The organism is Microbulbifer rhizosphaerae (assembly GCF_014191725.1).
Classification (GTDB): Bacteria; Pseudomonadota; Gammaproteobacteria; order Pseudomonadales; family Cellvibrionaceae; genus Microbulbifer; species Microbulbifer rhizosphaerae.
In genome coordinates this window covers 1-57,288 of the sequence record NZ_JACHWZ010000011.1, presented here as the reverse complement: position 1 = coordinate 57,288, position 57,288 = coordinate 1, and the positions used below count along the sequence as shown (strand labels likewise).

The window sequence follows — 57,288 nt, the reverse complement described above, 5'->3', positions numbered from 1 at the left end:
GACCGCCTGCAAAAGGCCGGCCTCAAGATAGGTGGCTGGTCCGCGGACGACACCCTGGTGGAAATGGTGGAACTGCCCGAGCACCCCTGGTTCGTCGCCTGCCAATTCCACCCGGAGTTCACCTCCACACCCCGGGATGGCCACCCGCTGTTCGAGAGTTTTATCGCCGGGGCGATGAAGCAGCGCGAACAGGCCGAGAGCTAGAAACCCGGGACCGCGGAACTCCAGCTCCGCTTGCGGGCCGCAGGCCCGCCCCGCTGTAGGAGCCTGCTTGCAGGCGAACAGACAGGTGGAAAGAATTGAAAATTATTGAAATTGGAAAAATCCAGGTCGCCAACGACAAACCATTCACCCTGTTCGGCGGCATGAACGTACTGGAATCCCGTGACCTGGCCATGCAGGTGGCGGAGCACTACGTAAAAGTCACGGAAAAACTGGGTATTCCCTATATCTTCAAAGCCTCCTTCGACAAGGCCAACCGCTCCTCCATTCACTCCTACCGGGGACCGGGAATGGAAGAGGGCCTGAGAATTTTTGAAGAGGTAAAAAAAACCTTTAACGTTCCGTTGATCACCGATATCCACGAGCCGCACCAAGCCGCGCCTGTCGCGGAAGTGGTGGACGTCATCCAGCTGCCCGCTTTCCTCGCGCGGCAGACCGACCTGGTGACCGCCATGGCGAAGACCGGTGCCGTGATCAATGTGAAGAAGCCGCAGTTTATGAGCCCCCCACAGATGAAAAACGTGGTGGAGAAATTTGCCGAGTGCGGCAACGAAAAGGTTATCCTGTGCGAGCGCGGCGCTTGCTTCGGCTACGACAACCTGGTGGTGGACATGCTCGGCTTCCGCACCATGATCGACGCCACCGGCGGCGCGCCGCTGATTTTCGACGTGACCCACGCGCTGCAGATGCGCGACCCGGGAGGCGCCGCCTCCGGCGGCCGCCGTGCCCAGGTCACCGAACTGGGTCGTGCCGGGTTGGCGATCGGTATCGCCGGCCTGTTTCTTGAGGCGCACCCGGACCCGGACAAGGCCCTGTGCGACGGCCCCAGCGCACTGCCGCTGGAAAAACTGGAGCCTTTCCTGGCGCAGATGAAGGCGGTGGACGACCTGGTCAAAAGCCTTCCACCACTGGATACCAAATAGCTGGGAGCACCTGGCTGGGAGCGCCTAGCTGGGAGCCAGACTCCGTACTCCCCTCTCCCGCTTGCGGGAGAGGGGCCGGGGGAGAGGGCTCAGGCCGAAGGCCCACCCAACAACGAAAAACCTGTTCAGTCATTCAACAACACGGAGCCCAAATTAATGAGCAAGATTGTCGCCGTAAAAGCCTACGAAGTATTGGATTCCCGCGGTAACCCCACGGTAAACGCCGATGTAATTCTGGAGTGTGGCGCCGTGGGCTCCGCCTGCGCCCCCTCCGGTGCCTCCACCGGCTCCCGCGAGGCGCTGGAATTGCGCGACGGCGACAAGAGCCGCTACCTGGGCAAGGGCGTGCTGAAAGCCGTTGAGAATATCAACACCACTATTGCCGACCTGCTGAAAGGCATGGACGCGACCGACCAGCGCGCCCTGGACAAGGCAATGATCGATGCCGACGGCACCGAGAACAAATCCACGCTGGGTGCCAACGCCATTCTGGCGGTGTCCCTGGCCGCCGCAAAAGCTGCGGCGATTTCCAAGAACGTGCCTCTTTACCAGCATATCGCCGAGATCAACGGCACCGCCGGCCAGTACACTTTGCCGGTCCCAATGATGAATATCCTCAACGGCGGCGAGCACGCCGACAACAATGTGGATATCCAGGAATTTATGATCCAGCCGGTAAAAGCCACCAGTTTCGCCGAAGCGCTGCGCCAGGGAGCGGAAATTTTCCACGCCCTGAAGAAGGTGCTGGCCAGCGAGGGGCTGAACACGGCGGTTGGCGATGAGGGCGGTTTTGCACCGAACCTGCCGTCCAACGAAGCGGCGCTGAAGATGATTGCCGAAGCGGTGGAAAAGGCCGGCTACAAGCTGGGCGACGACATCACCCTGGCCTTGGACTGCGCCTCCTCCGAATTCTACAAGGACGGCAAATACGACCTGGCCGGAGAGGGCAAGCAATTCGACAGCGAAGGCTTTGCCGATTACCTGGCCGAGTTGGCCGGTAATTACCCGATTTTGTCCATCGAAGACGGCATGGACGAGAGCGACTGGGACGGCTGGAAAATCTTGACCGACAAGATCGGCAGCAAAGTACAGCTGGTGGGCGACGACCTGTTCGTAACCAACACCAAGATCCTCAAGGAAGGCATCGAGAAGGGCGTGGGCAACTCCATCCTGATCAAGTTCAACCAGATCGGCTCCCTGTCCGAAACCCTGGACGCGATCAAGATGGCCAAGGACGCCGGCTACACCGCGGTGATCTCCCACCGCTCCGGGGAAACCGAGGACACCACCATCGCCGATCTCGCAGTAGCCACCGCCGCGGGCCAGATCAAGACCGGTTCCCTGTGCCGCTCCGACCGCGTGGCCAAGTACAACCGCCTGCTGCGTATCGAAGCCGAGCTGAACGGCTCCGCTCCGTACCGCGGCCGCGCCGAGTTTAAGTAAATGCGGAATTATGAATGCGGAATGCGGAATATTTGCGGCTCCTCCGTAGCGGAGTGTGGCATTCCGCATTCCGCATTTCGCGTTCCGCATTTCTGAAGCCCGATGCGCTGGCTGCTGGCAATTCTCACCGCAATACTGCTCGTCACCCAATACCGCCTCTGGGTGGGTGAGGGCAGCCTGGCGGAAGTCGCGCGGCTGAAACGCCAGCTCGCCGAGCAGCGGGGTAAAAACACCGCGCTGGAGCGGGAAAACCGCCAGCTTTTGCGCGAAGTGCGCAGCCTCAAGGAGGGCACCGATGGAGTGGAAGCGAAGGCGCGTTACGACCTGGGCCTGATTGAGGAGGGCGAAACCCTGTTTATTTTTCTCGATCCGGAAGAGACAGAAGAATGATTAGCGGTTCTCTCATTAGTGATTATTGGGTAGTGGTGCCCGCCGCCGGTGTCGGCAAGCGCATGGGGGCGGACAGGCCCAAGCAGTACCTGCCACTGCTGGGGCGCCCGCTGTTGTCTCTCACCCTGCGGAATATCCTATCCTGGCCGGGGCTGGCCGGTGTGGTCGTGGCCCTGTCCGAAGACGATGCCTACTTTTCCCACCTGCCGGAAGCGAAGCATCCGCTGGTACACCGGGTGGTCGGCGGCGTGGAGCGCGCCGATTCGGTGTTGGCCACGCTGAACTATCTGGCGACACGGGAAGCCGGGGAGACCACCGTGCTGGTGCACGATGCCGCGCGGCCCTGTGTGGCGCTGGCGGATATCGAAGCGCTGCTGCGGGCCGATCCGGTGGCACTGCTGGCTCTGCCCGCCAGCGATACGGTCAAGCTTGCAGCTCCTTCTGCCGCAAGCGGGGGAGGGGAGCCAGAGCCCCGTCTGTATGTGGAACAAACCCTGGACCGGAACAGCATCTGGCTGGCCCAGACTCCCCAGCGCGCCCCCCTGGGCTTGCTGCATTCCTGTTTGCGCCGGGCATTGGAACAGGGTGCGCCGGTCACCGATGAGGCCAGCGCATTGGAACTCTTCGGCCACGCGCCGCAGCTGGTGCCGGGCCGTGGAGACAACCTGAAGATTACCCACCCTTCCGATATCCTTCTCGCGGAGACTATTTTGCGCCTCCGCTATGCACCCACTGAGGATAAACGCTAGTGAGTTTTAGAATCGGCCAGGGCTTCGACATACACGCCTTCTGTCCCGGTGATCACGTTATCCTGGGCGGGGTGAAAATTCCTCACGAGCGAGGCCTGAAAGCCCACTCCGATGGCGATGTACTTTTGCACGCGCTGGCCGACGCGTTGCTCGGCACCCTGGCGCTGGGGGATATCGGTCACCACTTCCCCGATACCGATGCCAGCTACGCCGGCGCCGACAGCCGCGCGCTGCTGCGCAAAGTGGTCGGCCTGGTTTCGGAACGCGGCTACCGCCTGGTCAACGCGGATGCCACGCTGATCGCCCAGGCGCCGAAGATGGCCCCATATATCGAAACCATGCGCGCGAATATCGCCGCGGACTGCGGCGCGGATATCGGGGCGGTGAGCGTCAAGGCCACCACCAGCGAGCGCCTGGGTTTTACCGGCCGCGGTGAGGGCATCGCCGCCCAGGCCGCCGTGTTGCTCGAGCGTTTCCATGACTGATTCCTCGACTCTGTATTGGTCGCAGGCGCTGGACTGGCCGCGGGCGCTCGGGGGCGCGACGATAACCGGCGATTTTCGCTTCCATCCGGAGGATTTCGTGGTGGAGGAACTGGCGGCGCCGCCGGTTGCGCAAAGTGGCGAGCACGTCTATCTGCGGGTGCGCAAGGTCGGCGCCAATACCGGCTGGGTAGCGGGGCAGCTAGCGCGCCTCGCCGGTGTGCAGGCGCGGGACGTGGGTTACTACGGCCTGAAGGACCGCCACGCGGTAACCACCCAGTGGTTCAGCGTATGGCTGGCGCAGAAGCCTGAGCCGGATTGGGAACGGCTGAACAGTAGCGAAATAACCTTATTGGAACACTGTCGCGGGCCGCGAAAACTGCGGCGGGGGGAACACAGCGGCAATCGTTTTGTGATTCGCCTGCGGCACATTCGCGGCGACCGGAACAGGACGGAGCAGTTGCTGGCACAAGTGCCCGCTGGGGTGCCCAATTATTTCGGCGAGCAGCGTTTTGGCCGCGACGGAGGTAACCTGGATCTCGCGCGGCAGCTGGCAGAGGAGAATATCCGGGTACAGAAAAGCTCCAAGGCCTTTGCCATGTCCGCTGCGCGCAGCTGGCTGTTCAACCAGGTACTGGCTGAGCGGGTGCGCCGCGGCAACTGGAGGGAGCTACTCCCCGGCGAGCCTGCGGCCGAAGCCAGCGGTCCCCTTTGGGGGCGAGGCAGGAATCCGGCGGCCGGAGAGCAAGGGCAACTGGAGGGAGAAGTAATTGCTCCCTGGCAGAGCTGGTGCGACTGGCTGGAGCACTGCGGTCTCAAGCAGGAGCGTCGGCCGCTGGTACTGTACCCCGAGGCGTTCGGGTTCGAATGGAACGGGGACGACCTGGTATTGGAGTTCGCCCTGCCGCCGGGGACTTTTGCCACAGCGCTGTTGCGCGAGGTGGCGGAGCTGGTCAATGCAGCGGACGCCACATAGAATTCCAGGGACCCGGAGCTCCGGCTCCGTATGCGGGCCGTCGGTGATGGAGGCTTTGCTTGTACAAACTCAGTTCCCCTAGTAGGAACCTGCTCGCAGGCGAACAGCTACGGAGTCCTATTTCGTTCGCCTCTAAGCAGGCTCCTACAAGGGGGCCAGAGGAATTCCACACGCAGCGGAAAAGTTGGAACAATAAAGAAATATGGATCGCTTGAAACGAGAAGGTTTGGGGATGACCTCGCAGCGTACCCGCAATCGCCTGATTCAGCGGCTGAGGGAAGAGGGCATTAACAGCGAAAAAGTCCTGGATGTAATGGCATCCACGCCGCGACACCTGTTCCTGGACGAGGCGCTTGCGGCACGGGCCTACGAGGACACCGCGCTGCCCATCGGCTACGGCCAGACCATTTCCCAGCCCTATATCGTCGCCCGCATGACGGAGCTGCTTCTGAGCCGCGCCAAGTCCCTGCACCGGGTGCTGGAAGTGGGCAGCGGCTCCGGCTACCAGACCGCAATACTCGCCCGTCTGGTGGATCAGCTCTACTCGGTGGAGCGTATCGGCCCGCTGTTGGAAAAGGCGCGGCAGCGCCTGCGCGACTTGGGTATTTACAACGTGGAACTGAAACTCAGCAACGGCGGTTTCGGCTGGCCCGAGAAGGGCCCCTTCGATGCCATTCTCGCCGCCGCCGCCCCCGCATCCGTGCCCGCGGAGCTGAAGCAACAACTGGCGCCCAACGGTGTGCTGGTGCTGCCGGTGGGCAACGAGCGACAACATCTTACGGTGGTCACCCGCCGCGAGGACAGCGACCAATTTGATGTGGAGACTATGGAGGCGGTGCGCTTCGTGCCGCTGCTCTCCGGTGTGGTGCGATGAAATCTATTTTGCAAAGTCGCTATTGGGGCGTGATGGCGCGTGGTATGGCCATGGGTGCGGCGGATGTGGTGCCGGGTGTTTCCGGTGGCACCATCGCCTTTATTACCGGTATTTACCAGGAATTGCTGGATTCCCTGAGCAGTATCGGCCCCCACAGCCTGAAGCTGCTCGCTCGTCGCGGCCCCCTGGTGGCTTGGCGAGTGATTAACGGCAATTTTCTGCTGGCGCTGTTCGGCGGAATCCTGATCAGTATTTTCAGCCTTGCCAGGCTGATCAGCTCCTTACTGCAAAGCTATCCCATTGTGGTGTGGGCTTTCTTTTTCGGCCTGGTACTGGCTTCCGCGGTGCCGATTCTGCGGCGGGTTCCCCGCTGGTCCCCGCTGGTATTTGCCTGCTTTGTCGGCGGTGCCCTGGTTGCGGTAGCCGTCAGTGAGCTGCGCCCCGCACAAATCGAGGCGACGCCCATCACTCTGTTTCTCTCCGGCGCGCTGGCGATCTGCGCCATGATCCTGCCGGGAATCTCCGGGGCCTTTATTCTATTGTTGATCGGCATCTATCCCCGTGTGCTCGCCTCGGTGCACGAACTGCAGTTGCTCAACCTCACCTGTTTCGCCGCCGGCGCGGCCACTGGCCTGATGCTGTTCAGCCGGCTGCTGTCGTGGTTAATGCACCGGTACCTGGCTTCGACCCTGGCATTCCTTGCCGGGATACTGCTGGGCAGCCTGAAAATTATCTGGCCTTGGAAACTTTCCGCCCACGGCGTCGAGTCGGTGGGTGACAAACTGGTACCGCTGATGTCCAACACCTCGCCGACGACCTTTGTCGCGCGCACCGGCGAGGGCGCCCATTTGGGGGCCGCACTGATTGCCGCATTCGCCGCGATGGCATTGGTCCTGCTGGTGGAATACCTCGGGAACAGGCACGGGATGGAAAAGCAATAGTTGTTGAGAGCTGCGTCTCCGCCGCAATAAGATCTGTTTTAAGTCGGAGTTGCAGCTTTTTCTAAAGGTTTTTGGCGGATTTTTGGAACATTTTTTTAGACACTTTTTCCATAAATGCGACCCTCTGATGTAAAAAGAGAATAATGAAATGTCGTCAATTGCAACATTTTGAATGCCAACAAAGGCTGGGGAAAAAACATCTTCCCCGCCAGCTTAATTTGATAGCGTTCAAGATATTAAGCCTGGCACTTCTGTCCCTGTTGGTTGCTGCCTGCTCTAACCCGCGCGCTCCCAGCAGTTCACTGGAGCAGCCGCCGGGCATTTTTCTCGACCATCATACAGTGAGCAGCGGCGAGACCCTGTACTCTATTGCCTGGCGCTACGGCAGGGACTACCGGGAGCTGGCGGCCATCAATCGCATTCCCTCCCCCTACCGGATCTATCCCGGCCAGCGACTCCGGGTCACCGGCGAGGCGCCCCCTGCGCCGGTTGCAATGGGGAAAACGCCCGCCAAAGTGAAGCGGAAGCCGCCACCGCCGGCAAAAGCTCCGCCAGAAAGCTCAAAATCCTTAACACGCGCCACACCGCGCAAAACCCAGAGCCATTCCTCGAATAGTTCCATCCGCTGGCACTGGCCGGCAAAAGGGAAAGTAATCAGCCGGTTTCGGTCACAGGATCCCTTGCGCAAGGGTGTTGATATCGCCGGAGAAAAGGGAGACTCTGTACTCGCAGCAGCCAATGGCACCGTGATCTACGCGGGAAGTGCGCTGAGAGGCTACGGAAAACTGTTGATCGTCAAGCACAGCGAGGAATTCCTCAGTGCTTACGCCCATAACCACAAGCTACTTGTGCGGGAGGGAAGCGAAGTCAAAGCGGGGCAGAGGATCGCGGAACTGGGTTCAAGTGGTACCGACCGCAATAAGCTCCACTTTGAAATTCGCCGCAACGGTCAACCTGTGGACCCGCTGGCCTATTTGCCATGACCCGGGTTGGTGTCTGACTCTGCAATAAAAATGGATTTTGGTTTGTACCACTTGAGGTAGTCACCGGAGTCGCGACGGCCGCGGCCGGCAGAAAATGCTCCTGCAATTTCTGCATCGCCGTCCCTTGGTCATCGATCCGGAGACTGTCGCACCCGCAGTCAACGAGCTGGTAGCAGTCGAACTGCAGTGCGGCTGACATTGGCAAAGTACAAGGAGTTGGGGAAATGGAAGCACAACGGCAAGACCGGATGTTGGGTAGCCAAGTGGATCTTCCTCCAGAGTTGGCAGTGGACCACAATGAGCAACAGTTAGATCAAACAGAGGACAACGTTAAGAGTCGCACCCGGAGGACAGCGGCAAAGAAAACCTCCGAACCCTCCCCCATTAAATCGAGGGCGCGCAAGGTGGAAAGTGATAGCCACCTGCAGAAAAACCTCGACGCCACACAGCTATATCTCAATGAAATCGGTTTCTCCCCGCTGTTGACCGCTGAGGAAGAGGTCTACTACGCGCGCAAGGCGTTGCGTGGCGATGCGGCGGCGAGAAAACGCATGATCGAAAGCAACCTGCGCCTGGTGGTCAAGATTGCCCGTCGCTATGTCAGTCGGGGTCTGGCGCTGCTGGACCTGATTGAAGAAGGCAACCTGGGCCTGATTCGCGCAGTGGAGAAGTTCGATCCGGAACGGGGTTTCCGGTTTTCCACCTACGCGACCTGGTGGATTCGGCAGACCATCGAACGGGCGATAATGAACCAGACCCGCACCATTCGCCTTCCCATTCATGTTGTGAAGGAATTGAATGTCTACCTTCGGGCGTCCCGTGAATTGGCGCAGAAGCTCGATCACGAGCCCTCGGCGGAAGAGATCGCCACCCTGCTGGAAAAGCCGGTGGAAGATGTCGAGCGCATGCTGGGGTTGAACGAGCGCGTCACCTCGGTGGACACGCCTATCGGGCCCTCTTCGGAAAAAACGCTGGTGGATACCATTCCGGACCAGCACCAATCCGACCCCGCGGAGCTGTTGCAGGACAGCGACCTGTTTGACAGCATCAACCGCTGGCTGAGCGAACTGCCGGACAAGCAGTGCGAAGTGGTGTCCCGCCGCTTCGGCCTGCGCGGCTTCGAGGCCAGCACCCTGGAGGAAGTCGGCCGGGAGATCGGCCTCACCCGCGAGCGGGTGCGCCAGATCCAGGTGGATGCGTTGAAACGGTTGCGGGAAGTGATGGAGAAGCAGGGCCTCGACGGGCAGTCGCTGTTCGGCAATCTGTAAACCCGGGGCCTCACTCTGCCCCTTGCTGTAGGAGCGGCGGGGCGGCCCATCCGCCGCTGGCCGCGATCGATCCCGCTTCGTAGCTGCGTCGATCGCGGCCAACGGCCGCTCCTACAGGGCGCTAGCGATTAATTGCCACTATTTCCTGACCCATCGCCCCCGGGTATCCTGGTAGTACTGCCCGGCGGCCAGCCGCGCCTCCAGTTTTTCCGCCGCGCGTGCGGCCACTTGGGAGATATCGATATTGTTGCGCTTGGCAATCCTTGCGTATTCCGCCTTGCGCTTGGCGTTCACCTCCGCCACCAGACTTTCCAGTTCCGGTGAACTCTCGCCCACCGCGGCGATATAGCCGCTGTTGGCCTCTCCCACCAGTCCCCGGCTTCTGGCTTCGTCCAGGGTGATGGCCGCTACGGGCAGGGCGATGGCCAGGCCCAGGCAGAGCAGGGCAGTCTTTAAAAGCTTCATGGTTAGGCTCCTCAGAAGATTCCTTCTTTATCCTCAAACACGTTGTCCAGCTCTTTGTCGACTTTCACACGAATCTCGTGCTCTATCTTCACATTGAGGTTGACGGTAATCGGTTCTTTGGGCGCCTGCACCGCTACGGTTGGCGTGCAGCCCGCCACGATGACAGCGCTGAGCAACAGCGGCGGAATCAGTCGGGTGGTCGTCATCGGACGCTCCTCGGGGTTGAACAACAAGGGCATTGTAGCCCGGGTAGCTTAACCCAAACTGAACTCCGGTGGCGCGACGTATTTGCCGGTCTAGTGTGGTGTAAGGTGCTAAATGCGGATATCAGCGGGCCGCTAAGCGGCCAGATGCAAGGCGCATTTGCGCTGGCGTAGTTGTTCTACGTCAAGCAAATGCAACGCCGCAGATGGCTGCTTAGCGGCCCGCCCGGAGGGAGCCCCCCAAAATGCCCACAGCTGCGTTGCCGCTCTTGAAAAGGGCGAGCCATTCCCTGCGAGCGGCGCCTTGCTGTGAACATTTTGGGGGGCTCTGATAACCGCATTTAGCACCTTACACCACACTAGAGCTGTTTCTCCAGTGCCTCGGTCAGGTCGCGGCTGGCCTGCAGTGAGCGGAGCATGGCGGGAATGTTGTTTTCCAGGTTCAGGTTGATGATCAGGTCCCGATCGGCGGCCACCGACTCGCTGCGTCCCACCAGCTTCAGCTGCATCTGCATATCGCCGCTGGGAGGGTACTCAACCGTACCGGAGAGCTCCCGGTATTTGTAGTCCTCCAGGGCTCCGGCGACCAGTTTGAGCTGGGGGTTGGCGGACAGCATATCGGCGGAGAAGGCGCCGTAGTAGCGCAGCCGCCCGCCGGGGGGGCGCGCCTCGATCCGGCCCTGTTTCACGGTGATGCCCTCGTCACCGGTGTGCAGCGGTATCTGCAGGTCGACGGTGCCGGTTGCGGCGAAGTTTTCCGTTTCCAACTCCCGGGTCAGCGTCCGCAGGGAAATACCGGAGAGATTTACCAGGCCGCTGCGCGCTTCTCCGTCCAGGTTCCAGCGCAGCTCGCGCGTTTCCAATGCGCCGTCGAGCAATTCCGCACGGACGCCGGTCAATACCAGATCTCGTTTTTCGTCCAGCGAGACCGCAAACCGGATATTCTCTACCGGGACACCGATATCCAGGGTTTCCGCTGTGAACGGCTGAGGCCGCGACGCGATCCAGTTGTCGCCCTTGCGGCCGGAGGAGAGCTGACCGGTGATTCCCACGGCAAATACATCCCCGTAGACCGCGGCCACTTTATCGAGCCGTGCGTCGAGAAAATCCCGTTGCGCCGCGGGCCAGGACAGCCGGCCTTTGGCGGAAAGCTCTCCCGCCACCAGATCCACCGGCAGCCCCTCTATGGAGTCGCTCAGGGGCTGTTGCTGGCTGAAAGTCGCGGGCTCCACAGTGAAAGTGGCGCTGCCCGCGTCGCTGTCCAGTTGGTGCCGCCATTCACTTTCAATGGCCAGCGCCCCGGAGCGCAGCCGATTGTTGCCGCTGAGCTGGTTTCCCTCGGCGGCCAAATCGCCGGCAACGCTGGCTTTCAGCTGGTACTGGTTGCGCGCCCGCAATTGCAGCTCATCGGATTGGTAGCGGGCTCTGGCGCGGAGCCGACTGGCGGCAGAAGCGAAGTGCAGATCGTTCAGCGCCAGTGCGCCCTTTAGCTGAAATTCCGGGCCGCTAAGCGCACCCAGCTCAATATCGGCCGATGCTCCGAAGCACTTGAAGTCCTGTTTGTGCCGGGTGCACTCCATCTCCGCGGACTTTAGCGTCGCGGATTTCACCTGTACCGTTTCCGTGCGGATTTCCCCGGTGGATAGGGACGGATTGATCAGTCGCAAGTGCTGTTGTTCATCTTTCCGGGAAAATTCCACTTGGCCGTCGGTCTGCAGTTGCCGGATGTCAATACCGTCGAATTCGAGCTGGGAAATGGCCGATTCCTGGAAAAGAGTGCACTGGATATCTTCTTCCAGTCTGCAGCTGATATTTTTCAGGGTGGTGTCGAGGGAGAGCGCTTCCGCCGATTCCCGGGCGCCGATCTGTACCGTCTCCGTTTCAATCTGTACCCTACCTGGCCACCGGGCCGCTGCAATCGTAACCGGCGCGGGCAGCTGCAGGTCCACCGTCCCGCGATTCCAGCCCATCTGCGCTAACAGGGATCCTTCGTCTGAACTGCCCACTACCGCATTTGCATTGCCTTTCGGCAGAAGAGTTACGGTAAAGCGGCGCAGGGGATTGCGGCGGCGCTGCGCGTCCATCTCCGCAAGGGGCAGCAGTTCCGCTGTTCCCCGGAAGGAGAAGCTGCCTTTCGGGGAGCTTATCGCAACAGGGCTCAATAGCTCCCGCCAGCGGGCGGACTGAAGCAGCGGTGCCGCGGCGCGCAGGTCCAGGTTGCCGCTGGCGGTGAGCAGGGGGGCGTCCCGCGGCGTGCGCGCGTCGAGCTGTAGTTCCAGCAGTGTGCCCTGTTCGGCACCGGGAGACAGGATACGGATATTCGCGCTGCCGGACAGTTGCCTGGGGGTCAGCGGCCACAGTGACGCCAGGTCTACGGAGAGCGGCTCCAGGGTGTCGGCGGACAGTTGAAGCGGTGCACCGATCGGGTCTTCCGGCAGGGGGATGTGCAGGGATTTTGCACTCAGCCGGGCGACTGTCCGGCCGTATCCCTCCAGGTTGAGCAACTGATCGGGAAATTGCGATTCAATCCTGAGGGAAAACTCGCCGCCGGCCCCGGTGACGGTTCCGGCAATGGGCGGTAACGCCGCCAGCTGCTCCAGGTCCGCCTGTAGGCGTAACTCTCCATGCCATTCTTTTTTTGCCTGACGGTCGGCACTGCCATCCAACTGCAGGATGCTCTCACCGGTAGCCGAGGAAATCCGTGCAAGAAGCCGGGCGTCGGCGTCCTGCACGACCAGTTGCCACTGGGCCTCCAAGTCGCCGCTGTGCAGGACTCCACGGATGGTATCTCCATTCTCCCGGCGAAGGCTTAAACGCCCACTGCGGGGCTCGGGCCCGGCCCATTGCAGTTTATCGATGTCGATTTGCCGGGGCAGCTTGCGGCGCAGCAGTTGTAGCAATTCGCTGAGGTAGAGTTTCGGCTCCGCCTCCGACTCTTCGTGGGGGATTTCTGTCGCGGCTTCATCGGGCTCCAAAGGAGCCGGCCCCGGATGATAGGTAAGCCCGGCGATAGTCAGTTGGCTGCGGTTGTCTTCATCGCCGAACAGCGCGCCCAGCGGGTGCCGAAGTCGCAAGTCCCGCAGTTGGATGCTGGCGCCACTGGCCAAAAGGATTTCCAGGCTGTCGGCCGAGATGGCATCGGTGCTCAACTGCAGGCCCTGTGCGGAGTGAATCCGGTCGCCGCCGAGCCACGGATTGACCAGCCAGGGCACAACCCTGTCCCTGTCCCGCCATCCCCACCAGCAGATCGCCACCGCTATCAGCAACGTCACAGCGAGGGTGATCAGGCGGTATTTGCGCACAGGGACCTCTTTGAGCTGGGTTGAAGCTGGCTTGCGGGCACAGTCGTAAACAGGGAGACTGGCGACATCGCCGCTACCCTGGTGTGCTGTCTGATATTAAATAGCTGATATCACTATTTAATATCAGACAGGACACTAGTGTAACGGAACAAGAGAATAATCGGGGGTACCGATCGTGAAATCCACAATCCGCTTTTTTTATATCGCCATACTGGTTCCTTTCCTGCTTTCAACCGCCGCCCCGGCCGGCGCCTACGACCGGGTAAACAGCGAGGGCTTTGCCAGCCGTTCGCCGGTGCTGGCCCGCAACGGCATGGCGGCCACCAGCCAGCCGCTCGCCACGCAGATCGCACTGGATATCCTGAAGCGCGGCGGCAGCGCCGTGGATGCAGCCATCGCCGCCAACGCGGCGCAGGGGCTGATGGAGCCCACCGGCAGCGGCATCGGTGGCGACCTGTTCGCCATCGTCTGGAGCGCCGATGATGGGAAACTCTATGGCCTGAACGCCAGCGGCCGCTCTCCCAGGGCGCTGACTTTTGAATACTTCGCGCAGAACCACCTGGATAAAATCCCCTCCCACGGGCCGCTGCCGGTGTCGGCTCCCGGCGCGGTGGACGGCTGGTTCGAGCTGCATAAAAAATTCGGCCGCCTGCCCATGGAGGAAGTGCTGGCACCGGCAATCGACTACGCGGAAAAAGGCTTCCCGGTCACCCAACTGGTGGCCTACTACTGGAACCGATCTGTGCCGCTATTGGAAAAATATCCGGGCTTTCGCGAGACCTACATGCCAAACGGCCGCGCGCCCATGGAGGGAGAAATCTTCCGCAACCCGCGACTGGCGAAAACCTATAGCGCCATTGCCGAGGGCGGGCGCGACGCTTTTTACAAGGGGGAAATCGCGAAGAAAATCGCCGCCTATATGCAAGACAACGGCGGCTTTCTCTCCTACGATGACCTGGCCGCCCATCAGTCCGAATGGGTGGAGTCCGTCTCCACCGACTACCGAGGCTACGATATCTGGGAGCTGCCCCCCAACGGCCAGGGTATAGCTGCCCTGCAGATCCTCAATATCCTGGAAGGGTATGACCTGGCGGCGCTGGGGCGGACAAGCCCTGAATATATCCACCTGTTCGCGGAGGCGAAAAAACTGGCATTTGAGGATCGGGCAAAATACTACGCTGATCCCGCGTTCAACGAGATTCCGGTGCGGCAACTGATCTCGAAGAAATATGCCGCGGAACGGCGCAAACTGATCGACAGCGACCGGGCGGCGAAACGCTACGACGCGGGCAATGAGGCGCTGCGCCACGGCGACACCATCTACCTGACGGTGGCGGACAAGGACGGCAATATGGTCTCGCTGATCCAGAGCAACTACCGGGGTATGGGCTCCGGTATGACGCCCGGCGACCTGGGTTTTATCCTGCAGGACCGCGGTGAACTGTTCAGCCTGGAAGACGGGCACTTCAACCAGTACCGGCCGGGCAAGCGTCCCTTCCACACCATCATTCCCGGATTTATCACCAAAGATGGCGAGCCGGTGATGAGCTTCGGTGTCATGGGCGGCGCCACCCAGCCGCAGATGCACGCGCAGATCGTGATCAATATGCTGGACTTCGGTTTGAATATCCAGGAGGCCGGCGACGCACCACGCATCCTGCACAGCGGTTCCAGCCAGCCCACCGGGGAGATGATGCTCGACGGCGGCTATATCAGCCTGGAGGACGGCTTTCCTATGGAAACTCGCCGCAGGCTGGTGCAGATGGGCCACCAGTTGCGCTTCGAGAGCGGCCCCTACGGCGGCTACCAGGCCATAATGCGGAGTGGGAACGGCGTTTATCAGGGGGCGTCCGAGAGCCGCAAGGACGGGCAGGCGGCGGGTTTCTGAACTGCGGGATGCGAGTGGCGCGGTTGTATGCCCTGATCTGAATGGCACTAGTTAAGCCGATAACCATGATGCGAAGGGCCTGATGCCGGGGGCTTTTTGCGGGACCGCCCAAGGCTTAACTTAGTGCCATTGTGCCCGACCTCTTGTGGATTCTCACTGGAGTGATAACGTGTGCCTCATTTTCTGAGACCGGATTGTGGAAAAACTGGAATTGCCATGAAAGACGCCCAACCCCGCACCGTTTACCTGAAGGACTACCGCGCACCTGACTACCTGGTCGACAGCACCCGTCTGCATTTTGAACTGCAGCCGCAGGACACCCTGGTGAAGTCACGACTGCAGATTCGCCGCAATCCGGCGGCGGAATCGGCGCCGGGGGAGACGTTGCCGCCATTGCTGCTGGACGGTGTGGACCTGGAACTGCTGTCCCTGTCCATCGACGGCGAACTGGTGCCGGCGAGCCGCTACCGGGAGCTGCCGGAGGGCCTTTCGATCCATGTGCAGAATCCGGAGTTTGTGCTGGAAATCCACAACCGTATCAATCCCAGAGACAATACTTCGCTGGAGGGACTGTACCTCTCCAACGGCATGTACTGCACCCAGTGCGAGGCGGAGGGATTCCGCAAGATCACCTACTATCCTGACCGCCCGGACGTAATGTCCCGCTTCACCACCACCATAGTGGCGCCGCGCCAGTACCCCGTATTGCTGTCCAACGGCAACCAGATCGAGCGACGCGCCACCGAAGACGGGCGCCTGCTCGTCACCTGGGAGGACCCCTTCGCCAAGCCCGCCTACCTCTTCGCCCTGGTGGCGGGAGAACTGCAGACTGTGGAGGACAGTTTTACCACTGCCAGCGGCCGCGAGGTCAAGCTGCAGATTTTTACCGAGGCGAAAAATATCCGTAAATGTGACCACGCCATGCGCTCATTGAAAAAAGCCATGCGCTGGGACGAAGAGGTCTACGGGCGCGAATATGACCTGGATATTTTCATGGTCGTGGCAGTGGATCATTTCAACATGGGGGCGATGGAAAACAAGGGGCTGAATATTTTCAATTCCGCCTGCGTGCTGGCCAGCCCTGAGACGGCCACCGACGCCACCTTCCAGCGTATCGAATCCATTGTCGGCCACGAGTATTTCCACAACTGGTCCGGCAATCGAGTGACCTGCCGGGACTGGTTCCAGCTGAGCTTGAAAGAGGGCTTTACCGTATTTCGCGATGCGGAGTTTTCCGCGGATATGAATTCCCGCGCGGTAAAGCGGATCGAGGATGTCTCCCTGTTGCGCACCGCACAGTTCGCCGAGGACGGCGGCCCCATGGCCCACCCGGTGCGCCCGGACTCCTATATGGAAATTTCCAATTTCTACACCCTCACCGTGTACGAAAAGGGCGCGGAAGTGGTGCGCATGATCCACACCTTATTGGGTACAGAAGGTTTCCGCAAAGGCAGCGACCTGTATTTCCAGCGTCACGACGGATGCGCGGTAACCTGCGAGGACTTTGTGGCGGCGATGGAGGATGCCAACGGTGTTGATCTCACTCAGTTTCGCCGCTGGTACAGCCAGGCGGGCACGCCGGTGCTGGAGGTGAGCGACGCCTTCGACGCCGCCCATGGCACCTACATATTGACTGTCAGACAGTCCTGTCCCGCCACGCCCGGACAGAATAAAAAGTTGCCCTTCCATATCCCCTTGGCGGTGGGACTGCTGGGTGCCGACGGCCGCGACCTGTCCCTCGATCCCCAGGGCACCACACAAAAAGTGTTGCAGGTAAGCGAAACGGAGCAGACCTTCAACTTCACGGGCCTGAAGGAAAAGCCGCTGCCGTCGCTGCTGCGCGGTTTTTCCGCGCCGGTCAAGGTACGCTACGGTTACAGCACCGAACAGCTGCTGTTCCTGATGCGCAACGACTCGGACGAGTTCAATCGCTGGGACGCCGGCCAGCGCCTGGCCTTTATGGCGCTGGAGCAGTTGCAGAAAGACTATCGCGAAGGGCGCGACCTGCAGTTGCAACCACAACTGGTGGACGCCTACCGCAGTGTGCTGCAAAACCCTGAACTGGACCCGGCGCTGGTGGCGGAGATGCTGACACTGCCCAGCGCGCAGACCCTGGCGGAACAGTGCGAGCGGATAGATGCGGAGGCAATTATTGTCGCGCGGGAATTTGCCCGGGGCGCGCTGGCGGAGGCCCTGAAGGGCGAACTGCTGGACTGCTACCGGCGACTGGATTGTGACAAACCCTACCGCCCGGAGGCCGCCGATATCGCCGAGCGCAGTTTAAAAAATACCTGCCTGGCTTATCTCTGCGTTACCGAAGAGCCGGAGCTGCTGACGCTGGCACAGGCGCAGTTCGAAAATGCCGCCAATATGACCGACAGCGCCGCGGCGCTGGCTTCTCTGGTCAACCACGCCGCCGACGATATGGCGCAGCCGGCGCTGGAGAGTTTCTACGAACGCTGGCAACAGGATACTCAGGTGGTGGAGCTGTGGTTCGGCTTGCAGAGTACCAGTGCCCGGCGGGGTACCCTGGAGTCAGTCCGGGAATTGATGCAACACCCGGCCTTCGAATTGACCAATCCAAACAAGGTGCGCGCGGTAATCGGCGGCTTTGCCAATCGCAACTTTATCCAGTTCCACCGAGCCGATGGCCGTGGTTTCGAGTTCCTCGCGGAGCAGGTGGTCGCCCTGGACAAACTCAACCCGCAAATCGCCGCGCGGCTGGTAACGCCCATTACCCGCTGGAAGAAATACACCGGCGAACTGGGTGAAAAAATGCACCGGGCGCTGCAATCGGTGATGGAATCCGGGAGGTTGTCTCGGGATTTGTATGAGGTGGTGAGTAAGAGCCTGGTTTAATGGCCGGGACTCGGGATTTGCGTAGGATGGGCAAAGCGAAGCGTGCCCATCACTCCGCAGATGATGGGCACGCTTCGCTTTGCCCATCCTACGGACCGAATTGTAGGAGCTTGCTTGCAAGCGAACAGCTACAGAGCGCTAATCCTTCCGCCTGACAGATTTTTTGCTCCTGCAAAATCTGCATTTCCGCTGGGCGGCATTCCGCCATCCATGGCGGTCACAGCAGGCTCCTACGGAGTACCCTGTAGGAGCCTGCTTACAGGCGAAGAGCTACGGAGCTTGTTCCTACAGGATACGGCTGCGGCGTTCCTCGCCCAGTCGCAGAACCTTGAGCCTTCCCCCTTGCAGCCGCAACTCCGTCACCGATGCGTAGTCCGGCCGGAACTGCTGTATGCGTCGGTCGCCCCGTATATGCGCCACGACTGAATTGATCACCATAAAGTGGCAGAAGATCGCGGTATCCCGTTCCAGTTGAAGAAGGTACCGCGCGATCCCCCGGCGCCAGTCCACCTGCTGCCTGTCCCCGTCGTCCCAGTTGCTGTCGAGCAGGCGGCGAATCCAGTCCCTGCGCTCGCTGGTGGGCAGCCCCTCGGGGGAGGGAATTTCAGTCACCGCCTGCTCGATGTTCACCGGGCGCTGCCAGAGTTGGGCCAGCGGTTGGGCCGTCTGTTGGGTGCGCGCCTTGGGGCTGCTGGCCAGCGCAATGGGGGGCGTCCGGGTAAAGTGTTGCGCCAGTCGACGCGCCTGTTGCCACCCCCGTTCGGTGAGATCGGGATCGACGGATTCCGGCGTTTTTGCCGCCTCGCCATGGCGTATCAGCAATATTTTTGTCATGGATGCTCAGAGGTAACTGCCCAATGTACTGTCCGGTATATCCTGCCACAGAGAAGAGAGCTGCGCTGTATCGAAGGCGCGGTCTTCCGGGTGTTCGCCAAAGCGGCGGCTGTGTCCGTTGGCGAAAGCTGGCCAGTCGCTCCCCGGGTCGCCGCACTCGGCAAAATTCAGCCACGCCTCGCGCACGGTGTGGCTGAGCTTGTGTGGCTCGGTCTCACCGCCGTAGAGGGATTGCAGCGAGGTTTCGCCGTGGGTGCCGAATACATATCCCAGTTCCACGGCGTGACAGGCACCCAGTAGCGGTTGCGCCGCCAGCGGCTGGGCGAAGTGATAGTGAAAGCGGTCTCCGCCGTGGGCCTGCAGCAGGCGCAGGCCGGGAAGGGTGAATACCATATCGGTGAGCAACAGGTTCCAGGTGCGGCTCCACTCCGGCCAGGGATTGCCGGCCAGGGAGCTGGCCAGCTTGTGGTAGTGCCCCAGCAGCGGGTCGAGGTGGTGCCGCGGCAACAGCCATTCCAGGCGCGCGCGTATCTGTTCGCCGTCCAGGGTAAAGGTTTCCGGCGCTATGGCGCTGAACAGATTCCACTCATCCAGGTTGCTGCCCAGCAACAGCGATACCTCTGCGCCGCTGCCGTCCCGCAGCGCAGTCATGGGTTCAGTGTGCAGCAGTTCGCCGTCCAGCACCGGCTTAAACGGCAACTGGCCCCATTTCTGCTCCAGGTGCGGATCCGACAGTATTGCCTGCTGGGCACGCAGCAGCGTGCGGGTGTCCGCGCGATGCGGCGATTCACCGAGATGTTCGACAAATGCCTGTGCCAGGCTGTTGGCTCTGTTGCGGGAGTGCAACGCACAGGGGTTGCCACTCTGCACTATGGCCCGGCGGAACAGGCGGTGGCAGCGGGGCGAAGTCAGCAGGGTGGCGATACTCATCGCGCCAGCGGATTCACCGAACAGGGTGATATTGTCCGAATCGCCGCCGAAGGCGGAAATATTTTTTCGAACCCACTCCAGCGCCGCCACCTGATCCAGCAGACCTTCGTTGCCGCTGGAGGGAATGTCGCTGATATCCGCAAGGCGCAGAAACCCCAGTGCGCCCAGGCGGTAATTGAAGGTCACCACTACAGCGCGACCGCTGGCGGCCAAGTAGCAGCCGTTGTACACCTCTTGGGAACCGGAGCCGATATAGAAGGAGCCGCCGTGTATCCAGAGCATCACCGGCAGTTTTTTATCGCGCCGGCCCGGCGGGGCGTAGATGTTCAGGTAGAGGCAGTCCTCGCTGTCCGCCGTCTCTCCGTTGGGGCCGCGAACCTCGATCAGCCCGGAGGGATTCTGTGCCGCCGGCATACCGAAGGCGGTGGCGCGCAGCGGGGACTGCCAGGGCGGCAGCGATTGTGGCGGCTGCCAGCGCAGCTCGCCGGTGGGTGACGCGGCATAGGGAATGCCGAGGAAACAGTGAACACCCGTCTTCCCGTCCACCGCGCCGATCAGGGGACCGGCGGGTGCGTCCAGTATCTGAGTCTCCTCTCGCACGTTGCGATGAATTTCATGGCGAATATTGGCGTCGCTGGTCATGGGCCGGTCCCTGCTCCTGTTCCTTCCTGGACAATTTCAGTATAGCTGGCAGGTTTTTTTATCTACTGTCCGCGGCCGGAGAAAAAATATTGAAAGTTCCACTTGCAAACATCCGGCGCTCGGATAGTATTAACGTCATAGTGTCAAGTAGCGACAGTTTCCGATGAACACGCAATCTCTCCATTACCTACCGCGCCTGCGCTCCGCCCTGCAGCATTTGCTGCCGGTCGCTGTGCGCCTGTGGTGTGGAGTCGGTGTTCGCAAAATCCGCTCCATGTATAAGCGCCCGGTGACCGCAGTGATCACCTAGCACACCCGACAGAGCTTCAGGCGATGGAAGGTGTAAAAGCCTTCCTCCCAAGAGAAAACCCGGAAGGCTTACCTTCCGGGTTTTTTTTTGCGGCATTTTGTCTCTGAACAGGTTCCAAAAAAGTAATTACTTACCCCTGTAGGAGCCTGCTTGCAGGCGAACAAGAACGGAACGCCGTAGCCGTTCGCCTGCAAGCAGGCTCCTACAAGGTGGTTCCGCTGAATCAATGCGGGTTCCCTAGGGGTGAGTAGTTACCCAAAAAGAAGTCCAAGGAGTAAAAGATGGATAGGCAGTGGTGGCAGCGCCTGCACGGTTTTCCGCCGTTGGTCTGGATTGTTTTGGTCGGCAGTTTCTTCGGCCGCGGAACCTATTTTATGGTGTGGCCGTTTCTGGCCATTCTGCTGTATGAGAAATTCCAGCTGGGAGCCGCGGAGATCGGGCTGATTCTCAGTGCCTCCGCGGTGGGTGCGGCTCTGCTGGGTTTTTATGTGGGGGCACTGTCCGACCGCTACGGCCGGCGCAATGTCCTGCTGGCGGGCACCGCGATCAATTTTCTCGCCTTTGCCCTGCTGGCGGTGGCCCAGGCACTGCCGGCTTTTATTCTGGCAATGACATTCTGCTCCATCGGTCGCGCTGTTTGGGAGCCGCCGGCCAGTGCACTGATCGGTGACCTGGTTCGGGACAAACAGAGCCGCGAGTTGGCGCTGCAATTCCGCTATTTCCTGATCAACGTGGGTGCGGCCCTGGGGCCGATTATCGGTGTCTGGGCCGGGCTCAGTGCCCAGCAGTCCACCTTCGGGCTCACCGCGCTCAGCTACCTGCTGTTGAGCCTGGCGTTTTTGTGGGGATTTGCCCGCACGGAAACCGGACGTCTGGCGCACAGACGGCGGGATATGAGCGCGAATTTCCGCGGTACCCTCGCGGTGCTGAGAAAAGACCATGTATTTCTGGTGGTGATTGTGGCCAATGTGCTGACGCTGTTTATCTATGCGCATATGGATTCCAGCTTGGTGCAGTACCTGACCCGGGCGCAGGCGCCCAATTTAGTACAGCTGATTTCCAGTATGATCCTGGTGAATGCGCTCACTATCGTGCTATTACAGTTTCCGCTGCTGCAGTTGATGCGCAATATCGAGATAAAAGGGCGGATTGTGATCGGGCTGGGCGTACTGGCCGCCGGGCAGGTGTGGTTTGCACTCAATCCCGTGCACTGGTTTGCCGGGTGGATGGGAGCCACTTTTGTGGTGAGTTTGGCGGAGGCGGTGCTGTTCCCCACCATGAGTGTGCAGATAGACCGCCTTGCGCCGGACCACCTGCGCGGCAGCTACTTCGGGGCCTCGTCCTTTTACTCCCTGGGCTGGTCTGCGGCGCCGCTGGTGGGCGGCATAGTGATCGAGTGGTGGAGCGGGCCGGCGCTCTACTGGTTGATGTGCGGCCTTTGTGGCCTGGTGTTTCTGCTCTACCGCCTGACTGAGCGCCTCTCCAGGCCGCGGTGGCACGATGTGGAGGATCAAGCGGAAATTGGTGAGGGTGTGGCCCAGCCGCAGTAAAGGAACCCTTGAAAGGAACCTTTGAAAGAAACCCCTGTTCTTGGCCCCTCGCGGGGCCTTTTTTATAGAAGCGGTTCAGAGGTTCCTTAAATTTGAGTCATCAGTTCCCGGCTGTGGCAGATCTGTGCGTACTCGCCCTGTAGATTGCTGAGAAAAATTTCCTGTAACTGCTCTGCTTCAATCAGCGTGCCGTCGCGCAACGGCGTAGCAAAGGTGGCCGTGGTGTCTTCCGGCAAATAAATGCGGTAGCCCAGTGCCGCACCCACCTTGACGGTGGCGTCCACCGAGTGGTTGATTACCACACCGGTCACTACCAGTTCGCTCGCTGCCAACTGTGTGAGGGTGTCGTGCAGCTCCGTGCCGATAAAGGCACAATTCTCCCGTTTTGTTACCACCACTTCACCGGCTTCGGGTGCCACTTCCGGCTTGAATGCAAAGTACGGACTGTCGGCGTGGTAGGGGGATTCGGGAAAACGGGAGGAGTGGCGGATATGAATAATCGGCCGGCTTTGTGCCCGCCAGTATCGCAGCAGTGCGGCGATATGCTCCTCCGCTTGAGGGTTGCTGCGCAGGTGAGGGGAGAAGTGATCGATGGCCAACTGTACATCGACCACCAGCAGTGCCGGGTTATCGGTTTGCAGCATTGCGACACTCTCCCCTCGTTTCCTTAAATTTCAGCGGCCAGCCGCGAGCCCTGGTCGATGGCCCGTTTGGCATCCAGTTCGGCAGCCTCGTCGGCGCCGCCGATCAGATGGACTTTGGCTGCTGTGTCCAGCAAGGCATTGTACAGCTCCCGCGCCGGTTCCTGCCCGGCGCAGATCACAATGTTGTCCACTTCCAGCAGCTGCTGCTCATCGGCCACGCGGATATGCAGGCCGCGGTCGTCGATCTTCTCGTATTCGGCGCCGGGAATCATCTGCACTTCGCGGTGTTTCAGGCTGGTGCGGTGAATCCAGCCGGTGGTCTTGCCCAGGCCGGCGCCTACTTTGGAGGTCTTGCGTTGCAACAGAACCACCTGGCGCGGGGTGGTGACGGTTGCAGGCATCTTGAGACCGGCGCGGTTTTCCAGTTGGATATCCACGCCCCATTCATCGAAGAACTCCTCTTTGCCGACGGCAATCAGCTCTTCGTCGTTATTCCCCTCGTGCGTCAGGTACTCCGCCACATCGAAGCCGATACCGCCGGCGCCGATAATCGCCACCTTTTCACCCACCGGCTTTTTGTGTTTCAGCACGTCCAGATAACTGAGCACTTTTTCGTGCTCGATCCCGGGGATGGGCGGGGTGCGCGGAGCGATGCCAGTGGCGATAATCACTTCGTCAAATGCCTGCAGGTCGTCCGCAGTAGCCCGGCAGTTGAGTTTGACGGTTACGCCGGTAAGTTCCAGTTTGCGTTTGAAATAGCGCAGGGTTTCCTGGAATTCCGCCTTGCCGGGAATCCGCTTGGCGATATTGAACTGGCCGCCGATTTTGTCTTCGGCCTCGAACAGTGTGACCTTGTGCCCGCGTTCGGCGGCCACGGTTGCGGCGGCGAGGCCGGCGGGACCGGCGCCCACTACGGCAATCTTCTTCGGATGGACTGTGGGCAGGTAATTCAGTTCGGTTTCGTGGCAGGCGCGCGGGTTGACCAGGCAGGAGGTGAGTTTCAACTCGAAGGTGTGATCCAGGCAGGCCTGGTTGCAGCCGATGCAGGTGTTGATCTCATCCGCGCGGTTTTCCGCCGCCTTGTTGACGAATTCCGCATCCGCCAGGAAGGGCCGCGCCATGGAAATCATATCCGCGTGGCCGGTAGCCAGTACGGTTTCGGCCACTTGGGGCATATTGATGCGGTTGCTGGTAATTACCGGAATATTCAGGTGTTGCTTTACCTTGGCGGTGATTTCGCTAAAGGCGGCGCGGGGTACGCTGGTGGCGATGGTGGGAATGCGGGCCTCGTGCCAGCCAATACCGGTGTTGATAATGGTCGTGCCCGCTTTCTCGATGGCCTTGCCGAGGGTGACCACTTCCTCGAAGTTGCTGCCGCCCTCCACCAGGTCGAGCATGGACAGACGATAGATAATGATAAAGTCGGGCCCCAGCGCTTCCCGGGTGCGCCGTACGATTTCGATCGGCAGGCGGATGCGGTTTTCGAAGCTGCCGCCCCATTCGTCGGTGCGCTTATTGGTGCGCGAGACGATAAACTGGTTAATGAAATAACCTTCCGATCCCATGATCTCCACGCCGTCATAGCCTGCCTCGCGGGCCAGGGTGGCGCAGCGTACATAGTCGTCGATCTGGCCTTCGATTTCCCCACCGCTCAATTCGCGGGGCGTAAAGGGATTAATTGGTGCCTGGACCGCCGAGGGCGCCACTTGGTTGGGGTTGTAGGCATAGCGGCCGGCGTGGAGTATCTGCATGCAGATGACGCCGCCTTCGGCGTGCACCGCATCGGTGATTTCCCGGTGCTGCTGCGCCTCTTCAGTGGTGGTCATCTTGGCCGCGCCCATGGCCACGCAGCCCTCCTCGTTGGGGCCGATCCCACCGGTCACCATCAGGCCCACGCCACCGCGCGCGCGTTCGGCATAGAAGGCCGCCAGCCGCGAAAAGCCGCCTGGGTGCTCCTCCAGGTTGGTGTGCATCGAGCCCATCAGTACCCGGTTTTTCAAAGTGGTGAAACCCAGGTCCAGTGGGGCCAGCAGGTGGGGATAGGCGATGGACATGGCGGTTCTCTCTTTCTTTAGTCACGACCGGAAAGGTATATGCAACTCTTTGCATATTGATGCGACGGAGAATAGCAGGGGGGAATAGTGAGCGGCAGTGACCGATCCGGCCGAAATCAGTGATCAATCTCCGGCCGCAGCGGTGCTTCCTCACGGGACAAACAAATCCATCAACTGCCCCCGAAGCCATTTGTTCGCCGGGTCTTCATGCTGGTTCTTGTGCCACAGCAGGTGCCAGTCCATCTGCGGAATCTGAAACGGCAGCTCGAACAGCCGCGCCGGATACTGCTCGGCGAGGCTGGCCGGTACCGTGAGCGCCAGGTCGGTGCGCATTACCACCAGCGGCGCCACCCGGTAGTGCTGTACCCGCAGTTTGATACTGCGGCGGCGCCCCAGCTTGTTCAGGGCGATATCCACCAGCCCCGGCCCACTGCGGCGGCTGGAGACGTGGATATGCTCCAGTTTCAGGTACTGATCCAGGGTTAGGCTGGTCTGATCTGCGAGCGGGTGGTCGGTGCGCAGTATGCACAGGTAGCGATCGTTGACCAGGCGCTGCTGATGCAGCTGGGTGGCGGAGACCAAAGGGATATCCAGGCCGAAATCCAGGGTATTCGCGGCCAGCTCCTTGACCAGTTGGTCCCGGGGTACATAGTAGGATTCCACCGCAATTCCCGGCGCCTGTTGCTGCAGCCGTTCCAGCAGTCGGGGCAGCAGCAGGGTTTCCGCCATGTCGTTCATGGACAGGCGCAGCGTCTTCTCCTCGGTGGCCGGGTCGAACAAACGCTGTTCGCTCAGGCTGCCGCCGAGCAGCGCGAGGGCCTGCCGGACCCTGGGCATGATGCGCTCCGTGAGCGGCGTCGGCTGCATACCGGCGGGGGTGCGGGTGAACAGAGGGTCATCCAGGGTGCGGCGGAGCCGCGCCAGGGCATTGCTGACCGCCGGCTGGGTGATATGCAACTGCTCCCCGGCGCGGGTCAGGTTGCGCTGGCTGTAGATGGCCTCCAACACCAGGAAGAGGTTCATATCCATCTGTTTCAGCTGCACAGCGGTCACCATCATTAATACTATGAATGATTGGATATTCGCATAATAAACTTTGATGATTCAATGCCGGGAGCTACCGTATTAAACCCGTTGGGAGGGAGGAAAACATTGGCAGAGTTCTACACAGTTCGCCACGGCCAGGCCTCGTTTGGCGCTGCCGACTACGACAGATTATCGGACCTCGGCTGGCGCCAGGCCCGTTGGCTGGGGGAGCACTGGCGCGAGGGGGGGCGGTTCGATCGTATTCTCTGCGGCGACCTGCGGCGCCACCGGGAGACGGCACAGGGTATTTGCGAAGGAATGGATCTGGATGTATCGCGAGTGGAGCTGGCGCCCCAGCTGAATGAATTCGATTTTCACAGCGTGACGCGCAGTTACGGCGAGCGCGATCCGCAGTCCGTGCCGGGCGAAGGCGCCGGCCGTTCCGATTATTACCGCTTTCTCAAGAAGGCGATGCTCGCCTGGGCCGAGGGAAAGATCAGCCCGGTGGAGAGCTGGCAGGCGTTCGAGCAGCGCATCGGGGAAGCCTTGAAGCTGATTGGCGACAGCCCGCGGGGTGCGAAAACCCTCGTGGTCAGCTCCGGCGGCGCCATCGCAATGATGGTGCGCCAGGTGCTTGGCGCCCACGCCGAGACGGTGACCAAACTCAATATGCAGATCAAAAACACGGCAGTGAGCCATTTCTTTTGCGGTGCCGGCAGTATCAGCCTGCACAGTTTCAACCATGTACCGCACCTGGAGCGCGAAGGGCGGCGGGAGTTTATTACCTACAGCTGAATAGCGCTGAGTTAAGCGATAACCGTGATGCGAAGGTCCCGCTCTCTTGACCTGGGCCATTTACTTGTAGCCAGCTGGAGTGGATAGCAATGGATTTCGAGTATTCCGACAAGACAAAGCAATTGCTGGAGCACCTCAAGTGCTTTATGCATGACCATGTCTATCCGGCGGAAGCCGTTTTTCATCGACAGTTGCAGGAGGACCGCTGGGGCGAGCCGGCGATACTCGCGGAGCTGAAAATCAAAGCCAGGGAGGCGGGGCTGTGGAATCTGTTTCTGCCCGATTCGAACTCCGGCGCCGGGCTGAGCAACCTGGAGTACGCACCACTGGCGGAAGAGATGGGGCGGGTGCTGTTTTCGTCGGAGGTGTTCAACTGCAGCGCACCGGACACCGGCAATATGGAAGTACTCGCCCGGTACGGCAGTCCGCGGCAGCGGGAACAGTGGCTGAAACCGCTGCTCGCTGGAGAGATCCGTTCCGCCTTCGCCATGACCGAGCCGAAAGTCGCCTCCTCCGATGCCACCAATATTGAAACCTCTATTGTGCGCACCGGCGACGACTATGTGATCAACGGGCACAAATTCTATATCAGCGGCGCCCTCAACCGCCGCTGCAAAATACTGATCGTGATGGGCAAGACCGACCCGGACAATTCCGATCGCCACCGGCAGCAGTCGCAGATACTGGTGCCGGTGGACACTCCCGGCGTCAATATTATTCGCCCGATGACCGTGTTCGGTTACGACGATGCGCCGGAGGGCCACGCGGAAATTGTTTTCGACAATGTGCGCGTACCGGCGGACAACCTGATCCTGGGGGAGGGGCGCGGTTTCGAAATCGCCCAGGGACGTCTGGGCCCGGGTCGCATTCATCACTGTATGCGCCTGATCGGCCAGGCACAGCGGGCGCTGGAAATGATGTGCCGACGCGCGGAGCAGCGGGTGGTATTCGGCCGGCCGATGAGCCGGCAGGGCTCGGTGCGGGAGGATATCGCCAGGTCCGCCTGTGAAATCGAACAGGCGCGCCTGCTTACCCTGAAAGCCGCGGACTGGATGGACCGGTACGGCAACAGGGCGGCCAGGGACCTGATCTCGATGATCAAAATCGTCGCGCCACAGATGGCCTGCAATGTGATCGACCGGGCGATACAGATCCACGGGGCCGCCGGGTTGAGCCAGGACTACAACCTGGCGCAGCACTACAGCTACGCGCGCACCATTCGCCTGGCGGACGGGCCGGACCAGGTGCATATGATGCAGCTGGGGCGCAATCTGGCGGCGCGTTACGGTGCGGAAAGCGATTGAGGGGGAACTCCTATGGCAGAGGAAATGCAATCCGGAAAACATGCGGTTGACCACTTGCCTCTGGAGCGGCTGGAAAAATATCTGACCGATTGTATCGAGGGTTTTCGCGGTCCGCTCGAAGTCAGTAAATTTTCCGGCGGTCAATCCAATCCCACTTTCAAGTTACAGGCGGCATCCGGCACTTATGTGCTGCGTCGACAGCCGCCGGGCAAGTTGCTGAAGTCCGCCCACGCGGTGGACCGCGAATTTCGTGTAATGCGGGCACTGGCCGGCACCGATGTGCCGGTGCCGAGGGTGTTGCATCTGTGCGAGGACAGGGAGCTGATCGGCTCCCTGTTCTATGTGATGGAGTACTGCGAGGGACGCATCTTCTGGAACGCCGCGCTGCCGGATTTGGACGGGGCGGAGCGCGGCGCGATTTACGAGGAGATGAATCGCGTGCTGGCGGCGCTGCACGGTGTGGATGTGGAAACTGTAGGCCTTTCCGATTACGGGCGCCCGGGCAATTATTTCCAGCGCCAGTTCGAGCGCTGGAGTGGACAGTACCGCGCCTCCGAAATCGAAAAAATTGCGGCCATGGACGAACTGATCGACTGGCTGGCGGGTGCGCTGCCGGAAGACGACGGCCGCGTGGCGCTGGTGCACGGCGATTATCGCCTGGACAACATCATATTTGCCCGCGATGAACCGCGCGCTATCGCGGTGCTCGATTGGGAACTCTCCACTCTCGGCCACCCTTTCGCCGATCTGGCCTACCAGTGTATGCAACTTCGCATGCCCGCCGATGGCGACAGGATCTCCGGACTGATGGGAGTGGACCGCCATGGGTTGGGTATTCCCACCGAAGCTGAATATGTGGCCCGCTATTGCGAGCGAATGGGCATCGGGAAAATCGACAATTGGGCCTTCTACTTGGCGTTCAGCTTTTTCCGCCTGGCGGCGATTATCCAGGGCGTGGCCAAGCGGGCCCGGGATGGCAATGCATCGAATAAAAATGCCGCGCGGTTAGGGGCGCTGGTGGAGCCAGTGGCTCGTATGGCACTGAATATAATCGAGAAAGAATACTGAACCGGGTGGGATTTGGTGAAGGGCTTTGGCGGCCCTGCTACCGGTGGCTTTTTGCGGGACACGGGCTGGGCGCCCCCCTAATACGTCCCTGTACGCTCGGCGTCGGCATCCATGCCTCCGACGGTCCCGCAAAAAGCCACCGGCATCAGCGCCTTCCCGTCACGGTTTTGTAGGATGAGCACACTTCGCTTTGCCCTTTCTACAGGAGGGCTCTGAGCGATAGAAATTAAAGAGGATAAATCAATGCCGACCAATCTATTTGACCTGAAAGGAAAAGTCGCCCTGGTAACCGGCGCCAGCCGCGGTATTGGGGAGGCGGTCGCCAGGCTGTTGGCGGAGCAGGGCGCCCATGTTCTGGTGTCCAGCCGCAAGATCGAGGGCTGCCAGGCTGTGGCGGAATCCATAGTGGAGGCCGGCGGCAGCGCCGAGGCGCTGCCCTGCCATATCGGCGATATGGAAGAGATCGGGCGGGTGTTTGCGGATATCCGCGAAAGACACGGCCGGCTGGATATCCTGGTCAACAACGCGGCGACCAACCCCTATTTCGGCCATATTCTCGATACCGACTTGGGGGCCTTCCAGAAAACCGTGGACGTCAATATTCGCGGCTATTTCTTTATGTCGGTAGAGGCGGGCAGGATGATGCGCGAGCAGGGCGGCGGCTGCATCGTCAACACGGCCTCCATCAATGCCCTGCAGCCGGGCGCCGGCCAGGGAATCTACTCGATTACCAAGGCGGCGGTGGTCAATATGACCAAGGCCTTTGCCAAGGAATGCGCCCAGTACAATATCCGTGTGAATGCGCTGCTGCCGGGGCTCACGAAAACCCGGTTCGCCGGCGCGTTGTTCTCCCATGAAGAAATTTACAATACCGCCATCGGCCATATCCCCCTGCACCGCCATGCGGAGCCGGAGGAGATGGCGGGCACTGTGCTCTATCTGGTGTCCGACGCCTCCAGTTATACCACCGGCGAGTGCGTGGTGGTGGACGGCGGGCTGACAGCTTGCGGAGGAATCTGATATGTCCAGGGATCCATTGCTGGATTTTACCGGCAGAGTGGCGCTGATCACCGGAGCGGCCAGCGGTTTCGGCTCGTTGCTGGCGAGAGAACTGGGCCGTCGCGGGGCGCGGCTGGTGCTGGGGGATATCGACGAAGCCGGCCTGGCGCAGACCGCGGATAAATTGGGTGGTGCGGGAATCGAACTGCATGCGCAGCGCTGCGACGTGTCCTCAGAGGAGGACTGTGCGGCACTGGTAGGATTGGCCGTTGAGCGCTTCGGGTGCCTGGACATCGCAGTCAACAATGCCGGTATCGCCCCACCTCTCGCGTTTCTGGACGATGCGGACGAAGAGATGCTGGACCGCCAGCACAGTGTGAATGTAAAGGGGGTTTTCTTCGGCCTCAAGCATCAATTGAAAGCCATGAAGCCGCAGGGCTCCGGTATTATTCTGAATGTCAGTTCCCTGGCCGGCCTCGGCGGCGCGCCGAAGGCCGGTGTTTACTCCGCGGCCAAACACGCGGTGATCGGATTGACCCGCACCGCGGCGGTGGAGAATGCCAGGTACAATATCCGCGTCAACGCCATCTGCCCGTTTTTCACCCTGACGCCGATGGTCACCGGAATAGAGCCCCCTCCGGGTGTGAGCGGTGAGGAGTTGCGGGCTTCGATGGCGAGCGGCTGCCCCATGAAACGCTTGGCGGAGCCTGAGGAAGTGGTCAATGCCATGGTGATGCTCTGCTCACCGTCGCTCAGCTACGTCACCGGTCAGGCGCTGGCGGTGGACGGCGGTGTTTCCGCTTTTTAAGGCGCGGCCTTCTGCGAAGATTCAGTAGCGCCGTATGGAGAAAAAATAATGTCGACGCTGATTCCGCGGGAAAAAATCCGAGACTATATCGGGTACACTACTGAACCCACCGACTGGTTGCTGATCGACCAGCAACGCATTGACGCCTTTGCCGAATGTACTCTGGACCGCCAGTTTATCCACGTGGACCCGGAAGCGGCGAAAATGACACCTTTCGGCGGTACCATTGCCCATGGATTTCTCACCCTGTCACTGCTTTCGTATTTTGCCGGAAAACTGCGAGTGGAAATCGAGAATATGCAGATGGGTGTGAACTACGGTCTGGACAAGGTGCGTTTTATCAATCCGGTCAAGGTCAATAGCAGGGTGCGGGTGCACGCAAAAGTACTCGACATCCTGGAGAAAAATCCCGGCCAGTACCAGCTTAAGCTGGAGGTCACTATGGAAATCGACGGCGGGGATAAGCCGGCACTGGTGGCCGAGTGGTTGTTTATGCAATTCGTATAAGAATTACCGCCATCAGGGAGCGGGAAGCAGGCGGCAGTGGCTGCGGGCCGCTGCTTCCAGGTCCCGGGGGAGTTTTTCCAGGGCGGAGCTGCGCTGTTGGCGCCGCCACTGGTTGCACAGGTTGACGTAATTGCCCGCTTTCACCTCGCTGCGCAGTGCATACCAGGAATCGGTTTTCTCCAACAGGTGGTCGCTGCTCCGTCTCCACTTGGCCATGTGATCGCTCTGGTCCACCGCGTGCCCGTTGGGGGTGAGGGCGCCGAGGTACTGGGCCGGGTGTGCCAGCAGCACGACCACAGCCAGTGCGGCGCAACCGCTGGCGGTCCTGGATAACCAGCGATTGTCTTTTTTCAGCGGTTTGTACCGGCGGGCGTGCTGCAGGATTTTTTCATCCAGGCAATCCGGGGAGATCACCTCCGCCACTGCGTCCCGGTAGTGATTTTCCCACGCGCTCATACCGCCACCTCTTTCGTCCGCCAGGGTTGCCTACGCGATCCGTTCAGGAGCGTTTCGAGTCGCTCTCCGCCGTTGCGATAGTGTTCCCGGCATTTTTTCAGGGAAATTCTTTCGATATCTGCGATGGTGGCCAGCGGCAGCCGGCACTCCATATGCAGCAGTAAAATATTGCGCTCGATTCTCGGCAGGTTTTGCAGCGCGGAGAGCAGTTTGCTGCCCGGCAGGGGTGCTTCCGCAGCCGTATCCTGGTTTTGCTCCGTGGCGTTATGCAACAGTTTGTTTACATGAATAAACAACCAGCTGCGCAGCAGCCGCCCATACAGTTGCGGTGGGCGTTCCAGAATATTTCTCCAGAGCTCCTCCAGCACACCGCCGGCGGCGGCGAGATTCATCTGGCTGCAATAGCGATAGAGACTGTCTTTGTGGCGTGCGTAGAGCAGGCGGAAGGCGCGGATATTGCGCGTGGAGTGGTAGTAGTCGAGCAGTGCTTCATCGCTCAGCTGTTGGAAATGATTCCAGAACACTCAGTCGCGCCTCCTGCGCCGGTTGAGATCCGCTACTTCCTGTGTGATCCGCTCCGGGATTCCCCTGCACCGGGGGCCTTCTCCGCAGGCTCTTTTCCGGAACGGCTTTTTTTCCACCGTCCCAGAAACAGTGCAGCCAAGCCCAGTAATATTTCGTCGACAAATGGCACCAGATCGGGAATAAATAAATCCACCAAAAAAATGACACTGATCCATTTGAACAGCTGCGGGTGCTCCAGGGTTCTGGCGTAGTTCAGAAACCAGCCGACCAGGGCGCTGGGGAGCACTCTCTTCATCGGACAGATCCTTAGCGGGTGCTTTGGTGAGTATAGTTCCGGGGATTTGGAGCCCGGGTTTGCGAAGTGTGCGGCGGCGCCAGATTTGCAGTGGGAATGGGTGCCGATTCAGGCGGACAGGCGCTCCGCACCGGGCAATGGGAGGGGTAGCTGCTCCGGGCCCAACTCGGCGCGCAAATCCCTGAGTTTCACCCCGACCCCCAGCAGGCGGATGGGCTCCGCGCGCTTATCCCAGCACTGTTGCAACAGGTGTTTGAATTCGGTGATGCGGCAGGACTGGCTCGCCCGCTCCTGGGTCATAAGGGAGAAGTCGCCGTATTTCACCTTTACCGCGGCGCCACTGATGCGGTAGCGGTCGTCGAGGTTTTCCAGCCGCTCCAGCAGGCGAATATACAGTTCGGTGAGCTGCTCCTGCCAGTCGGGCAGCGCCACGAGATCCTCGTTGAAAGTGTGTTCCACACTGACGCTTTTGCGCGAGCCGTCGCTGTTCACCGGGCGCTCGTCGATGCCGCGGCAGAGTTCGTAGAGCCGGCGGCCGAATTTGCCGTAGGACTGAACCAGCTCGATCAGCGAGTAATTGCGCAGGTCGGCGCAGGTGCGGATGCCCTGGCGGTGCATCTTCTCCGCGGTCACCCGGCCTACGCCGTGGATCTTGTGCACCGGCAGGCGCAGTACGAACCCGTCCACGGCCTCCGGCAGGATAACCGTGAGGCCGTCCGGTTTTTGCCAGTCGCTGGCGATCTTGGCCAGGAATTTGTTCGGTGCCACTCCGGCGGAGATGGTGATCCCCAGCCCCTCGCGTACCCGCCGGCGTATCTCCTCAGCGATCAGGGTGGCGCTGCCGCGGCAGCGCGCGCTGTCGCTAACGTCCAGGAACGCCTCATCCAGGGACAAAGGTTCTATGGTGTCGCTGTATTCCAGGAAAATATCCCGGATCTGGCCGCTGACCTCCCGATATTTTTTCATGTTGCCGGGTACTACAATCAGATCAGGGCAGAGCTTCTTCGCCTGGGCGCTGGGCATGGCCGAGCGCACGCCAAAGCTGCGCGCCTCGTAGTTGCAGGTGGAGATGACCCCGCGCTTGTCGCTGGCGCCACCCACTGCCAGCGGCCGGCCGCGCAGATTCGGATCGTCGCGCATTTCGACCGATGCGTAGAAGCAGTCGCAGTCGCAGTGGATGATTTTTCGCATGCTGGGATTATATACAGTATTTCGGCCGGGCGGGAAGTGGGTGAGTTTGGGACTGAAGTGAATTCGATGAACGAGCAGGCAGGTGAACCATGAGCCGTATCCCCCTGGTAAAGGACCCCGAAGATGAAGAGGTTCGGGCAGTCTTCGCGGAGATAGAGGATGAACTGGGTTCGGTGCCGGATTTGTTCCGGGCCTATGCCCACCACCCGGCCTTGCTGAAGGCGAACTGGGACAAATTCAAGGCACTGATGTTGCACGGTTGCCTGTCGGCGCAGCTGAAAGAGGGGATCGCCCTGGTGGTCTCCGCCGACAATCGCTGCGACTACTCTATCTACTTCCACAGCATCACCCTGCAGGAACTGGGTGTGGATCCGAAGGAGGTGTTGCGCATCCGTTCCTACCCCGAGCACGTGCATTATCCCCCCGGGGAACACGAACTCTTCGATCTCGCTCGCCACGCCAATATTGCCCCCTACGACCACGGCGAGCGGCTGCTGGATGCGGCGCGGGACGTGGGGGTGAGCAATAAGGAGGTCGTGGAGGCCCTGGGGGTGATGGAGATGACCGCGGGCTTTAACCGCTTCGCGGATATGCTGGGGCTTGAGCACGAGTAGGTAGCGGCGGCCCACTGGGCTGGGCGACACAGGTGAAGCGCAGCCGTTTTCCAGTCCCCTTTGATACCAGGCGTGGCGTTAGGGATACCGCAGTACTATTGCGCCTCCGCCAGCAACTCGGACAGGGTCACGAAGCGGAATCCTCTCTGTCGCAGATTCCCGATCACTACCGGCAGGGCCTGCTGCACCGTTTCCCGGTACCCGTCCATAGGATGCAGCAGGATGATGGAACCGGGGCGCACCTGCTCGAGAATAGCGCTGCTGATTTCTTCCGGCCGCGGCATGGGGCCGTCGAAAGTTTCCGGGGCGATATCCCAGGTGACCGTAGTGATACGGTTATCGGCGAGATAGCGGGGCAGGTTGAACAATTTCTTGCCATAGGGTGGGCGGAAGAGAATCTCACCCCGATAGCCTGTCTGCCGGATCAGCGCCTCGGTTTTTTCCAATTCCTCGGCCACCCGCCGGTAATCGAAAAAGACCATCCGGGAGTGGCTGTAGGAGTGATTGCCCAACTGGTGCCCGGCCTCGACGATCATTTTTGCCTGTTGCGGATTGCGCTCCAGGGACTTGCCCACCAGAAAGAAACTGGCTTTTACCCCCTGCGCGTCCAGTAACCGCAGCAGCTCTTCGGTGGCGCCGGGTTTCGGGCCGTCGTCGAAAGTGAGGGCGACAACTTTTTCCCGCGTATCCACCCGGTGGACGATCTCGCCGAAGGCCTGCCAAGTGACGCTTTTGCTGATCAGATAGAGAGCGACAGCTAGCGCTGATGACAGTATCAGGGCCAGTCCCAGCCATTTGGCCGCCCTGCCGTATCCCGATGTGTTCACGGTTGCTCCTTGCTTTCCTGTTCACCGCCGTCGATTGCGGTGGGAATGATTTTCATTTTGCTTTTGTTCTTGTTGGGCCAAAATGAAAAAAAGCCGTCGGTGACGGCTTTTCAGTGATCGGTTCAGCGCTCCAGCTGGTCCAGTTTGCCCTTTTTGCCGTCCCACTCCCCGGCGTCCGGGAGCGGGTCTTTCTTCTCGGTGATATTGGGCCAGATCTCCGACAGCTCCGCATTCAGCTCGATAAACTCCTGCTGATCCTCCGGTACCTCGTCCTCGGAGAAGATCGCGTTGGCGGGGCACTCGGGCTCGCAGAGGGCGCAGTCGATGCACTCGTCCGGGTGGATCACCAGGAAGTTGGGGCCTTCATAGAAACAGTCCACCGGGCAAACTTCCACACAGTCGGTGTATTTGCACTTGATGCAGTTTTCCCCAATTACGAATGTCATGCTTGTCCCTCGATAATGCCCTGAGTCAATGGAGCAGCGGATTTTAGCAATTACTGGCGCGAAATGTAGAGGCTTTTGAGTCCGATTGGTTGGGTACTTATAACCGTTGAAGGCTGGAAATGTGTCTATGACCTCCCTGTAGGAGCGGCCGCTGGCCGCGATCGTTGGTGGTTTCGATCACGGACCGATCGCGGCCAACGGCCGCTCCTACAAGAGTTTCCGCAGCGCGTAGAGCTTCTCCAGCGCCTGGCGGGGAGTTAGGTCGTCCGGGTCCAGCCCCTCCAAGGCTTCCACCGCCGGATGGGTGGGGGCGCCGAACAGGTCCACCTGTTGGGGCGAACCGGGCGCGGGTGCCGGTTGCGGTACCTTTCCACGGGACTCGCTTGCTGTTTCCCGAGTCCCGTTTTCCAACGCCTCCAGCCGGTGCTTCGCCTCCACCAGCACATCCCCGGGAATCCCCGCCAGTTTAGCCACCTGCAGGCCGTAACTCTTGGACGCCGGACCCTCCTGGATGCGGTGCAGGAAGACGATACCGTCGCCGTGTTCGGTGGCGTCCAAGTGGATATTGGCCGCCTCCGGGCACTGCTCCGGCAGCGCGGTGAGCTCGAAGTAGTGGGTGGCGAACAGAGTGAAGGCGCGCACCTGATCCGCCAGGTAGTGGGCGCAGGCCCAGGCCAGGGACAGGCCGTCGTAGGTGCTGGTACCGCGGCCGATTTCGTCCATCAGCACCAAACTGTGCTCGCTGGCGTTGCGCAATATGTTTGCTGTCTCGGTCATCTCCACCATAAAGGTGGAGCGGCCACCGGCCAGGTCGTCGGCGCTGCCAATGCGGGTGAAGATGCGGTCCAGCAGACCGATGCGCGCGGAGTCCGCCGGCACATAGCTGCCGATATGGGCGAGCAGGGCGATCAGCGCGGTCTGGCGCATATAGGTGGACTTGCCGCCCATATTGGGGCCGGTGATCACCAGCATGCGGCGGTCGTCGCGCAGCTCGATATCGTTGGCGACGAAGGGCTCGTCCAGCACCTGCTCCACTACCGGGTGGCGGCCGGCAGCGATCGCCAGGCCGGGCTCCACACGCAGTTCCGGGCGGCACAGGCGCAAGTTGTCGGCGCGCTCGGCGAGGCAGGCGAGCACGTCGAGTTGGGACACCGCGGCGGCGGCGCCCTGCAGTTCCGCCAGGGACTGGTTGAGTTGGGTGATCAGTTCCTCGTACAGGGCTTTCTCCCGCGCCAGGGCGCGGCTCTTGGCGGAGAGGGCCTTGTCTTCGAACTCCTTCAGCTCCGGGGTGATAAAGCGCTCGGCGTTCTTCAGGGTCTGGCGGCGGATGTAATCGACGGGGGCCTTGTCGCTCTGGCCGCGGCTGATCTCGATAAAGTAGCCGTGCACCCGGTTGTAGCCCACTTTAAGGGTGGGGATGCCGGTGCGCTCCTTTTCCCGGATCTCCAACTGCACCAAATAGTCGCCGGCGTTTTCGCTGATGGAGCGCAGTTCGTCCAGCTCACTATCGTAGCCATCGGCGATCACACCGCCGTCCCGGATCACCACCGGTGGGTTTTCCACCAGGGCGTGGTCCAGCAGTTCCACCGTCTCCGGCCACTCGCCGATCTCCCGCGCCAGCTCCGCGAGCAGAGGGGCATCGGTTTCCGCCAGCTGCCGCTGGATCTCCGGGAACTGCGCCAGGGACAGCCCCAGCCGCGCCAGGTCCCGCGGTCGAGCGGAGCGCAGAGCCAGGCGGCCGAGGATGCGCTCCATATCGCCGACGGGCTTCAGTGCTTCTCGCAGCGGTTCGAAGCGGTAGTCGTCGATCAGTGCGGCAATGGCGCCCTGGCGGTTTTGCAGGGTCTGCAGCCGGCGCAGCGGGTTGTTCAGCCAGCGGCGCAGCAGGCGGCTGCCCATGGCGGTCTTGCAGCTATCGAACACCGACAGCAGGGTGTTTTCATCACCGCCACCCAGGTTCAGGTCGATCTCCAGGTTGCGCCGGGAGGCACCGTCCAGGGCCACGGTATCGTCGCTGCTTTCGGTCTGCAGGCTGCGGATATGAGGCAGCTCCGTGCGCTGGGTATCGCGGGCATACTGCAGCAGGCAGCCCGCGGCAGAGAGGGCCGCATGCAGTTGGCTGCAGCCGAAGGCTTCTAAATTGAGGGTGCCGAACTGCTGGTTCAGCAGGCGCAGGGCGGTTTCCTGTTCGAACTCCCAGGGCGCGCGTCGGCGCAGGCCCGGACGTTTCTCTATTTCCGCGGGCAGCGCCAGGCCTTCGGCCGCCAGCAGCTCCGCCGGGCCGTGTCGCTGCACCTGTTCCGCCAGCGTCTCCAAGCTGTCCACCTCCTGCACCGCGAAGCGCCCGGTGGCCAGGTCCAGCAGGGCCAGGCCGAACTTGTCGGCCAACTGCGCCACCGCCGCCAGCAGATTGTCCCGGCGCTCATTGAGCAGAGCCTCGTCGGTCACCGTGCCGGGGGTGACGATGCGCACCACCTTGCGCTCCACCGGTCCCTTGCTGGTAGCCGGATCGCCGATCTGCTCGCAGATGGCCACGGAAACGCCGGCCTTGATCAGCCGCGCAAGGTAACCCTCCACCGCGTGGTAGGGTACCCCGGCCATGGGAATGGGATCGCCGCCGGACTTGCCGCGGGCGGTGAGAGTCACATCCAGCAGCTCCGCGGCTCGCTTGGCATCGTCGTAAAAGAGTTCATAGAAGTCGCCCATGCGGTAGAACACCAGCTCCTGGGGGTGCTGGGCCTTGATCTTTAGATACTGCTGCATCATGGGAGTGTGCTGAATAGTCGCGGTCTGCGGCATGGAAGGGCTGCTTCTTCTTGTTCAGTTGTGGATGTGAAGGGGCGCTATTGTAGCGGGTCGGGCTGTCGATTAAACCGGGTTTGGGTGGTGACGCTGCCCCAAACCGGCGGAGCAGGGAAGCGATGGCGGAGAAAGGCAATCGGTTGCGAGCTTTCACCTTACCGAGGCCCGCGAGCGACTGCCGGTCATTGCGCGGGTGTCACGCGCCACACGGTGTTCGAAAGGTCGTCAGCGACGATAAGCGCCCCGCGCGGATCAACGGTTACGCCCACCGGCCGGCCACGGGCCTTGCCGTCCGTCAGCAGAAAGCCGGTGACGAAGTCGACCGGCGGACCGGCGGAGCGGCCGTTGCGGAACGGCACGAAGATCACCTTGTAGCCGACGGGTTCCTCGCGGTTCCAACTGCCGTGTTCGCCGACGAACACACCGTCCGCGAATTCGGCGCCCATCGCGGGCGTGGAGAAGTCGAGGCCGAGCGCGGCGACGTGCGATCCCAGGCTGTAGTCTGGAACGATCGCCGAGGCGACCTTTTCCGGGTCCCGCGGCCGGACACGAGGGTCCACGTTCTGGCCCCAGTAGCTGTAGGGCCAGCCGTAGAATCCGCCTTCGCGCACGGAAGTGAGGTAGTCGGGGACCAGGTTGGGGCCGAGTTCGTCGCGCTCGTTCACCACTGCCCACAACCGGTCCGTCCCCGGCTGGATGGCGAGCGCGGTGGGATTGCGCAGGCCCGTCGCATAGGGTTTGTGCGCTCCGGTTTTCACGTCCACCTGCCACACCATTGCCCGATCGACCTCGGCCGCCATTCCGCGCTCGGTAATGTTGCTGTTGGAGCCGATGCCGACGTAGAGAAAACGTCCATCGGGGCTGGCGGTGAGCGCCTTGGTCCAGTGATGGTTGATCTCCGATGGTAGGTCCGTGACCTTGTCCGGCGGCCCGCTGGCCCGGGTCTGGCCGTCCCGGTAATCAAACCGCACCAGTGCGTCCTGGTTGGCGACGTAAAGACTGCCGTCGACCAGTGCGAGCCCGTAAGGCGCGTTGAGGTTCTCGGCGAAGACAGTCTGTTCCTCGTAGGTGCCGTCGCCATCGCTGTCCCGCAGCAAGGTCACCCGGTCGCCGCCCTCGACCTGGGTGTTCCCCTTGGATTTGATGTAACCGGCAATCACGTCTTTCGGTTTCAGGCTCGGCGCTCCGCCGCCCCTGCCTTCTGCCACCAGGATGTCGCCGTTGGGAAGGACCAGGGTTTGGCGCGGGATCTTCAGGCCGGTGGCGATGGCCGCGATCGTGTAGCCCTGCGGCACGGTCGGTCGCTGGTCGCCCCATTCCGCCGGCTTCGGAACGGCCATGCCGGGCAACAATCCGCGCTTTGGGTCCGGGAGCGCCGGGTCGGGGCCGTACTGCTCCGGGTCCGAATTGCCGCCGCCACAGGCGCCCAACAGGGCCGAAAGACCAATGGCCGAAAACACGCTCAAGCGCTTCATACGTCACCCCTTGCGCGGATGCCGGAGAAGCCGGCCCATGTCGCCGCGCCCGCAAGCACGACAACGATCACCGAAAGAGCGAGGCCCGCGGGCATGATCGCCCAGGCGTCCTTGGCATGGACCAGGGCGTTGATGAATCCCAGTATCCAGGTCGCCAGCAGAAGAAGGGCATAGACGAGGGGGAACCGTTCAAGGCGATCGGCGCGGAACAGGTCAATGACGGCCCACACCAGCGCGCAGGCGCCAAACACGAGACCACCGGCGATCAGCCAGGAAGCGAAGTTGATCCATTGGATCTGGTAGCTGAAGGCGTACGCGATGTCGCTCAGCATGGCCCCCAGGAACAGCGGGACCATGCCCGCAAGCAGGAATGCGTGAAGCGGGTGAAGCTCTCTTTGATACCTTCGGTCGACGGTGACAGCCACGGCGGTTTCCTCCTGGTTGTCGCAAAAAAAAGCTTCTCTCATCTGCACAGAGGCGGGCTGAATATAAATTAATAATGTAAACCCGTTAGGCGATAATGCCAATTGATACAGGCTTAGTTGCCCATTGCGACAACCCGGCCTTCATAGATGCGTCGAGGCGCGTATCTATGAAGGCCGGTGATCCGCATGCCCTTCGCCGGGCAGCTGGGGCCGCGCAATATCGGCCTCGGCACCATGGTGTCGCCCACTGAGGAAATCACCACGCTGCAGGATGTCTCGCGGCTGTAACTCGACTTTACCCGGTCGGAACGATTCCTGCCGTCGCTGGAGGGCGGCATGCCCATTCTCGCTCGCGGCCGGGCAGACGAAGAGCGCGAATTCCGGGGCCAGGTGATGATTGCCGAGGCGCAGGTGGATACGCAAGCGCGGGGGCCGAGGCCCCAGTCGCGACAATATCCAGGGCGGGGCTACGGGAGGAGCGGCGGACAGGGTTGCCACCCAATTAGCACGGATGTAAAAGAATTTCAATTCTGTTAAGATCGCCAGCTTTGTAATCAGTAAATTCAAGAGGCTTGAATTTTCGTGCTGCGCCGCTTTAAAAAACTATTTTCCACACAACAGCAAGATCCGCTTTTTTCCGATCTGGCTGCAAAAAATCTCCTTATGCTGGAACAGTTTGCCGAACAGAAAAAAGGTCTGCGCCGCATGTCGCTGGCGCAAAAACAACAGGGAGAGGCGCTGGAACAGTTGTCACAGCAGCTTCTTTCCCTCAAGTCCACCCTGCAACTGCGCAACGGCATAATCTTCAGCCAGGGGCAGGTCATCGACCTGCTGGACAGGTTACAGCGAATACGCACGGCGGCTTCCGCCGATAACGCCGTGGTCCAACTGACCGATCAGGCGATCGACCAAATGCAGCAGCTGGCCAGTCTTCATCCACTTGTGTGCCAGGGGCAACACTATCCGGCGCAGGGCTGCGAAGTGCTCAGTGCGATGCCGGACTCGGGCCGGGCCCCCGGCACGGTTTGTGAAATCATACAACAGGGCTACCTGAGAGAAACCGGCGAGCTGATTCGCCCTGCCAAAGTGGTTGTCAGCAGCCGGCCCACGCCAGTGGAGGAATCTTCCAGTGACATCTGATACCTCACGTTTTTGCGGCATAGACCTGGGTACCACCAACAGTTGTATCGCTGTGCTGGAGCAGGGGCAGCCGCGGGTTGTGCCCCTGGACGGGCAGAACACCATGCCGTCCATGCTGGCCTGGAAGGACGGGCAATGGCTGGCGGGAACGGCAGCACGCAACCACTATGTTGTGGCACCGCAAGAGGCGGTCATTTCCATCAAGCGTAAAATGGATGATCCGGGCTACCGCGTGGAACTCGGCGGCCAACAGCTTTCCCCTGTCGATGTTTCGGCCAAAATACTCGAAGCGCTGGTGGGGGCCGCCCAGCGGGAACTGGGTGAAGCCGTGACCAGGGCCGTGATCACCGTGCCCGCCTGGTTTCAGGAACAGCAGCGACAAGCCACGCTGGAAGCCGGCCGGCGCGCGGGTCTGGACGTTCTGCAAATTGTCAACGAACCCACGGCCGCGGCCATTGCCCACGAACGGATCCAACTCGACGACGGTGCCCAGGAGCGTTGGCTGGTCTACGATCTGGGTGGTGGCACCTTCGATGTTTCCCTGCTGAACGTGACCGCCGCCAGCTACGAAGTGCTGGCCAGCGAAGGCAACACCTTTCTGGGTGGGGATGACTTTGACCACCGCTTGGTGGAACGTTTTATCGCCCATCTGCGCGATCGGTACAATGTCGATGCTGCCGGCGATGTCCTCGCCCGAACGCGCCTGCGCTTTCTGGCGGAAAACACCAAAATCCAGTTGTCCCATCAGACCGAAGTCACCTTGCATGAACCCCTGACGGTCGGGGGCGACAACGTCATGCTGGAGCTTAGGATCACCCGGGAAGACTTTGAGGCATTGATCGGGGACCTGATCGACTCCACCCTGGACAAGGCCGCCCAGGTGCTGGCGGATGTCAATAGTCAGTCGCGGGAGGTCGACCGGCTATTGCTGGTGGGCGGCTCCACCCGCATTCCCCTGGTGGCGGAAAGGCTGAAACAACGCTTCGATATCGACCCGGAAAGCTGGCTTGACGCCGACTTGTCGGTAGCGCTGGGGGCCTGCACCCGCGCGGCGATTTGTTGTGGGGAGATTTTCGATCGCAGCGTGGTGGATATCTGCCCGCACTCCCTGGGTATCGCCGCGGTGGGCGAGGAAGACCACGACGAAATAGTCGCTCCGACTTCCGGTCGCGACCACCCCTTGACCTTCGCCCCGCTCATTCGCCGCTATACACGCTTGCCCGCCAGTTTTAGCCGCACTTTTTACAAGGCGCACCCAAGTCAAAAGGGTGCCGTCGTTCCCGTTTACCAGGGTGAAAATAGCAATACCCGGCACAACAATTTCATCGGCCAGTTCTTTATCGAATTCAGCCAGAGCCGCAGCGAAAAACTCGATGTCTGTTTCCAATACGATGTAAACGGCACTATAAAGATCATCGTCAGCGAAGGTTCGGGCGGTTCCAGGCGTGAATTCACCATGGATCTGGCGCGTTCCGTGTCCGAAAACAGTGAGGACGGCGGCTTCGGTGATAATCTCACTGAACATGAGCAGGTCGGTGAAGACGATAGTGAAGACGAAGCCCGCGTTACTAATTTCCTGATTGAAAAAGTGTCGCAGAAATTGGAGCAGTGCCAGCCGGCTCCGGAAGGAATCGTCGAACTGATGGAGCGCTACAAGGATCTGCTCGGCAGGGAGGATGCCGACGAGCAGTTGGATGAACTGGAGGATCAGCTCTACGAATGGGTAGAAGATGAGTAAGCCGCTTCCGTTATGAAGAAAAAACATCGTCAACGCAAACCGCAAAAGCCGCGCAAAAAGCCGCAAAAGAAACGGTCGTCTTCGTCCGGGCCCTCGATACCTCGCCACGATGTTATGGCTCTGTGTGAAATCGTGGAAATCAGCCTGGAAAGAGGTGAGCCACCACCCCCCGGTGTTATGCAGGATTTCCGAAGCTGGCGTGAGCACCCTCGGCTTGGGGGCCTGCAGGCGCTGTTTGAGGGCTTGCTGGAGTTCCTGTTTTTGGATGCGCTTCCCTTTGGGAATGGCCAGGCGCTGTCCGCCTATAAAACACCCCTTATCAAGGCGGAATACGGCTGGTTGTACGAGGTCATGGAGTTGTATTGCCTGTTGAATCACCCGCAACTGCAAGCGGGGGATCCCGCGCCGCTGATCGCCTGGACCGACCACAGTTCCGGGCCGCCTTTCCAGGCGTCGTTGGAGCTGGTGCGGCATTTGCTGGGTGTGCCGGGCCATGACGGTGAACTGACGAAATACCTGGCCGCGTACCTGCACCAGCCCCGCTCGAACCCCCTGGTCTCGGCGCTCAGCAGATTCTTCAAACTGAAAAGACCGAAACCGACGCAAAAAACCGTGCTCGCTTTGGAGCAGGCCCTGGCCGGGGAGGACTGGTTCCATCAAACGCCCTGGCAGGACGCTATCAAGCATCTTGTTTTGCTTTTTATCCAACGAAACCCGGGCATGCAATTGACCCCTGAACAATGGGCCCGCTTGCCCGCCCTGGGGCAGTTGTTGGGCAAGGTCGAGCGGGAAGGGCGGCCCGGCGGGGCCATTGACCTGGATGGGGCCGGCACAGCCTTGTTGCAGCAAATCCATAAGGCCACGCAAAAAGCCTCACTGGATTTTGCCTCGCGTTTGCAGTATGAATTGCTGCGTTGCCGCCTCCTCAGCCGCTACCTCGACGACGATCCGGACGGCACCCGGGAATTTGAAAACCAGCTCAACAGCCTGTTCAGACTCTGCTGCACCGGCGTGCCCCCGAACCAAAAATCCACCGCCCGCGCCTGTCTGGAAACCCTGGTGGAATGGCTTTGCCAGGGGATACAGCAACGGCGCCTGCCGTTGATCCATGGCCGCCTGTTGCGTTTGCCCTGCAGCCAATATCCCGGCAACTACCGCCTCGCACTGCTCAATTTTCTTGCCGGCACGGCTTTTGCCGGCAGCGGGACTCACAAGCGGGAGGCGGCCACTGATTTCTATCAGGTCGATCCGGGCCTGTTCTATTTCGCCTTGACCCGGATTGCTAAGCCGGACAAATTTCTGGCGCATTTTTACTGGCCTTTAGGCGGCGAAGACAAAAAGCGCCTAGCGGCCTATGTGCTCCGCGAAATCCTGTGCAACGCCGATGCAGACACAGACACCCTGTGGCATAAACTGCAAAACAGCCTGTTCGATAGCTCCCGCGAGCCGCTGGCCAATGTGATCGCCGGCCAGGCAGTGGAAGCCGAGTGGTTATTTTACGCGGCCCTGGTCACGCTGGAGCAAAAGCGGGCTGCGAGTGCCTGGATCAAACCGGAACACATCGATTTGCTGCTGCGCCAGTCCAGCCACTGGCTGCGACAGAGTGACAATCGCTGGTTGCGCAAACGGGTTTGCCAACTGTTCAACCGTCTGTGCCAGGTTCAGGGGGCGGAGCAAATGCTGGCGCGCCTGGAAAGTATCTGTGGCCTGTTGCAACAGATTCGGTTCGATCCCGACATAGAACAAAACCTCAAAATGTTGTTGCAGCACCTGATCGACCGGCGGGAACAATCGCCGTTTGCCCGGGAATTCCACACCCTTTGCCGGGTCTACCCGCGGCTGCGAAAACTCGCCCCCAAACCTGTACCTGAAAAAAGGCCGATGCCTGACAAGAAACGCCAAAAGGAGACTGACAGATCTCCCAATCTGGAGCTTTTCGGAGAAATAGATGGATAAAAGCACAGCCCTGGAGACGCTCAGGTTATCCCCCGGGGCCGAACCCAAGGCCATTGTCGCCGCCTACACCCGGCTGGCGCGGCGCTACCCCATGCATCAATTTCCCGAGCGCCACGGCCGCCTGCTGCAAGCCAAGGAGATATTGTTGAACCCCGCCGGGGTTTTCCACAAGATTCTCTTTGACGAAGAAGTATCCCTGGACTGGTATCCACCGCGGCAACCGCAAGGAACCCGGCAAGAGCCGGCACTCGCGCACAGCCTGGCCGCCATACTGCGCCCCGCAATCCTGAACGCGGGATCCGTTCCCTTTGCATCCACAGCCTCGATTGACGATATGCTCGGGATGATCGATCCGAAAGTTCTGGCCGGATTGCTTGAGAGCTTCGGCGATGATCCTTATTGACCAACCGGGTCCTTTCTTTGCGGAGACCGATGGATGACTGAGCACCTGGATATCCCGCAACTGGCCCGCACTTTGGGGGAGGAGTTGCTGGCCCGCCGCTGGCACGCCACCGCGGCGGAGTCCTGCACTGGCGGCGGTATCGCCGCGGCCATCACCTCGGTGCCCGGGGCCTCCAACTGGTTCGAGGGTTCGGTGGTGAGCTACGCCAACCGGATCAAGCGCGATTGGCTGGATGTGGCGGAGGAGGACCTGGACAGTTTCGGCGCGGTGAGCGAGCAGGTTGCACGGCAAATGGCCAGCGGCGCGCTGGCGGCCATGGATGCCAATATCGCCGTGGCGGTGAGCGGCATTGCCGGCCCGGATGGCGGTACCGATGAGAAGCCGGTGGGCACGGTGTGGATCGCCTGGGCCATATCCGCGGGGCAGGAGCCGGTGACCATCCGGGCGCAGTGTTTCCATTTCGAGGGAGACCGCGCGGCGGTCCAGGCGCAGACGGTGGCCGAGGCGCTGCGGGGGATGCTGGTGCTGGTGCGGGCGCATCCGGAGTAGCGACCGGGTGTGATTCTGCTTCAGTTTTGAGCCGGTGACGGTCCTGCGGACCGCGAGCGGAGCTGGAGCTCCGCGCTCCCGGGATTACTGGTTGCTTATACAGTAATCCTTCGCTAAGCTTGCCCCCAACAAACAACGCTCAAACACACGGGAAGGGTCATGGATTCCAACAAAGACAAGGCACTGCAGGCGGCGCTGTCTCAGATCGAGCGCCAGTTCGGCAAGGGTACGGTGATGCGCATGGGGGACAAGGAACGCGTCCAGATTCCGGCAATATCCACCGGCTCCCTGGGCCTGGATGTGGCCCTGGGAATCGGCGGTCTGCCCCGTGGCCGAATCGTCGAAATCTACGGCCCGGAATCCTCCGGTAAAACCACCTTGACGCTGCAGGTCATTGCCGAAGCCCAACGCAAGGGCGGCACCTGTGCCTTCGTCGATGCCGAGCACGCGCTGGACCCCATCTATGCGGAAAAGCTCGGCGTGAATGTGGACGAGCTGATCGTGTCCCAGCCGGATACCGGTGAACAGGCGCTGGAAGTGGCCGATATGCTGGTGCGCTCCGGGGCGGTGGACGTGCTGGTGGTGGACTCGGTGGCGGCGCTGACCCCGCGCGCGGAGATCGAGGGCGAGATGGGCGATTCCCACGTGGGCCTGCAGGCGCGGCTGATGTCCCAGGCGCTGCGCAAGCTCACCGGCAATATCAAGAACACCAATACCCTGTGCGTTTTCATCAACCAGATCCGTATGAAGATCGGCGTGATGTTCGGCTCGCCGGAGACCACCACCGGCGGCAACGCGCTCAAGTTCTACTCCTCCGTGCGCCTGGATATCCGCCGCATCGGCTCAGTAAAAGAGGGCGATGAAGTGGTGGGCAACGAGACCCGGGTGAAGGTGGTTAAGAACAAGGTGGCGCCGCCGTTCAAGCAGACCGAGTTCCAGATCATGTACGGTCAGGGCATCAACCTGCTCGGCGAGATCATCGACTACGGCGTCAAGCTGGGCCTGATCGACAAGGCCGGCGCCTGGTACAGCTATAAGGGCGACAAGATCGGCCAGGGCAAGGCCAACGCGGTCAAGTTTCTGAAGGAGAACCAGGAAATCCGCGATGAGATCGAAGGCCAGCTGCGCGCGCAGTTGCTGGGTGCTCCGGTGCCGGCGAAGCCGGAGGAAACCGCAGCGGAAATCACGGAAGACTAGTGTTTCCCTCCGAGGACAAGGCTCAAGCGCTCTACGGCGCGGCGCTTGAGTTGCTCTCCCGACGCGAGCACTCCCGCCTCGAATTGCGGGAGAAGCTCGCAGATAAATTCCCCGGCGCCGATTTCGATGCACTGTTCCAGCGCCTGCAGGATCTCAACTACCAGTCCGATCACCGCTTCGCCGAGGTCTTCGCCCGCTCCCGCGTACAGCGCGGCCAGGGGCCGCTGCGCATCCGCCGCGAATTGCAGCAGCGCGGCGTCGAAGGTGACCTGATCAACAATGCGCTGGAGCAGTTGGAGGCGGACTGGTTTGCGCTCGCCGCGGAGCAACTGCAGCGCAAATTCCGCAGTCCGGTCAGCTCCGCCCTGCCGCGTGACCAGCAGCTCAAGGAACGAGCGCGGCGCCAACGCTATCTCGCCTACCGCGGATTTCCCGCCGACGCCATCAACTGGGCGCTGGACGCGGAGGAATCCGGCTTATACTCTGACCTGAATCTGTAGGAACGGCTCCCCTGGGAACGCCGAGCTCCAGCTCGGCACGCGGGCCGCAGGCCCGCTATCGCGGCCAGCGGCGGATGGCCGCCCCGCCGCTCCTACAAGATGATGAGGCCGAGAACAATAAGCGCGAGAATTCCCCATGATCCTGTCCATCGACCAGGGCACCACCGGAACCACCGCCTTCGTCTTTGACACCAGCGGCACCCTGCTGGGCCGCAGCTATTCCGAACTCCCCAATTACTATCCCCACCCCGGCTGGGTGGAACAGAAAGCCGAGGAGATCTGGCAGGTCACACTGCGGGTCTGCGCCGCGGCGCTGGAGCGGGCGGGGATTGCCGCCGCCGATCTCACCGCCCTGGGGATCACCAACCAGCGGGAAACCACCATCGTGTGGGACCGGAAAACCGGCGAGCCGGTGTGTCCGGCAATCGTGTGGCAGTGCCGCCGCTCCGCGGAACTGTGTGCCGAGCTGGAGCGCGCGGGTAAAGCCGAGTGGCTGCTCGAGAAGACCGGCCTTGTACTGGACGCCTATTTCTCCGCCAGCAAGCTGCAGTGGCAGTTCCGGCGGCAGCCGGAACTGCTGGCCCGCGCCCGCGCCGGCGAACTCTGCTTCGGTACCGTGGACAGCTGGCTGATCTGGAAGATGAGCAGCGGCCGCGCCCATCTCACCGACCACACCAACGCCAGCCGCACTCTGCTGTACAACTTGGAAGAGAGAAACTGGGACGGCGAGCTGTTGGAGTTGTTCGAGTGCCCCCGGTCGCTGCTGCCGAAGATACTGCCCTCAGCCGGACATTTCGCCACCACAGACCCTCAGGTGTTTCTCGGCGCTGAAGTACCCATCTGCGGGGTGGCCGGCGACCAGCAGGCATCCCTGTTCGGCCAGGGCTGTACCGAGCCCGGTAGCATCAAGAATACCTACGGCACCGGCTGCTTTATGCTCGCCTACGCGGGCGCCGAGCGGCCGCAGGTGCCCCGGGGCCTGCTGACAACTATTGCCTGCGATCCCGCGGGAGCGCCGGTCTATGCCCTGGAAGGCGCGGTATTCAATGCCGGCTCCGCGGTGCAGTGGCTGCGGGACCAACTGGGCCTGATCGAGCATGCTGCGGAGACTGAAACTATCGCCAATCGGGTGCCGGATACCCGTGGCGTCTACCTGGTGCCAGCGTTCAGCGGGCTGGGTGCGCCCCATTGGGATTCCGCTGCCCGCGGCACCATCTGCGGCCTCACCCGCGGCGCCGGCAAGGCGGAGCTGGTTCGCGCCACCCTGGAGTCCATCGCCTACCAGAGCGACGAACTGGCGCAGCTGATGGCGGAGGGGCTCGGGATGGAAATCAGCCATATCCGTGCGGACGGCGGTGCCAGTGCGAACAATTTCCTGATGCAATTCCAGGCCGATATCTCCCGGGTGCGCGTGGAGCGGCCGCGGCAGATTGAGTCCACCGCCGTGGGTGCGGCGCTGCTGGCAGGGATCGGCGCCGGCATCTGGGTCGCCGGTAATATGCCCCGATGTCTGCTGGAGATCGAGCGGGACTTCGTGCCGCAAATGGAACCGGCGCGTCGGCATGAACTGGTCGGTGGTTGGCATAAAGCGGTGACGGCCTGCCGGGCGTTCAGATGACAGAAGACGGGTGACAGGGAACAGAGCGCCTATTCTGAAACGAGGCTGAAACCAGGGAATAGAGGGGAACAGTAATGTCTGTCAACGAAGAGATGCAAAGCACCATCGCTGATATGGTCGACGGCCGTCGCGGCATTCTCGCCGCCGACGAGAGCAACGGCACCATCGCCAAACGGTTCGACTCCGTGGGGGTTGAATCCACCGAGGAGCATCGCCGTTTTTACCGCTCGCTGCTGCTGTCCACCGAGGGGCTGGGTGAATACATCAGCGGGGTGATCCTGTTCGAGGAGACCCTGGGGCAGGCGGACGACAGCGGCACGTCGCTGCTGCAACTGGCGGCGAAGCAAGGGATCGTTCCCGGTATCAAGGTGGATAAGGGCAAGGGCCCGCTGCCCGGTGCGCCGGGGGATATGATTACCTACGGTCTGGACGGCTTGGCCGAGCGGCTGGACGGCTACAAGGAGCAGGGGGCGCGCTTCGCCAAGTGGCGCGAGGTCTACCCGATCACCCCGGAAAACCCCACCCGGCTGGGATTGACCGCGAACGCGGAAATGCTCGCCCGCTACGCGGCAGTGTGCCAGTCCAGGGGAGTGGTGCCGATTGTGGAGCCGGAGGTGCTGATCGACGGCAATCACAGCATTCAGCGCAGCGCCGAAGTGAACGAACAGGTGTGGCACGCGGTGTTTCATGCCCTGCACCAGCACGGCGTGATGCTGGAACTGATGATCCTGAAGCCCAGCATGGTCACTCCGGGCAAGGAGTGCGCCAAGGCACCCGCCGAACAGGTTGCGGAGTACACCATGCGCAGTCTGCGCCGCGCCGTACCCGCCGCGGTGCCCAGTATCAATTTCCTATCCGGCGGCCAAGGGCCCGAAGAGGCCACGATCAACCTCAATGCACTCAACCAGTTGTGGCATGCTCCCTGGCAGCTCAGTTTTTCCTACGGCCGCGCGTTACAGGAGTCGGCGCTCAAAGCCTGGCAGGGCGTTGCCGAAAACGGCCCGGCGGCGCAGCAGGCGCTTCTGAAGCGCGCGGAGCTCAACCACTTGGCGATGCTGGGGGAGTACCAGGAGGGATTGGAGCGCGAATAGGTCGGCGGGCGGAAAATAACAATAAATAGATGATGAGGAGAGAAAAATGGAGTTCGTTTCCCGAGGCAATCGCCTCCACTATCGGCGCTGGTGGGTCGAAGGGGCGCTGGGCGCCGTCGTGGTCGCTCACGGGTTGGGGGAGCACAGCGGGCGCTATCGGCAACTGGCGCGGCTGCTCAACGGCTCCGGCTTCAGCGTCTACGCGCTGGATCACTACGGCCACGGCCTGTCTGAGGGGCCGCGCGGCCATATCGACGACTTCGCCCACTACAGCGAGGACCTGCACCACTTTATCCGCCTGGTTAAGCGGGACAATGCCGGCTGCGGCCTGCACCTGCTGGGTCACAGCATGGGGGGCGTTATCGCCTGTGGCTGCGCGGTGCGTTACGGGGGTATCGATAGCCTGATTCTCTCCGCGCCGGCATTTCGCGGCTGCCGGGAGCCGGGCTCCCTGGAGCGTTGGCTGGCCCAGCGGCTGGCGGTGCTGGCGCCGCGCCTGACCCTGCCCAATCGCATAGATCCGTGCTGGCTCAGCCGCGACAGCGCCGTGGTCGACGACTACCGGGCGGACGATCTGGTGCACGGGCGTGTATCGCTGCAGTGGTTTGTGTCCTTCCTGCGCGAGCGGGACTACCTCTATCCCCGCCTCCCACAGATCACCGAGCCGTGCCTGATGTTGCTGCCGGAAGCGGACAAGGTGGTGGATGCCGCCACCAGCCGCGCCTGGTTCGAGCGCCTGGGCAGCGGGAACAAACAGCTGCATGTTTTTCCCGATGCCTATCACGAGGTATTCAACGAGGCGGAGGAAGGGCCGTGGGCGCAGGAGCTGCTGCTGCAACATCTCGAATTGCTGCTACCCATGCCGGCAGCCGCGGTTTCCCGCTGATCCCAAGCGTTGTACTATACGCGGTCATTTTTGGGCCCTGACGGGGCCGGTGAGTGGGAATAGGGACAGGGGTATGGATAAGAAGCTGCTGAGTCTGTTGGTGTGTCCGGTGAGCAAGGCGCCGCTCGAATATCACGAGGACCGTCAGGAGCTGTGGTGCAAGGCCAGCGGCCTGGCCTATCCGGTGCGCGACGGCATACCGGTGATGCTGGAGTCCGAGGCGCGCCAGCTGACCGCCGATGAAAAGCTGGACAAGAACAACTGACGCCCATGGCCGAACCCAGTGTATTCAGCCGGATCATCTCCGGCGAAATTCCCGCCGAACGCGTCTACGAGGACGATCAGTGCATCGTCATCGAGGACCGCGCTCCGCAGGCGCCCACCCACCTGCTGATTATCCCGCGCAAGCCGCTGGTGAACCTGTCCGAGGCGGAGGCCGGTGACAAGCCGCTGCTTGGCCACCTGCTGTGGGTGGCCGGGGAACTGGGCCGCAAGCTGGGACTCGAGGGGTTCCGCCTGGTGGTGAACAACGGCCGCAGCGCGGGGCAGACGGTTTTCCATCTGCATATCCATCTGTTGGCTCAGCGCAAGATGCGCGAGCAGGATCTGGCTCAGGATTGAATGGTTTTGGACAGAGCGTAGACCGTGATGCGAAGCCCCGGTAGCAGGGCCGCCTGAGCACCAGTCAGGTGCAATTGAATTTTTAATTTGACGATGTGGAATTACGCTGGATGAAAAGCGCACAGATACGCGACGCCTTCCTGAATTACTTCGCCGAGCAGGGCCACACCATTGTGCCCTCAAGCTCCCTGGTACCGGGCAACGATCCCACGCTGCTGTTTACCAACGCCGGCATGGTGCAGTTCAAGGACACTTTCCTCGGCCTTGAGTCCCGCCCCTACAATCGCGCGGTGAGCTCCCAGCGCTGCGTGCGCGCCGGCGGCAAGCACAACGACCTGGAAAACGTCGGTTACACCGCCCGCCACCACACTTTTTTCGAAATGCTGGGCAATTTCAGCTTCGGCGACTACTTCAAGCGCGAGGCAATCCAGTTTGCCTGGGAGTTTCTTACCCAGGTGCTGAAACTGCCGGAGGATCGCCTCTGGGTCACCGTGCATATCAGCGACGACGAGGCCGCGGATATCTGGCAGAAGGAGGTGGGTGTAAGCCCGGATCGTTTCTCGCGCCTGGACGAGGACAACTTCTGGCAGATGGGCGACACCGGCCCCTGCGGTCCCAGTTCCGAGATTTTCTACGACCACGGCGCGGACGTGCCCGGTGGACCGCCCGGTTCCGACAACGACGACCTGGACCGCTATATCGAGATCTGGAACCTGGTATTCATGCAGTTCGAGCGCTCCGCCGACGGCGAACTCCATCCGCTGCCCAGGCCCTCGGTGGACACTGGCATGGGCCTGGAGCGCATCGCCGCAGTTCTGCAGGGCGTGCACTCCAACTATGAGATCGACCTGTTCCAGGCGCTGCTCAAGGCCGCGGGGAAAATCGTCGGCTGTGACGACCTGGAAGAAAAATCCCTGCGTGTGATCGCCGATCATATCCGCTCCTGCTCCTTCCTGATCGCCGACGGCGTCATGCCCTCCAACGAGGGCCGCGGCTTTGTGCTGCGGCGTATCATCCGCCGCGCCGTGCGCCACGGCCACAAGCTGGGACACAAGCAAATCTTCTTCTACCAACTGGTAGAGGCCCTGGCCGAGCAGATGGGCGACGCCTATCCGGAGCTGCGCGAGAAGCAACAGATTATCGAAAACGCCCTGCGCAAAGAGGAAGAGCAGTTCGCCAAAACCCTGGACAAGGGCATGGCGCTGTTGGACGACGCTCTGGCGACCCTCGAGGGCAATGAGATCCCCGGCGAGCTGGTCTTCACTCTGCACGACACCTACGGATTCCCCACCGACCTCACCCAGGACATTGCCCGCGAGCGCGGCCTGACCCTGGATATGCCCGGCTACGAGGAGGCTATGGAGGCCCAGCGCCAGCGCGCCCGCGCCGCCGGCAAGTTCAAACAGGAGTACGCCGGGGCCCTGGACCTGGAGGGGGCTACCGAATTTCTCGGTTATGAAACCACCGGAGCCGAAGGCACGGTGCTCGCCATCATCAAGGACGGCGAGCAGGTACAGCGCCTGGAAGAGGGCGAAAAGGGCGCCGTAGTGCTGGATCGCACACCGTTCTACGCCGAGTCCGGCGGCCAGGTGGGGGACAGCGGCTATCTGGAACAAGCGGATGACCGCTTCGAGGTGCGCGACTGTACCAAACAGGGGGCGCACCACCTGCACAGCGGCAAAGTGCTGAGCGGCGGGATCGCCGTGGGCGACAAACTGCACGCGCGGGTATCCGCGGACGTGCGCCAGTCCACTGCGCTGAATCACTCCGCCACCCACCTGCTGCACGCGGCCTTGCGCAAGGTGCTCGGTGAGCACGTGACCCAGAAAGGTTCGTTGGTGGACTCGGAGCGGCTGCGTTTCGACTTCTCTCATCCAGAGGCGGTTACCGCCAAGCAGCTGCATGCGATCGAATCCCTGGTGAACACACAGATCCGCGCCAACACTCCGGTGGAAACCGAAGAGACGGATATCGAAACCGCCAAGCAGAAGGGGGCCATGGCTCTCTTCGGAGAGAAGTACGGCGACCGTGTGCGCGTGCTGTCCATGGGTGAGATCGACGACGGGAGCCCCTTCTCCGTGGAACTGTGTGGCGGCACCCACGTACAGCGCACCGGCGATATCGGCCTGCTGCGGATAGTGGCCGAGAGTGGCATCGCCTCCGGCCAGCGGCGTATCGAAGCGGTGACCGGTGCCCATGCCCTGGCCCTGTTCGATAGTGCGCAGCAGCGGCTGGAGCACGCCGCCGCCCTGCTCAAAGCGCGCCCGGATACCCTGGCGGAGAAGGTCGAACAGTTGCTGGCCAACAACCGCAAGCTGGAGAAAGAGCTGGCCCAACTGAAAACCAAACTGGCCAGTGGCAGTGGCGGTGATCTCGCCAGCCAGGCGGTGGAACTAAATGGGTTCAAACTGCTGGCGGCGTCTGTCGATGGCGCCGACGCCAAATCCCTGCGCGACCTGGCGGACCAGATGAAGAACAAGCTGGGCAGCGGCGTGGTGTTACTGGCCGCCCCCGGAGAAGACAAAGTCGCTCTGGTGGCCGCGGTCACCAAGGACCTGACCGGACGTATCGCCGCCGGCGAACTGATGCGCTTTGCCGCCGGTAAACTGGGCGGAAAGGGCGGCGGTCGCCCGGATATGGCCCAGGGAGGCGGCGCTGATGTGGCTGCGTTGCCAGCCATGCTGGCAGAGGTGCCGGCCTGGGTCGAAGGGCATCTGGGTGGTTAGTGATCGACGATGGGTGACCAACAGCGGCACTCAAGTACTGATCCCTGACCACCAAGTACTCACCACTGGTCTTTTTAGGCCAAGTTAACACTTGTTAACGGCTGATCAGTTGATTTCAGCGGAGTTTGGTGATTTAGTGCGCGGCTTGCGCGAATAGCTGCCGCGAGCGCATTAACCTTGTAGCAGTAAGGAAACACTTAACCCCATGAGTTTGTTCGTGCAGAAATACGGCGGTACCTCGGTTGGCTCTATCGAGCGCATCGAGGCGGTGGCCGATAAAGTGGCGGCGTTTCGCGCCCAGGGCCACGAGATGGTAGTTGTGCTCTCCGCCATGAGTGGCGAGACCAACCGTCTCATCGACCTGGCATACCAGGTCCAGGAGAAGCCCGACCCCCGCGAGTTGGACGTCCTGGTGTCCACTGGTGAGCAGGTCACCATTGCCCTGCTCACCATGGCGTTGAAAAAGCGTGGTTATGACGCCTGTTCCTATACCGGGGGCCAGGTAAAGATCCTCACCGACAACGCCCATACCAAGGCGCGTATCCAGCGTATCGATGTGGAGCGGATGCGCCGGGACCTGGATGCGGGCAAGGTCATCGTAGTGGCCGGCTTCCAGGGGGTCGATGAGGAAGGCAATATCACCACCCTCGGCCGCGGCGGTTCCGACACCACCGGCGTGGCCCTGGCTGCGGCATTGAATGCCACTGAGTGTCAGATTTACACCGATGTGGACGGCGTTTACACCACCGATCCCCGTGTGGTGGACAGCGCCCGCCGGCTGGACAGGATCACCTTCGAGGAGATGCTGGAAATGGCCAGCCTCGGGTCCAAGGTGCTGCAGATTCGCGCGGTGGAATTTGCCGGCAAGTACAAGGTGCCATTGCGCGTACTCTCCACCTTTGAAGAGGGTGGCGGTACTCTGATCAGTCTGGATGAGGAATACAACGAGATGGAACAGCCAGTCGTTTCCGGCATAGCCTTTAACCGCGATGAGGCCAAATTGACCATTCGCGGTGTGCCGGATAACCCCGGGGTGGCTTGCCGTATCCTGGCGCCGGTTGGTGCTGAGAACATCGAAGTAGACGTGATCGTACAGAACATCAGTTCCGTCGATGGCACTACCGACTTCACCTTCACCGTGCACCGCAATGACCTGGTCAAGGCTCGGGAGGTGCTGGAGCGGGTGGCGGAGGAGCTGGGCGCCAGGGAAGTGGTAGCCGACGACAAGATCGCCAAGGTCTCGATTGTCGGTGTGGGCATGCGCTCCCACGCCAATGTGGCGAGCAGGATGTTCGAAGCTCTGGGGGAAGACAACATCAATATCCAGATGATCACCACCTCAGAGATTAAGATCTCGGTGATTATCGACGAACGCTACCTGGAACTGGCGGTGCGCGCGCTGCACAGTGCGTTCGAGCTGTCGGAACCCGGGAGTGAGTAACTATAACCAGAATGAAGGCGGCGACGCGCTTTCCATAGCGATTTAGTCATTTGGCGTAGAGTCCGACCTGTTGAGATTTTGATCGGCTGGTCAATACTGAATACAGAGATGGACAATATTCGACTTCTAGCGCCGCCATCCGGTTATGATGACCATAAGCACATTGTGAGGGGAACTCCGGTTGTGCTTTATCACAGGATGATCAAGGAGAAGTAGGTAATGCTGATTTTAACCCGCCGGATTGGCGAAACGCTGATGGTTGGCGACAATGTGACCGTGACTGTGCTGGGCGTGAAAGGCAACCAGGTTCGAATCGGGGTCAATGCGCCGAAAGAGGTGGCAGTGCACCGCGAAGAGATTTACCAACGCATTCAGCGCGAAAAGCAATCCTCAGAGGAGGAGGGCACCGGCGAATAGCCGTTCCGGTGTCCGCCACAAGAAAGGCCGGGTTTCCCGGCCTTTTTTAATGGAATGCGCAGCCGCGTTTCACTCTTTCCGATGGCTGTATAATAAGTGTCCCGCCTGGCGACGATCGGCAAAAAGTTATTGATTCCCCATTGATTTTTGTCTGGCCGTTGGTATGATGCCGTCCACTTTCAGCGGTCCACGGTATTGATTGCCGCATCGCTGGAGGAGGAGTTTTACGGTGAGATGGCCGAGTGGCTGAAGGCGCGCCCCTGCTAAGGGCGTATGGGTTAACGCCCATCGAGGGTTCGAATCCCTCTCTCACCGCCATCTAAAAACACCCTCTTTTGAGAGGGTGTTTTTTTTGCTCCGACTCGCCGGCAGGTGGCTCTCAAAAAAATTTGGGAAAGCGCTTGTCAGGCAGAGAGAGGCGGCTATAATGCGCGCCACCTCAGGGGTTGCCGGAGACGGCAGTCCAGGGAAAGCGAAGCGGGTCAGTTACCGAGTTCGACTTCCCTCAAG

54 protein-coding genes and 1 tRNA gene (1 of these 55 only partly in view) are annotated in these 57,288 nt (G+C 61.1%); 38 read left to right on the top strand and 17 right to left on the bottom strand.

The features are described 5' to 3' along the window. The 11 genes from pyrG to rpoS form a co-directional block, all read left to right on the top strand. Positions 1-204 carry the end of a CTP synthase gene (pyrG, locus tag FHS09_RS12595; RefSeq protein WP_183460417.1) on the top strand. Its footprint begins 1,434 nt before the window's first position, so 204 of the gene's 1,638 nt are visible here — the last part of the coding sequence; the start codon falls outside the window, past its left edge; its stop codon occupies positions 202-204. Between the two features lie 95 nt (positions 205-299). Beyond that, entirely contained in the window at positions 300-1,145 is an 846-nt protein-coding gene (gene kdsA / locus FHS09_RS12590; protein ID WP_183460415.1) for a 3-deoxy-8-phosphooctulonate synthase, read from the top strand. Between the two features lie 156 nt (positions 1,146-1,301). After that, a complete protein-coding gene (eno, locus tag FHS09_RS12585; protein WP_183460413.1) occupies positions 1,302-2,588 on the top strand; it encodes a phosphopyruvate hydratase in 1,287 nt (428 codons plus the stop codon). Positions 2,589-2,690: 102 nt separating this feature from the next. After that, positions 2,691-2,978, top strand: a complete 288-nt coding sequence (locus FHS09_RS12580) for an FtsB family cell division protein (protein ID WP_183460411.1) — start codon at positions 2,691-2,693, stop codon at positions 2,976-2,978. Continuing rightward, positions 2,975-3,727 carry a 2-C-methyl-D-erythritol 4-phosphate cytidylyltransferase gene (gene ispD / locus FHS09_RS12575; RefSeq protein WP_183460409.1) on the top strand — a complete coding sequence of 251 codons (753 nt, stop codon included), beginning with the start codon at positions 2,975-2,977 and terminating at the stop codon, positions 3,725-3,727. Before FHS09_RS12580 ends, ispD begins: the two co-directional genes overlap by 4 nt. Next, positions 3,727-4,212 carry a 2-C-methyl-D-erythritol 2,4-cyclodiphosphate synthase gene (gene ispF / locus FHS09_RS12570; RefSeq protein ID WP_183460407.1) on the top strand — a complete coding sequence of 162 codons (486 nt, stop codon included), beginning with the start codon at positions 3,727-3,729 and terminating at the stop codon, positions 4,210-4,212. Before ispD ends, ispF begins: the two co-directional genes overlap by 1 nt. Then, entirely contained in the window at positions 4,205-5,185 is a 981-nt protein-coding gene (truD, locus tag FHS09_RS12565) for a tRNA pseudouridine(13) synthase TruD (protein WP_183460405.1), read from the top strand. Before ispF ends, truD begins: the two co-directional genes overlap by 8 nt. Positions 5,186-5,387: 202 nt before the next feature. Beyond that, entirely contained in the window at positions 5,388-6,059 is a 672-nt protein-coding gene (locus FHS09_RS12560) for a protein-L-isoaspartate(D-aspartate) O-methyltransferase (RefSeq protein WP_183460403.1), read from the top strand. Then, a complete protein-coding gene (locus tag FHS09_RS12555; RefSeq protein WP_183460401.1) occupies positions 6,056-7,000 on the top strand; it encodes a DUF368 domain-containing protein in 945 nt (314 codons plus the stop codon). Before FHS09_RS12560 ends, FHS09_RS12555 begins: the two co-directional genes overlap by 4 nt. Positions 7,001-7,143: 143 nt before the next feature. Beyond that, on the top strand, positions 7,144-7,983 hold the full coding sequence (locus FHS09_RS12550) for a peptidoglycan DD-metalloendopeptidase family protein (protein ID WP_183460399.1): 840 nt from the start codon (positions 7,144-7,146) through the stop codon (positions 7,981-7,983). A 197-nt stretch (positions 7,984-8,180) separates the two neighbouring features. Then, positions 8,181-9,251, top strand: a complete 1,071-nt coding sequence (rpoS, locus tag FHS09_RS12545; protein WP_425487773.1) for an RNA polymerase sigma factor RpoS — start codon at positions 8,181-8,183, stop codon at positions 9,249-9,251. Between the two features lie 138 nt (positions 9,252-9,389). Here rpoS and FHS09_RS12540 read toward each other — a convergent pair whose 3' ends face one another. The 3 genes from FHS09_RS12540 to FHS09_RS23270 form a co-directional block, all read right to left on the bottom strand. Beyond that, positions 9,390-9,716 carry a YdbL family probable chaperone protein gene (locus tag FHS09_RS12540; protein ID WP_183460397.1) on the bottom strand — a complete coding sequence of 109 codons (327 nt, stop codon included), beginning with the start codon at positions 9,714-9,716 and terminating at the stop codon, positions 9,390-9,392. 11 nt (positions 9,717-9,727) lie between these two features. Then, on the bottom strand, positions 9,728-9,922 hold the full coding sequence (locus tag FHS09_RS12535; protein WP_183460395.1) for a YnbE family lipoprotein: 195 nt from the start codon (positions 9,920-9,922) through the stop codon (positions 9,728-9,730). 356 nt (positions 9,923-10,278) lie between these two features. Beyond that, a complete protein-coding gene (locus FHS09_RS23270; protein ID WP_183460393.1) occupies positions 10,279-13,221 on the bottom strand; it encodes an intermembrane phospholipid transport protein YdbH family protein in 2,943 nt (980 codons plus the stop codon). 175 nt (positions 13,222-13,396) lie between these two features. Here FHS09_RS23270 and ggt point away from each other — a divergent pair, with 175 nt between their 5' ends. Together ggt and pepN are read left to right on the top strand one after the other, a co-directional pair. After that, on the top strand, positions 13,397-15,109 hold the full coding sequence (gene ggt / locus FHS09_RS12525) for a gamma-glutamyltransferase (protein ID WP_343057478.1): 1,713 nt from the start codon (positions 13,397-13,399) through the stop codon (positions 15,107-15,109). Between the two features lie 216 nt (positions 15,110-15,325). Beyond that, on the top strand, positions 15,326-17,968 hold the full coding sequence (gene pepN, locus FHS09_RS12520) for an aminopeptidase N (protein ID WP_183460391.1): 2,643 nt from the start codon (positions 15,326-15,328) through the stop codon (positions 17,966-17,968). Positions 17,969-18,253: 285 nt separating this feature from the next. On the opposite strand, the gene FHS09_RS12515 is transcribed toward pepN, so the two are convergent. Both FHS09_RS12515 and FHS09_RS12510 read right to left on the bottom strand, forming a co-directional pair. After that, the gene (locus FHS09_RS12515) at positions 18,254-18,802 is read right to left on the bottom strand and encodes a histidine phosphatase family protein (protein ID WP_183460390.1); all 549 of its coding nucleotides are present in this window, start codon (positions 18,800-18,802) and stop codon (positions 18,254-18,256) included. A gap of 6 nt (positions 18,803-18,808) precedes the next feature. Beyond that, on the bottom strand, positions 18,809-20,374 hold the full coding sequence (locus tag FHS09_RS12510) for a carboxylesterase/lipase family protein (RefSeq protein WP_183460389.1): 1,566 nt from the start codon (positions 20,372-20,374) through the stop codon (positions 18,809-18,811). Between the two features lie 163 nt (positions 20,375-20,537). On the opposite strand from FHS09_RS12510, the gene FHS09_RS12505 reads away from it, so the two are divergent. After that, complete coding sequence (locus FHS09_RS12505; protein ID WP_183460388.1) at positions 20,538-20,684, top strand: hypothetical protein; 147 nt, start codon at positions 20,538-20,540, stop codon at positions 20,682-20,684. Between the two features lie 281 nt (positions 20,685-20,965). Beyond that, the gene (locus FHS09_RS12500; protein ID WP_183460387.1) at positions 20,966-22,234 is read left to right on the top strand and encodes an MDR family MFS transporter; all 1,269 of its coding nucleotides are present in this window, start codon (positions 20,966-20,968) and stop codon (positions 22,232-22,234) included. 86 nt (positions 22,235-22,320) lie between these two features. Here FHS09_RS12500 and FHS09_RS12495 read toward each other — a convergent pair whose 3' ends face one another. The 3 genes from FHS09_RS12495 to FHS09_RS12485 all read right to left on the bottom strand — a co-directional run bounded on the left by FHS09_RS12495 (position 22,321) and on the right by FHS09_RS12485 (position 25,976). Further along, positions 22,321-22,878, bottom strand: coding sequence for an isochorismatase family protein (locus FHS09_RS12495; RefSeq protein ID WP_183460386.1), 558 nt, complete (start codon positions 22,876-22,878; stop codon positions 22,321-22,323). 23 nt (positions 22,879-22,901) lie between these two features. Continuing rightward, positions 22,902-24,932, bottom strand: coding sequence for an NADPH-dependent 2,4-dienoyl-CoA reductase (locus FHS09_RS12490; RefSeq protein WP_221191988.1), 2,031 nt, complete (start codon positions 24,930-24,932; stop codon positions 22,902-22,904). Positions 24,933-25,082: 150 nt separating this feature from the next. Then, positions 25,083-25,976, bottom strand: coding sequence for a LysR substrate-binding domain-containing protein (locus FHS09_RS12485; protein WP_183460385.1), 894 nt, complete (start codon positions 25,974-25,976; stop codon positions 25,083-25,085). 108 nt (positions 25,977-26,084) lie between these two features. On the opposite strand from FHS09_RS12485, the gene FHS09_RS12480 reads away from it, so the two are divergent. The 6 genes from FHS09_RS12480 (at position 26,085) to FHS09_RS12455 (ending at position 31,439) form a co-directional block, all read left to right on the top strand. Continuing rightward, positions 26,085-26,753 carry a histidine phosphatase family protein gene (locus FHS09_RS12480; RefSeq protein ID WP_183460384.1) on the top strand — a complete coding sequence of 223 codons (669 nt, stop codon included), beginning with the start codon at positions 26,085-26,087 and terminating at the stop codon, positions 26,751-26,753. Between the two features lie 89 nt (positions 26,754-26,842). Next, entirely contained in the window at positions 26,843-28,057 is a 1,215-nt protein-coding gene (locus FHS09_RS12475) for an acyl-CoA dehydrogenase family protein (protein WP_183460383.1), read from the top strand. A gap of 24 nt (positions 28,058-28,081) precedes the next feature. Continuing rightward, positions 28,082-29,125, top strand: a complete 1,044-nt coding sequence (locus FHS09_RS12470; protein WP_246394966.1) for a phosphotransferase — start codon at positions 28,082-28,084, stop codon at positions 29,123-29,125. A gap of 243 nt (positions 29,126-29,368) precedes the next feature. Continuing rightward, positions 29,369-30,145: an SDR family oxidoreductase gene (locus FHS09_RS12465; protein ID WP_183460381.1), complete on the top strand. Its 777-nt coding sequence runs from the start codon at positions 29,369-29,371 to the stop codon at positions 30,143-30,145. A 1-nt stretch (position 30,146) separates the two neighbouring features. Next, positions 30,147-30,932, top strand: coding sequence for an SDR family NAD(P)-dependent oxidoreductase (locus FHS09_RS12460; RefSeq protein ID WP_183460380.1), 786 nt, complete (start codon positions 30,147-30,149; stop codon positions 30,930-30,932). A 48-nt stretch (positions 30,933-30,980) separates the two neighbouring features. Next, entirely contained in the window at positions 30,981-31,439 is a 459-nt protein-coding gene (locus FHS09_RS12455; protein WP_183460379.1) for a MaoC family dehydratase, read from the top strand. Positions 31,440-31,451: 12 nt separating this feature from the next. Here the strand turns inward: FHS09_RS12455 and FHS09_RS12450 are convergent, their stop codons facing one another. The 4 genes from FHS09_RS12450 to dinB form a co-directional block, all read right to left on the bottom strand. After that, complete coding sequence (locus tag FHS09_RS12450; RefSeq protein ID WP_183460378.1) at positions 31,452-31,895, bottom strand: hypothetical protein; 444 nt, start codon at positions 31,893-31,895, stop codon at positions 31,452-31,454. Beyond that, entirely contained in the window at positions 31,892-32,419 is a 528-nt protein-coding gene (locus FHS09_RS12445; protein ID WP_183460377.1) for a hypothetical protein, read from the bottom strand. The genes FHS09_RS12450 and FHS09_RS12445 overlap by 4 nt, the downstream gene beginning before the upstream one ends. 32 nt (positions 32,420-32,451) lie before the next feature. Further along, positions 32,452-32,715 (bottom strand): DUF6116 family protein, encoded by a 264-nt coding sequence (locus FHS09_RS12440; protein ID WP_221191987.1) that lies wholly within the window; start codon positions 32,713-32,715, stop codon positions 32,452-32,454. A gap of 108 nt (positions 32,716-32,823) precedes the next feature. Continuing rightward, positions 32,824-33,906: a DNA polymerase IV gene (dinB, locus tag FHS09_RS12435; protein WP_183460376.1), complete on the bottom strand. Its 1,083-nt coding sequence runs from the start codon at positions 33,904-33,906 to the stop codon at positions 32,824-32,826. A gap of 89 nt (positions 33,907-33,995) precedes the next feature. On the opposite strand from dinB, the gene FHS09_RS12430 reads away from it, so the two are divergent. Next, on the top strand, positions 33,996-34,520 hold the full coding sequence (locus FHS09_RS12430; RefSeq protein WP_183460366.1) for a carboxymuconolactone decarboxylase family protein: 525 nt from the start codon (positions 33,996-33,998) through the stop codon (positions 34,518-34,520). A gap of 95 nt (positions 34,521-34,615) precedes the next feature. Here FHS09_RS12430 and FHS09_RS12425 read toward each other — a convergent pair whose 3' ends face one another. The 5 genes from FHS09_RS12425 to FHS09_RS12405 all read right to left on the bottom strand — a co-directional run bounded on the left by FHS09_RS12425 (position 34,616) and on the right by FHS09_RS12405 (position 40,495). Further along, positions 34,616-35,347, bottom strand: a complete 732-nt coding sequence (locus FHS09_RS12425) for a polysaccharide deacetylase family protein (RefSeq protein ID WP_221191986.1) — start codon at positions 35,345-35,347, stop codon at positions 34,616-34,618. Between the two features lie 122 nt (positions 35,348-35,469). Then, positions 35,470-35,793, bottom strand: a complete 324-nt coding sequence (gene fdxA, locus FHS09_RS12420) for a ferredoxin FdxA (RefSeq protein ID WP_183460365.1) — start codon at positions 35,791-35,793, stop codon at positions 35,470-35,472. A 207-nt stretch (positions 35,794-36,000) separates the two neighbouring features. After that, complete coding sequence (gene mutS / locus FHS09_RS12415) at positions 36,001-38,592, bottom strand: DNA mismatch repair protein MutS (RefSeq protein WP_246394964.1); 2,592 nt, start codon at positions 38,590-38,592, stop codon at positions 36,001-36,003. Positions 38,593-38,777: 185 nt separating this feature from the next. Beyond that, the gene (locus FHS09_RS12410) at positions 38,778-40,070 is read right to left on the bottom strand and encodes a PQQ-dependent sugar dehydrogenase (RefSeq protein WP_183460363.1); all 1,293 of its coding nucleotides are present in this window, start codon (positions 40,068-40,070) and stop codon (positions 38,778-38,780) included. Continuing rightward, complete coding sequence (locus tag FHS09_RS12405; protein WP_183460361.1) at positions 40,067-40,495, bottom strand: DUF2231 domain-containing protein; 429 nt, start codon at positions 40,493-40,495, stop codon at positions 40,067-40,069. The genes FHS09_RS12410 and FHS09_RS12405 overlap by 4 nt, the downstream gene beginning before the upstream one ends. Before the next feature lie 663 nt (positions 40,496-41,158). On the opposite strand from FHS09_RS12405, the gene grpE reads away from it, so the two are divergent. The 16 genes from grpE to FHS09_RS12325 all read left to right on the top strand — a co-directional run bounded on the left by grpE (position 41,159) and on the right by FHS09_RS12325 (position 57,096). Then, positions 41,159-41,635: a nucleotide exchange factor GrpE gene (gene grpE, locus FHS09_RS12400; RefSeq protein WP_183460359.1), complete on the top strand. Its 477-nt coding sequence runs from the start codon at positions 41,159-41,161 to the stop codon at positions 41,633-41,635. Continuing rightward, complete coding sequence (locus tag FHS09_RS12395) at positions 41,625-43,373, top strand: Hsp70 family protein (RefSeq protein ID WP_183460357.1); 1,749 nt, start codon at positions 41,625-41,627, stop codon at positions 43,371-43,373. Before grpE ends, FHS09_RS12395 begins: the two co-directional genes overlap by 11 nt. Before the next feature lie 177 nt (positions 43,374-43,550). Beyond that, the gene (locus tag FHS09_RS12390; protein WP_183460355.1) at positions 43,551-45,329 is read left to right on the top strand and encodes a hypothetical protein; all 1,779 of its coding nucleotides are present in this window, start codon (positions 43,551-43,553) and stop codon (positions 45,327-45,329) included. Then, complete coding sequence (locus FHS09_RS12385) at positions 45,322-45,732, top strand: hypothetical protein (RefSeq protein ID WP_183460353.1); 411 nt, start codon at positions 45,322-45,324, stop codon at positions 45,730-45,732. Before FHS09_RS12390 ends, FHS09_RS12385 begins: the two co-directional genes overlap by 8 nt. Before the next feature lie 33 nt (positions 45,733-45,765). Continuing rightward, positions 45,766-46,281, top strand: coding sequence for a CinA family protein (locus FHS09_RS12380; protein WP_183460351.1), 516 nt, complete (start codon positions 45,766-45,768; stop codon positions 46,279-46,281). A gap of 159 nt (positions 46,282-46,440) precedes the next feature. After that, positions 46,441-47,478, top strand: coding sequence for a recombinase RecA (recA, locus tag FHS09_RS12375; protein WP_183460349.1), 1,038 nt, complete (start codon positions 46,441-46,443; stop codon positions 47,476-47,478). Next, a complete protein-coding gene (locus tag FHS09_RS12370) occupies positions 47,478-47,978 on the top strand; it encodes a RecX family transcriptional regulator (RefSeq protein WP_183460347.1) in 501 nt (166 codons plus the stop codon). The genes recA and FHS09_RS12370 overlap by 1 nt, the downstream gene beginning before the upstream one ends. Positions 47,979-48,114: 136 nt before the next feature. After that, positions 48,115-49,596, top strand: coding sequence for a glycerol kinase GlpK (gene glpK / locus FHS09_RS12365; RefSeq protein ID WP_183460345.1), 1,482 nt, complete (start codon positions 48,115-48,117; stop codon positions 49,594-49,596). Between the two features lie 74 nt (positions 49,597-49,670). Next, a complete protein-coding gene (locus FHS09_RS12360; protein ID WP_183460343.1) occupies positions 49,671-50,687 on the top strand; it encodes a class I fructose-bisphosphate aldolase in 1,017 nt (338 codons plus the stop codon). Between the two features lie 46 nt (positions 50,688-50,733). Next, a complete protein-coding gene (locus FHS09_RS12355) occupies positions 50,734-51,573 on the top strand; it encodes an alpha/beta hydrolase (RefSeq protein WP_183460341.1) in 840 nt (279 codons plus the stop codon). A gap of 73 nt (positions 51,574-51,646) precedes the next feature. Then, a complete protein-coding gene (locus FHS09_RS12350) occupies positions 51,647-51,838 on the top strand; it encodes a Trm112 family protein (protein WP_183460339.1) in 192 nt (63 codons plus the stop codon). Positions 51,839-51,843: 5 nt separating this feature from the next. Then, a complete protein-coding gene (locus tag FHS09_RS12345) occupies positions 51,844-52,194 on the top strand; it encodes a histidine triad nucleotide-binding protein (RefSeq protein WP_183460337.1) in 351 nt (116 codons plus the stop codon). A 110-nt stretch (positions 52,195-52,304) separates the two neighbouring features. Continuing rightward, positions 52,305-54,920: an alanine--tRNA ligase gene (alaS, locus tag FHS09_RS12340; protein WP_183460335.1), complete on the top strand. Its 2,616-nt coding sequence runs from the start codon at positions 52,305-52,307 to the stop codon at positions 54,918-54,920. A gap of 205 nt (positions 54,921-55,125) precedes the next feature. After that, positions 55,126-56,361 carry an aspartate kinase gene (locus FHS09_RS12335; protein ID WP_183460333.1) on the top strand — a complete coding sequence of 412 codons (1,236 nt, stop codon included), beginning with the start codon at positions 55,126-55,128 and terminating at the stop codon, positions 56,359-56,361. A gap of 219 nt (positions 56,362-56,580) precedes the next feature. Beyond that, the gene (gene csrA, locus FHS09_RS12330) at positions 56,581-56,778 is read left to right on the top strand and encodes a carbon storage regulator CsrA (protein ID WP_183460331.1); all 198 of its coding nucleotides are present in this window, start codon (positions 56,581-56,583) and stop codon (positions 56,776-56,778) included. A 228-nt stretch (positions 56,779-57,006) separates the two neighbouring features. After that, a tRNA-Ser gene (locus tag FHS09_RS12325) sits at positions 57,007-57,096 on the top strand. Positions 57,097-57,288: the final 192 nt, after the last annotated feature.

What these genes read in the sequence shown, in the direction of transcription:
- fdxA (WP_183460365.1), bottom strand. Translation starts at nt 35,793, where the DNA reads ATGACATTCGTAATTGGGGAAAACTGCATCAAGTGCAAATACACCGAC.
- FHS09_RS12440 (WP_221191987.1), bottom strand. Translation starts at nt 32,715, where the DNA reads ATGAAGAGAGTGCTCCCCAGCGCCCTGGTCGGCTGGTTTCTGAACTAC.
- csrA (WP_183460331.1), top strand. Translation starts at nt 56,581, where the DNA reads ATGCTGATTTTAACCCGCCGGATTGGCGAAACGCTGATGGTTGGCGAC.
- FHS09_RS12460 (WP_183460380.1), top strand. Translation starts at nt 30,147, where the DNA reads ATGTCCAGGGATCCATTGCTGGATTTTACCGGCAGAGTGGCGCTGATC.
- FHS09_RS12515 (WP_183460390.1), bottom strand. Translation starts at nt 18,802, where the DNA reads ATGACAAAAATATTGCTGATACGCCATGGCGAGGCGGCAAAAACGCCG.
- mutS (WP_246394964.1), bottom strand. Translation starts at nt 38,592, where the DNA reads ATGCCGCAGACCGCGACTATTCAGCACACTCCCATGATGCAGCAGTAT.
- FHS09_RS12495 (WP_183460386.1), bottom strand. Translation starts at nt 22,878, where the DNA reads ATGCTGCAAACCGATAACCCGGCACTGCTGGTGGTCGATGTACAGTTG.
- pepN (WP_183460391.1), top strand. Translation starts at nt 15,326, where the DNA reads ATGAAAGACGCCCAACCCCGCACCGTTTACCTGAAGGACTACCGCGCA.
- FHS09_RS12560 (WP_183460403.1), top strand. Translation starts at nt 5,388, where the DNA reads ATGGATCGCTTGAAACGAGAAGGTTTGGGGATGACCTCGCAGCGTACC.
- FHS09_RS12500 (WP_183460387.1), top strand. Translation starts at nt 20,966, where the DNA reads ATGGATAGGCAGTGGTGGCAGCGCCTGCACGGTTTTCCGCCGTTGGTC.
- FHS09_RS12580 (WP_183460411.1), top strand. Translation starts at nt 2,691, where the DNA reads ATGCGCTGGCTGCTGGCAATTCTCACCGCAATACTGCTCGTCACCCAA.
- FHS09_RS12470 (WP_246394966.1), top strand. Translation starts at nt 28,082, where the DNA reads ATGCAATCCGGAAAACATGCGGTTGACCACTTGCCTCTGGAGCGGCTG.
- alaS (WP_183460335.1), top strand. Translation starts at nt 52,305, where the DNA reads ATGAAAAGCGCACAGATACGCGACGCCTTCCTGAATTACTTCGCCGAG.
- FHS09_RS12550 (WP_183460399.1), top strand. Translation starts at nt 7,144, where the DNA reads ATGAAATGTCGTCAATTGCAACATTTTGAATGCCAACAAAGGCTGGGG.
- dinB (WP_183460376.1), bottom strand. Translation starts at nt 33,906, where the DNA reads ATGCGAAAAATCATCCACTGCGACTGCGACTGCTTCTACGCATCGGTC.
- FHS09_RS12465 (WP_183460381.1), top strand. Translation starts at nt 29,369, where the DNA reads ATGCCGACCAATCTATTTGACCTGAAAGGAAAAGTCGCCCTGGTAACC.
- FHS09_RS12490 (WP_221191988.1), bottom strand. Translation starts at nt 24,932, where the DNA reads ATGTCCATCGCCTATCCCCACCTGCTGGCCCCACTGGACCTGGGTTTC.
- truD (WP_183460405.1), top strand. Translation starts at nt 4,205, where the DNA reads ATGACTGATTCCTCGACTCTGTATTGGTCGCAGGCGCTGGACTGGCCG.
- FHS09_RS12475 (WP_183460383.1), top strand. Translation starts at nt 26,843, where the DNA reads ATGGATTTCGAGTATTCCGACAAGACAAAGCAATTGCTGGAGCACCTC.
- FHS09_RS12385 (WP_183460353.1), top strand. Translation starts at nt 45,322, where the DNA reads ATGGATAAAAGCACAGCCCTGGAGACGCTCAGGTTATCCCCCGGGGCC.
- FHS09_RS12555 (WP_183460401.1), top strand. Translation starts at nt 6,056, where the DNA reads ATGAAATCTATTTTGCAAAGTCGCTATTGGGGCGTGATGGCGCGTGGT.
- FHS09_RS12345 (WP_183460337.1), top strand. Translation starts at nt 51,844, where the DNA reads ATGGCCGAACCCAGTGTATTCAGCCGGATCATCTCCGGCGAAATTCCC.
- FHS09_RS12380 (WP_183460351.1), top strand. Translation starts at nt 45,766, where the DNA reads ATGACTGAGCACCTGGATATCCCGCAACTGGCCCGCACTTTGGGGGAG.
- FHS09_RS12410 (WP_183460363.1), bottom strand. Translation starts at nt 40,070, where the DNA reads ATGAAGCGCTTGAGCGTGTTTTCGGCCATTGGTCTTTCGGCCCTGTTG.
- FHS09_RS12430 (WP_183460366.1), top strand. Translation starts at nt 33,996, where the DNA reads ATGAGCCGTATCCCCCTGGTAAAGGACCCCGAAGATGAAGAGGTTCGG.
- FHS09_RS12510 (WP_183460389.1), bottom strand. Translation starts at nt 20,374, where the DNA reads ATGACCAGCGACGCCAATATTCGCCATGAAATTCATCGCAACGTGCGA.
- eno (WP_183460413.1), top strand. Translation starts at nt 1,302, where the DNA reads ATGAGCAAGATTGTCGCCGTAAAAGCCTACGAAGTATTGGATTCCCGC.
- grpE (WP_183460359.1), top strand. Translation starts at nt 41,159, where the DNA reads ATGCTGGAACAGTTTGCCGAACAGAAAAAAGGTCTGCGCCGCATGTCG.
- ispD (WP_183460409.1), top strand. Translation starts at nt 2,975, where the DNA reads ATGATTAGCGGTTCTCTCATTAGTGATTATTGGGTAGTGGTGCCCGCC.
- FHS09_RS12535 (WP_183460395.1), bottom strand. Translation starts at nt 9,922, where the DNA reads ATGACGACCACCCGACTGATTCCGCCGCTGTTGCTCAGCGCTGTCATC.
- FHS09_RS12540 (WP_183460397.1), bottom strand. Translation starts at nt 9,716, where the DNA reads ATGAAGCTTTTAAAGACTGCCCTGCTCTGCCTGGGCCTGGCCATCGCC.
- glpK (WP_183460345.1), top strand. Translation starts at nt 48,115, where the DNA reads ATGATCCTGTCCATCGACCAGGGCACCACCGGAACCACCGCCTTCGTC.
- FHS09_RS12505 (WP_183460388.1), top strand. Translation starts at nt 20,538, where the DNA reads ATGAACACGCAATCTCTCCATTACCTACCGCGCCTGCGCTCCGCCCTG.
- FHS09_RS12360 (WP_183460343.1), top strand. Translation starts at nt 49,671, where the DNA reads ATGTCTGTCAACGAAGAGATGCAAAGCACCATCGCTGATATGGTCGAC.
- recA (WP_183460349.1), top strand. Translation starts at nt 46,441, where the DNA reads ATGGATTCCAACAAAGACAAGGCACTGCAGGCGGCGCTGTCTCAGATC.
- FHS09_RS12335 (WP_183460333.1), top strand. Translation starts at nt 55,126, where the DNA reads ATGAGTTTGTTCGTGCAGAAATACGGCGGTACCTCGGTTGGCTCTATC.
- FHS09_RS12450 (WP_183460378.1), bottom strand. Translation starts at nt 31,895, where the DNA reads ATGAGCGCGTGGGAAAATCACTACCGGGACGCAGTGGCGGAGGTGATC.
- FHS09_RS12390 (WP_183460355.1), top strand. Translation starts at nt 43,551, where the DNA reads ATGCAGGATTTCCGAAGCTGGCGTGAGCACCCTCGGCTTGGGGGCCTG.
- FHS09_RS12455 (WP_183460379.1), top strand. Translation starts at nt 30,981, where the DNA reads ATGTCGACGCTGATTCCGCGGGAAAAAATCCGAGACTATATCGGGTAC.
- FHS09_RS12355 (WP_183460341.1), top strand. Translation starts at nt 50,734, where the DNA reads ATGGAGTTCGTTTCCCGAGGCAATCGCCTCCACTATCGGCGCTGGTGG.
- FHS09_RS12350 (WP_183460339.1), top strand. Translation starts at nt 51,647, where the DNA reads ATGGATAAGAAGCTGCTGAGTCTGTTGGTGTGTCCGGTGAGCAAGGCG.